The organism is candidate division WOR-3 bacterium (genome assembly GCA_039801725.1).
Classification (GTDB): Bacteria; Hydrothermota; Tepidihabitantia; order Tepidihabitantales; family DTDR01; genus DTDR01.
The window spans coordinates 1-46070 of the sequence record JBDRVE010000011.1; the positions used below are offsets into that span (position 1 = coordinate 1).

General features: G+C 31.3%; 43 protein-coding genes, 3 tRNA genes and 1 rRNA gene. 35 read left to right on the forward strand and 12 right to left on the reverse strand.

The window, feature by feature from the left end:
* From ABIK75_03490 to ABIK75_03565, 16 genes are all read left to right on the forward strand, one after another.
* Positions 1-519 (forward strand): hypothetical protein (locus ABIK75_03490; protein ID MEO0090151.1); only part of this gene is annotated, 519 nt, incomplete at its 5' end.
* 66 nt (positions 520-585) lie between these two features.
* A complete protein-coding gene (locus tag ABIK75_03495; protein MEO0090152.1) occupies positions 586-1104 on the forward strand; it encodes an SBBP repeat-containing protein in 519 nt (172 codons plus the stop codon).
* A gap of 148 nt (positions 1105-1252) precedes the next feature.
* Positions 1253-1324, forward strand: a tRNA-Ala gene (locus ABIK75_03500).
* Positions 1325-1346: 22 nt separating this feature from the next.
* Positions 1347-1889 carry an arginine decarboxylase, pyruvoyl-dependent gene (locus ABIK75_03505; protein ID MEO0090153.1) on the forward strand — a complete coding sequence of 181 codons (543 nt, stop codon included), beginning with the start codon at positions 1347-1349 and terminating at the stop codon, positions 1887-1889.
* Positions 1886-2905 (forward strand): deoxyhypusine synthase, encoded by a 1020-nt coding sequence (locus tag ABIK75_03510; GenBank protein MEO0090154.1) that lies wholly within the window; start codon positions 1886-1888, stop codon positions 2903-2905. Before ABIK75_03505 ends, ABIK75_03510 begins: the two co-directional genes overlap by 4 nt.
* Positions 2906-2918: 13 nt before the next feature.
* Complete coding sequence (locus ABIK75_03515) at positions 2919-3212, forward strand: MTH1187 family thiamine-binding protein (GenBank protein MEO0090155.1); 294 nt, start codon at positions 2919-2921, stop codon at positions 3210-3212.
* 9 nt (positions 3213-3221) lie between these two features.
* A complete protein-coding gene (locus ABIK75_03520) occupies positions 3222-3509 on the forward strand; it encodes a hypothetical protein (protein MEO0090156.1) in 288 nt (95 codons plus the stop codon).
* Positions 3510-3512: 3 nt separating this feature from the next.
* On the forward strand, positions 3513-4286 hold the full coding sequence (locus tag ABIK75_03525; GenBank protein MEO0090157.1) for a DUF4097 family beta strand repeat-containing protein: 774 nt from the start codon (positions 3513-3515) through the stop codon (positions 4284-4286).
* Complete coding sequence (gene surE, locus ABIK75_03530) at positions 4283-5023, forward strand: 5'/3'-nucleotidase SurE (protein ID MEO0090158.1); 741 nt, start codon at positions 4283-4285, stop codon at positions 5021-5023. Before ABIK75_03525 ends, surE begins: the two co-directional genes overlap by 4 nt.
* Entirely contained in the window at positions 5024-5497 is a 474-nt protein-coding gene (locus tag ABIK75_03535; GenBank protein MEO0090159.1) for a mechanosensitive ion channel domain-containing protein, read from the forward strand.
* Between the two features lie 43 nt (positions 5498-5540).
* Positions 5541-5611, forward strand: a tRNA-Gly gene (locus ABIK75_03540).
* 10 nt (positions 5612-5621) lie between these two features.
* Positions 5622-6455, forward strand: a complete 834-nt coding sequence (locus ABIK75_03545) for a hypothetical protein (GenBank protein MEO0090160.1) — start codon at positions 5622-5624, stop codon at positions 6453-6455.
* On the forward strand, positions 6433-7221 hold the full coding sequence (locus tag ABIK75_03550) for a radical SAM protein (protein MEO0090161.1): 789 nt from the start codon (positions 6433-6435) through the stop codon (positions 7219-7221). Before ABIK75_03545 ends, ABIK75_03550 begins: the two co-directional genes overlap by 23 nt.
* Positions 7218-7583, forward strand: a complete 366-nt coding sequence (locus tag ABIK75_03555; GenBank protein MEO0090162.1) for a hypothetical protein — start codon at positions 7218-7220, stop codon at positions 7581-7583. The genes ABIK75_03550 and ABIK75_03555 overlap by 4 nt, the downstream gene beginning before the upstream one ends.
* Positions 7583-8680 (forward strand): hypothetical protein, encoded by a 1098-nt coding sequence (locus ABIK75_03560; protein ID MEO0090163.1) that lies wholly within the window; start codon positions 7583-7585, stop codon positions 8678-8680. Before ABIK75_03555 ends, ABIK75_03560 begins: the two co-directional genes overlap by 1 nt.
* Positions 8655-9548 (forward strand): ROK family protein, encoded by an 894-nt coding sequence (locus ABIK75_03565; GenBank protein ID MEO0090164.1) that lies wholly within the window; start codon positions 8655-8657, stop codon positions 9546-9548. Before ABIK75_03560 ends, ABIK75_03565 begins: the two co-directional genes overlap by 26 nt.
* Here the strand turns inward: ABIK75_03565 and ABIK75_03570 are convergent.
* Both ABIK75_03570 and ABIK75_03575 read right to left on the reverse strand, forming a co-directional pair.
* Entirely contained in the window at positions 9545-11452 is a 1908-nt protein-coding gene (locus tag ABIK75_03570) for a hypothetical protein (protein ID MEO0090165.1), read from the reverse strand. The two genes, ABIK75_03565 and ABIK75_03570, sit on opposite strands and share 4 nt — an antisense overlap.
* A 42-nt stretch (positions 11453-11494) precedes the next feature.
* A tRNA-Sec gene (locus ABIK75_03575) sits at positions 11495-11589 on the reverse strand.
* 81 nt (positions 11590-11670) lie between these two features.
* Here ABIK75_03575 and ABIK75_03580 point away from each other — a divergent pair.
* A complete protein-coding gene (locus tag ABIK75_03580) occupies positions 11671-12384 on the forward strand; it encodes a polyprenol monophosphomannose synthase (protein ID MEO0090166.1) in 714 nt (237 codons plus the stop codon).
* On the opposite strand, the gene ABIK75_03585 is transcribed toward ABIK75_03580, so the two are convergent.
* The 3 genes from ABIK75_03585 to ABIK75_03595 form a co-directional block, all read right to left on the reverse strand.
* On the reverse strand, positions 12313-13788 hold the full coding sequence (locus tag ABIK75_03585) for a GreA/GreB family elongation factor (GenBank protein ID MEO0090167.1): 1476 nt from the start codon (positions 13786-13788) through the stop codon (positions 12313-12315). The genes ABIK75_03580 and ABIK75_03585 overlap by 72 nt on opposite strands.
* Positions 13789-13923: 135 nt before the next feature.
* Complete coding sequence (locus ABIK75_03590) at positions 13924-16569, reverse strand: choice-of-anchor J domain-containing protein (GenBank protein ID MEO0090168.1); 2646 nt, start codon at positions 16567-16569, stop codon at positions 13924-13926.
* A 189-nt stretch (positions 16570-16758) separates the two neighbouring features.
* Entirely contained in the window at positions 16759-17895 is a 1137-nt protein-coding gene (locus tag ABIK75_03595) for an insulinase family protein (GenBank protein MEO0090169.1), read from the reverse strand.
* Positions 17896-18009: 114 nt separating this feature from the next.
* On the opposite strand from ABIK75_03595, the gene ABIK75_03600 reads away from it, so the two are divergent.
* On the forward strand, positions 18010-18357 hold the full coding sequence (locus ABIK75_03600; GenBank protein ID MEO0090170.1) for a hypothetical protein: 348 nt from the start codon (positions 18010-18012) through the stop codon (positions 18355-18357).
* Positions 18358-18407: 50 nt separating this feature from the next.
* Here the strand turns inward: ABIK75_03600 and ABIK75_03605 are convergent, their stop codons facing one another.
* The 6 genes from ABIK75_03605 to rsmD are packed head-to-tail and all read right to left on the reverse strand — an operon-like array spanning position 18408 to position 22991.
* Positions 18408-18893, reverse strand: a complete 486-nt coding sequence (locus ABIK75_03605; protein ID MEO0090171.1) for a hypothetical protein — start codon at positions 18891-18893, stop codon at positions 18408-18410.
* Positions 18893-19864: an AAA family ATPase gene (locus ABIK75_03610; GenBank protein MEO0090172.1), complete on the reverse strand. Its 972-nt coding sequence runs from the start codon at positions 19862-19864 to the stop codon at positions 18893-18895. The genes ABIK75_03605 and ABIK75_03610 overlap by 1 nt, the downstream gene beginning before the upstream one ends.
* A gap of 46 nt (positions 19865-19910) precedes the next feature.
* Positions 19911-20996, reverse strand: a complete 1086-nt coding sequence (gene dprA / locus ABIK75_03615; GenBank protein ID MEO0090173.1) for a DNA-processing protein DprA — start codon at positions 20994-20996, stop codon at positions 19911-19913.
* Positions 20997-21974: a GTPase ObgE gene (gene obgE / locus ABIK75_03620; GenBank protein MEO0090174.1), complete on the reverse strand. Its 978-nt coding sequence runs from the start codon at positions 21972-21974 to the stop codon at positions 20997-20999.
* Complete coding sequence (gene coaD / locus ABIK75_03625; GenBank protein ID MEO0090175.1) at positions 21971-22456, reverse strand: pantetheine-phosphate adenylyltransferase; 486 nt, start codon at positions 22454-22456, stop codon at positions 21971-21973. Before coaD ends, obgE begins: the two co-directional genes overlap by 4 nt.
* Positions 22425-22991 (reverse strand): 16S rRNA (guanine(966)-N(2))-methyltransferase RsmD, encoded by a 567-nt coding sequence (gene rsmD / locus ABIK75_03630; GenBank protein ID MEO0090176.1) that lies wholly within the window; start codon positions 22989-22991, stop codon positions 22425-22427. Before rsmD ends, coaD begins: the two co-directional genes overlap by 32 nt.
* Before the next feature lie 86 nt (positions 22992-23077).
* Between rsmD and ABIK75_03635 the strand changes: the two genes are divergently transcribed.
* The 17 genes from ABIK75_03635 (at position 23078) to ABIK75_03715 (ending at position 45205) form a co-directional block, all read left to right on the forward strand.
* Positions 23078-24706, forward strand: coding sequence for a CTP synthase (locus tag ABIK75_03635; GenBank protein MEO0090177.1), 1629 nt, complete (start codon positions 23078-23080; stop codon positions 24704-24706).
* Positions 24707-24804: 98 nt separating this feature from the next.
* Positions 24805-25404, forward strand: coding sequence for a hypothetical protein (locus tag ABIK75_03640; GenBank protein ID MEO0090178.1), 600 nt, complete (start codon positions 24805-24807; stop codon positions 25402-25404).
* Positions 25392-25907, forward strand: coding sequence for an LPS export ABC transporter periplasmic protein LptC (gene lptC / locus ABIK75_03645; protein MEO0090179.1), 516 nt, complete (start codon positions 25392-25394; stop codon positions 25905-25907). Before ABIK75_03640 ends, lptC begins: the two co-directional genes overlap by 13 nt.
* Positions 25904-26710 (forward strand): hypothetical protein, encoded by an 807-nt coding sequence (locus ABIK75_03650; GenBank protein ID MEO0090180.1) that lies wholly within the window; start codon positions 25904-25906, stop codon positions 26708-26710. The genes lptC and ABIK75_03650 overlap by 4 nt, the downstream gene beginning before the upstream one ends.
* Positions 26707-27426 carry an LPS export ABC transporter ATP-binding protein gene (lptB, locus tag ABIK75_03655; protein MEO0090181.1) on the forward strand — a complete coding sequence of 240 codons (720 nt, stop codon included), beginning with the start codon at positions 26707-26709 and terminating at the stop codon, positions 27424-27426. Before ABIK75_03650 ends, lptB begins: the two co-directional genes overlap by 4 nt.
* Positions 27423-28778, forward strand: coding sequence for an RNA polymerase factor sigma-54 (gene rpoN, locus ABIK75_03660; protein ID MEO0090182.1), 1356 nt, complete (start codon positions 27423-27425; stop codon positions 28776-28778). Before lptB ends, rpoN begins: the two co-directional genes overlap by 4 nt.
* Positions 28778-30649 carry a selenocysteine-specific translation elongation factor gene (gene selB, locus ABIK75_03665; GenBank protein MEO0090183.1) on the forward strand — a complete coding sequence of 624 codons (1872 nt, stop codon included), beginning with the start codon at positions 28778-28780 and terminating at the stop codon, positions 30647-30649. The genes rpoN and selB overlap by 1 nt, the downstream gene beginning before the upstream one ends.
* On the forward strand, positions 30646-30921 hold the full coding sequence (locus tag ABIK75_03670; GenBank protein MEO0090184.1) for an acylphosphatase: 276 nt from the start codon (positions 30646-30648) through the stop codon (positions 30919-30921). The genes selB and ABIK75_03670 overlap by 4 nt, the downstream gene beginning before the upstream one ends.
* A 44-nt stretch (positions 30922-30965) precedes the next feature.
* Positions 30966-31301: a hypothetical protein gene (locus tag ABIK75_03675; protein MEO0090185.1), complete on the forward strand. Its 336-nt coding sequence runs from the start codon at positions 30966-30968 to the stop codon at positions 31299-31301.
* 15 nt (positions 31302-31316) lie between these two features.
* Complete coding sequence (locus ABIK75_03680; protein MEO0090186.1) at positions 31317-32948, forward strand: hypothetical protein; 1632 nt, start codon at positions 31317-31319, stop codon at positions 32946-32948.
* A gap of 7 nt (positions 32949-32955) precedes the next feature.
* Positions 32956-33243, forward strand: coding sequence for a hypothetical protein (locus tag ABIK75_03685; protein ID MEO0090187.1), 288 nt, complete (start codon positions 32956-32958; stop codon positions 33241-33243).
* Between the two features lie 544 nt (positions 33244-33787).
* A 16S ribosomal RNA gene (locus ABIK75_03690) occupies positions 33788-35350 on the forward strand.
* Positions 35351-35503: 153 nt separating this feature from the next.
* Positions 35504-36478 (forward strand): RluA family pseudouridine synthase, encoded by a 975-nt coding sequence (locus ABIK75_03695; GenBank protein ID MEO0090188.1) that lies wholly within the window; start codon positions 35504-35506, stop codon positions 36476-36478.
* Positions 36468-38447, forward strand: a complete 1980-nt coding sequence (topA, locus tag ABIK75_03700) for a type I DNA topoisomerase (protein MEO0090189.1) — start codon at positions 36468-36470, stop codon at positions 38445-38447. Before ABIK75_03695 ends, topA begins: the two co-directional genes overlap by 11 nt.
* Positions 38425-40050, forward strand: a complete 1626-nt coding sequence (locus tag ABIK75_03705) for a BamA/TamA family outer membrane protein (GenBank protein MEO0090190.1) — start codon at positions 38425-38427, stop codon at positions 40048-40050. The genes topA and ABIK75_03705 overlap by 23 nt, the downstream gene beginning before the upstream one ends.
* A complete protein-coding gene (locus ABIK75_03710) occupies positions 40040-43384 on the forward strand; it encodes a translocation/assembly module TamB domain-containing protein (GenBank protein ID MEO0090191.1) in 3345 nt (1114 codons plus the stop codon). Before ABIK75_03705 ends, ABIK75_03710 begins: the two co-directional genes overlap by 11 nt.
* The gene (locus tag ABIK75_03715) at positions 43385-45205 is read left to right on the forward strand and encodes a hypothetical protein (GenBank protein MEO0090192.1); all 1821 of its coding nucleotides are present in this window, start codon (positions 43385-43387) and stop codon (positions 45203-45205) included. It abuts the gene before it with no gap.
* A 1-nt stretch (position 45206) separates the two neighbouring features.
* On the opposite strand, the gene ABIK75_03720 is transcribed toward ABIK75_03715, so the two are convergent.
* Positions 45207-45800, reverse strand: a complete 594-nt coding sequence (locus tag ABIK75_03720; GenBank protein MEO0090193.1) for a hypothetical protein — start codon at positions 45798-45800, stop codon at positions 45207-45209.
* Positions 45801-46070 lie beyond the last annotated feature (270 nt).

Sequence of the window (46070 nt, forward strand, 5' to 3'; positions counted from 1 at the left end):
ATAAATAGAATAATAAAAGAGATTAGTAATAAATTATCAATCAATCCTAATAATATCTTTAATAATATCTTTAGCAATATCTTTAAAAATATCTTAGGTAGTAACGGAAGGCAGAACGGAAGTGAGAACGGAAGGGAGGTTGGAAAGGGAGTGGAAAGTTTAAATAAAAAGGTAGAAGAGGTTAAGAAAGAGGAGAATAATAGTGAGAATACCCAAAAGATACCTGATAAATGTGAAAATAGATTCCCAAATTCGGGTCTTTGTAGGATAGGAGATAGCAAAGAGTTCAAAGAGATTTGTAAAAATTTTGGTGAGGCTTCAGATAGCAATAAGAGTTCAGATATCAATAAGAGCTCTCATTGTAAAAAGAGAGGTTTAACTTTTGATGAGTATCAAGATGAGAAGTGGTGGCGTATAAGGAAGCATTTAAAGGCGATGAGGGATGCCGGCATTCCGATACCGCAAGACCTTGTTGATAAATATCGTCTTAATGAGATTTTAGAAGGTGATGAGAATTGACATAATATATAAAATAGTTAAAATTAAAGTGGAGTTACGGCAAATGATTTAAAAAGGAGGTTAAAAATGAAAGTAAATAACTTAAAATTTTTTCTTTTAACTTTTCTTTCTCTTATTCCTACTCTTTTATTCTCCCAGGTTGATACTGCTTGGGTAAGAAGGTATAATGGTCCAACAAATGGTAATGATTCTGCTACCGCTCTTTTTGTTGATAACAATGGCAATGTCTATGTTACTGGTTATAGTCAGGGCTCTGGCACTTATTATGACTATGCGACCTTGAAGTATGATGCAAATGGCAACTTATTATGGATAAGAAGGTATAATGGTCCAGGAAATGGTTATGATTATGCGACTGCTCTTTTTGTTGATAACAATGGTAATGTGTATGTTACTGGTTATAGTCAGGGCTCTGGCACTTATTATGACTATGCGACAATTAAGTATATTCAAGAACAACCGGGTATGAGTGAAGGGAAGATAAAAAGAGAAGAGAAATCAGGTTTTTATGAAGCCAAGAAAACCTACGATGTTTCTGGCAAACTTGTAAAAGAAAACAAACTAAAAAAGGTATCTATTTTGTAAAAACCGAAAAGGGTAAAGAGAAAATATTAATTCTGAAGTAGTGAAAAATTTCCGATTTATAAAAATGGAAAAGTAGTGAATTTAATTTATTTTCCAAATCGCTTGACGAATAAAAAAATTTTGTTAAAATTTTACATAAATGAAGGCCGGGGCAGTAGTTCAGTGGGAGAACGCCTCGTTCGCAACGAGGAGGTCGGCGGTTCAAATCCGCTCTGCTCCAAAAATTTTCTTAAATAAGGTAGATGGTTCCCAAAAGAGTCTTTTTTACTAAAGGGGTTGGCAAACACCGGGATCGACTTTCTTCTTTTGAAGCGGCTTTGCGGGATGCCGGTATTGCCCAGTTTAATATTGTTCAGGTGTCAAGTATTTTACCACCTGGTTGTAAGATTATCTCCAAGCAGCAGGGTTTGAGATATATTATGCCAGGAGAAATTATTTTCTGTGTAATGAGTACTAATGCCACTAATGAGCCCCATCGGTTGATTGCTGCTTCGGTTGGTGTGGCGATTCCACGGGATAAAAATCAGTATGGTTATCTTTCAGAATACCATTCCTTTGGTGAATCAGAGGTGAAGGCCGGAGAGTATGCTGAAGACTTGGCAGCCCAAATGTTGGCCACCACCTTAGGAGTAGAGTTTGATCCAAATACCAGTTATGATGAGCGAAAAGAGATTTGGAAGATTTCGGGCAAAATCTATCGGACAATGAATATTACCCAAACAGCGATTGGTGATAAAAATGGTCTTTGGACAACCGTAATTGCCTGTGCGGTTTTGATACCATGAAAAAGGAATTTTTAAAAGAACCGACAAAACCTTTTGAGGTAAATTCTGATGATTCGATATACGATATCTTAAAGAAGATGGAAAAGATTTCTTTTCAGGGAAGGACATTGGCATTAGCGTTAAACATTTGGGAAAAGATGCTTTTGGATGATGTGATAATCTTTTTTGGCTTAGCGGGCGCAATGATTCCGGCAGGAATGAGAAAGATAATTGTCTATCTAATAAAAGAGCGGCTAATTGATTGTCTTGTTTCTACGGGTGCCAATCTTTTTCACGATATTCACGAAATAAGGGGAAAGTATCATTATCTTGGAAATCCTTGTGTGGATGATACTTTATTAAGAAAATGTAAGATTGATAGAATTTATGATACCTTTGCTAGTGAAGATGAGTTTATTGAGACCGATAATTTTATTATTTCTCTTTGTGAAAAGTTTGATCAAAAGAGATTATATACAACAAGAGAATTCCTTTATCTTTTGGGTAAAGAACTATCCCAATTTAAAGAAGAAGGAATTTTAAATACGGCTTATAAATATAATCTTCCAATTTATTGTCCGGCGATTGGTGATTCTTCAATTGGTATTGCCTTAACCGAAGGAAAAAGAAAAGGAAAATTGGATATTAAATTTGATATAATAAAAGATGTTTATGAGACCGCTTATCTCACTTCTTTAAAAAAATCTGGAGTTATCTATATTGGTGGTGGTGTGCCCAAGAATTTTATCCAGCAGACCGAAGTGACCGCACCTTATATTGGATTTAAAACTTATGGCCATTCTTATGCGATTCAATTTACAATGGATTCACCCCAGTGGGGAGGTCTTTCTGGTTGTACTTTTTCAGAAGCCCAATCTTGGGGAAAGATTGCCTTAGATGCGAAGATGATTACCTGTTATTGTGATGCTACAATTGCTTTACCAATTATTGTTTCTGCTTTGGCACAGAAAAAGATAAAGAGAGAGAAAGTTATTCAATTTAAAGATTTAGATAAAGAGAATTTTAAAGTAATTTAAAAAGGAGGAGGTTATGGCAATTGTTGATATTAGTGTTGTGCCGGTAGGCACTAACACACCAAGTGTGAGTAATTTTGTAAAAGAGGCTGTCGAGATTATCAAAAAATCGGGTTTAAAATATCAGGTAAATCCGATGGGCACAACGATTGAAGGTGATTTGGTAAAAATCTTTGATTTAATAAAGGTAATTCATCAACACCTTTTTGTTCTTGGTTGCCAAAGGGTATTAACGACTATTAAGATTGATGAGCGGATTGATAAATATCAGACAATGGAGGATAAAGTAAAAAAAGTAATTAGTGAATAGGAGGTTTTAATGTCTTCTTTATGGGAAAAGGTGAAAAATTGGTTAGAGGATACAACAAAGCAAGTATTAAAAGAGACTGAAGATTTATCAAAAAAGGGAAGGCTAAAGATGCAAATCAGTTCTTTAAATCGGGAGATTGATAAAAAATTCTCTTATTTGGGTGGTTTGGTTTATCAATTGATTAATGAAGGTAAAACTGACATTGCCGAAGATGAAAAAGTAAAAGAAGTAATTTTGGAGATTAAGAAATTAGAGGAGGAGTTAAAATTAAAAGAGGAGGAATATAAAAAAGTTTAATTAATGGATGAAAGGGAAAGGATATTAAGGTTATTAGAAGAAGGGAAGATAACTGCTGAGGAGGCGATAAGATTATTAGAACTTTTAAGTAAGAAAGAGAAACGTACCTCTTTTTTTGAAATCTTTGAAGAGATTCCGGAAGTGATAAGTGAGATTTTTATAAAGATTGGTGATTCTTTAAAAACCCATTATGAGACCCTTTTTCTTTCTCCGCGCGAGAAGATAATTATTGAAAGTGTTAGTGGTGATATTGAAATTTTTGGCAAAGAGATTTCCGAGATAAGAATTGAAAAAACTGGTTTTAGTAAAGTAAATAGTGAAAAGGAATTTTTAAAAATTTCCTCTTTAAAAGGTAACTTAAAGATTGAAACTAATTGCCAAACAGAAATAAAATTTTCAACGATTAGTGGTCGATTAGCGATTTTTTCCATTAAGAAAGGAATAGATTTCCAAACATTTTCTGGAAAGGTTTTTGGAAAAAATCTTTCGGGTAAGATTAAAGGTGAAACGATTTCGGGCGATATTGAGTTAATTGTTGATGACTTTTCTCAAATAGAATTGGCGACGAAGAGTGGTGAAATATTATTAGAATTGAAAGAAAATATCGAAGCCAATTTAGAATTTTTTGGTAAAAGAGAAAAATTGGATTGTGAATTTTCCATAGAGATTATTGAAGAGAAAGAAAACTATTTAAAAGGAGTGATTAACAAACAAGGAAACTTGATAAAAATAAGAAATGAATTTGGCAAAACAAAAATAAGAAAAAGCAACTTATGAAAAAGATCCTTTTGACTAATGACGACGGAATTCATTCTCCTTCTTTGGAGTATCTTTATGAGAAGTTAAAAGATTTGGGCGAGGTTTATGTTTGTGCTTCGGAAGAGAATCGTTCAGCAGCCAGCCATTCTTTTACTTTAAGAAAGCCGATAAAGATTTGTGAGATAAAAAAGAACTGGTATAGTGTCTTTGGCACACCTACTGATGCGGTTTTACTTTTTTATCATGCTATTTCCAATAAGAAGGTTGACCTTTTAATTGCCGGAATAAATGATAGTCCCAATTTGGGAGAAGATATTTTATATTCGGGAACAGTTGCCTGTGCCTTAGAAGGAACAATTTTGGGAATTAATTCCTTTGCGGTCTCCTTTGTGGAGAATAATAAAAACTTGGATATTGCCTTAGATTTAATATATAACTTAGCAAAAAATATCTTAAAATATGGCTTACCCAAGATGACCTTTTTAAATATCAATATTCCTAATAAAGAGATAAAAGGAATAAAGATAACAAAATTGGGCAAAAGGATATATAAAGATATGGCAATTCCAGTAAAGAATGGCAATGATTTGTGCTATATAATTGATGGTGAGATGGATTTTGTTAAGAAAAGAGGGACTGATTTTGATGCGATAGAAAAAGGATATATTTCAATAACTCCCCTCCATTTAGATATGACCAATTACAAAGTAATAAAAAAATTAGAGAAAAGATTTAAGAACCTTCTAAATTTTTAAATGGCAATCAAAAGGATAATTGTTGCGATATTTTTAAGTTTATTATTTATTTTTCTTTCCTTTTTTCTCAGTAAGTTAATAAACAAAACATTAAAACAAAAGAATATAGAAAAACGGATAGTGAGATTAATAGACCGGGTTATATTTTATGCTATCCTTTTTATTGGTTTATTAATAGTTTTAGGATACTTAAAAATAAACATTACCGGTTTAATTGCTGGTGCTGGAATTATTGGTTTAACTATCAGTTGGGCATTAAGCGATATTATGAGAAACATTATTGCTGGTTTACTTTTATTAATTATGCGACCTTTTAAAATTGGTGATAAAATAGAAATTCAGGGTTTAGCGGGAATTGTTAGGAGTATTAATTTGCGATATACTTTGATTGAAAAAGATAACGGCGAAAAGATTTTAATTCCCAATGTAAACACCTTAACCAATCCGGTAATTATAAAAGAAACCAAAGAGTAATTAATTGACTTTAAAAAATAATTTAAATATAATAATTAAATAAGCGGGTATAGTGTAATGGTAGCACGAAGCCTTCCCAAGGCTTTAGTGGGGGTTCGAATCCCCTTACCCGCTGGTAAAAATTATGAGAAAGATATCCTTAATACTCTTTTTCTTTTCTTTACCGGTTTTGGCATTTAAAATTTATTTTGATTATGATAATTGGGAAGCAAGGTTTATAAAAGAACCTTTAGACACTTTTTCTATTCCAGATTTAAATTATCGGATTAAAAATTATCTTCGCGGACTTACCTACGATAGTGATAAGACTTTAGAAGAGTATCTTTTGTTAAATCCCCGGGTGGAAAGGAGGTTTAACCATTTATTTTTAAATTACCAAGAAGAGAAAAAGAATTTTCTTTCGGACGGTAGTCAGATAATTGAATATTCCTTATCTTTAAAGCCCGATCTTTTTGGTTTGATTGCTAAGAAAACGGGTGAAAGGTTTTTAATTGGAGAACTTGCTTGTCCATTGTGTAAGAGACCTTGGCCAAAAGATATGCCCATTCCTGAAGGGGTAAAACTCATTCCTTACGAAGAGATTGGTATCGTTAAAGAAAAATATACTGGTATAATTATTGACTGTCGCCATCTTTCATTAAAACCAGCGATTTTCCCAAAAATTTATAATGAAGATTTGAAAGAGATTTATTCCTTAAACTTTTGCGATTCTTTAAGTTTAATAGAAAATGGTGTCGTTTCTTATGTAAAAAGTTTGGATTCTGCTTATCGTCATAAAAAAGCCGGAAATTTTCCTCTTTATCTTTCAGGATTAAAGGCTGTTGGAAAAAATAAATGTGATATCGTTATTTCTAACAAGGATGCTTTAATTTTACACGGTTCTTTAAATAATCTTAAATTATTAGAAAAAGCAAGGGTAATAATTGTTTACAAAGATGCCGCTACCTCTGAAAAATGAAATTATTTATGGTCCAGTAAATAGTAAAAGATTAGGCCGGTCTTTAGGAATTAATATTATCTCAGCAAAAGAAAAAATTTGTAGTTTTAATTGTATTTATTGCCAATACGGCATAACAAAAAAAACTTCGGGTACTTTTTTTTCAACCGAAGAGATCGAGAAAGCATTAGTTGATTTTTTTAATAATCCGCGATCGATCGATTACCTAACTTTCTCCGGAAATGGTGAACCTACTTTACATCCCGAGTTTGCTAGAATAGTGAAAAAGGTAAAGGAATTGAGGGATAAATATGCTCCTTCGGTGCCGATCGCTTTGCTTTCCAATTCTTCTAATATTATTAATTTATCTTATGAAACCTTAGAGATGATTGATGTGAAAATCTTTAAATTAGATGCTGGTAATGAAGAACTTTTCTTAAAGATTAATCGGCCATTAATAAAAATTACCCTTGAAGAGATTGTTAAAGGTTTAAAAAAGGTTGCTCGGAAATTTCCTATAACTATTCAAACAATGTTTATTATTTTTAACAATGAGAATAATTACGAGAAAAAGGCATTAAAGGATTATCTTTTTAGAATAAAAGAGATCAATCCGGCATTTATTCAAATCTATTCTTCTGACCGACCGGTTGCTGAGACAAATGTTTCTCCGATTACTAATGAAAAACTAAAAAAGTTAGAAGAGATAATTCATAAAAAGACAAAAGTTTTAACAAGGGCTTATTTAAATGTTCCTTTAGCAGTCAGATTAGGACTGGAAAGATGATAGTTTTTCATATTCTTTTGGAAATTGCTGTTTTAATTTTGGGTATTTTTGTTCTTAAATTAGCAATCCAAAGAGCCGGAATTTGGACCTATCCTTTTAAAAAGTATCGCCAATTCTCTTATATCTTATTTTTCCTGGCCTTCCTTGGTTTTATTTTTGGTGAATTGATAAGAAAAGGGAAGAGAATACCTGGACATAAATTTTTAGGAATTACCATTTTAATTATTCTCCTGCTAAGTTTGATTTGGGAAGAGAGGAACTACCAGAGAAGGCTACCACCGAGCCAAACCCTTCAACCTTATTTAACTTTACTCGGTCTTTCCTTAATTATTGCTCAAATTTTCTTAGCAATATTTTCTTAATGAAGTTATTTCTTTATCAAGATGAAAAAATAAAAAATTTCCTACCTTTAACTTATTTGAGAAGCTTTTCTTCTTTGAGGCTGGGTTTTTTTAAAATCATTGATTACTTTAAAAACCTTTTTCCGAAAACCGCTATCTGGGAGATTGATAAATTACCGATCAATTTAGAAAGAGGGTATTATCTACTTATTAGGTTTTTACCAAGAGAGAGGTTAGAAGATTGGCAGGAAAATATTACTTTTAAATATCAAGGTCAAGTTGTGGGTTATTATCAATATAATGATAAAAAAGAGAGAAGAGAGATAAATCTTGATGGTTTTTTGTTGGAAAATTTGTGGGATTTAATAAAATGCCAAACAGAATTTTCACCTATCTGGCAGAAATCATTCAGAAAAGAGAAATTGGCAAGAAACTTTTCTTTTCGGATTTATGGCAGAAAGGATTTAGTTTTTATAAATAAAAACACCAAGATATTAGGAGAGTTGATTTTAAATTTAGAGAAAGGTCCAATAATAATTGAAGAGGCAACATTAAAAGGATTTAATTATTTAGAGGGTCCCTGTTATATTGGGAAAAATACTGTTATTGATAACGCAAAGATTCGTAGTTTTACCACCATTGGTGAAAACTGTCGGATTTCGGGAGAGATTGAGGCAAGCGTTTTTTTAGATTTTGTAAATAAACATCACGAAGGTTTTATTGGTCATTCCTATATTGGTAGTTGGGTAAATTTGGGTGCTTACACAACAAATTCCGATTTAAAAAACAACTATTCTTCGGTGAAAATAAAGATAAAAAATAAAATTTATGACACTAAAATGTTAAAATTTGGTTGTGTCATCGGCGACCATACAAAAACAGCAATTGGTACCTTAATTCCTACTGGTGCCATTTTGGGAATCTGTGTGAATATTAAAAAAGGTGGTCCTTGTGAAAAATTTTATCCTTCTTTCTATTGGGACAAAAATAAAAAATGGGATTTTAAAAGATTGATAAAAACGATGGAAATAGTTATGGCAAGAAGAGGTGAAAAATTAAAAAAGGAAGATAGGGAATTATTAAAAAAGATTTATGAAAAGAAAGATAGACCTATTTAATTTTTCTTTAGGAATAGATATTGGCGGTACTAACATCAAAATTGGTTTGGTAAAAAATAACAATAAGATTATTAAAAAAAGAATTTTTAAAAATCAGAGAGATTTTGATAATAAAGAGTTTATTAACTATTTGATAAATATTATTGAACAATTTATAAAAGGTTATAAGATAAATAAAATTGGAATTGGTATTGCCGGTTATCTTCTTTACGAAAAGGGGATATTAAAATTTTCTCCTAACCTACCAAGGTTAAAAAATCTTCCTTTAAAAGAAATTATCGAAAAATATTTTCAGATAGAAACTTTTGTTTTAAACGATGCTGATGCGATGGCGATTGGCGAATATTTCTATCACGCTAAAAGATATAAAAACTTAATAACAATAACCTTAGGGACTGGCGTTGGCAGCGGGATTATTATCGATCGCCGTCTCCTTTATAACAGCGAATTTGGTCACACCATATTAATTCCTAATGGTTATTTATGTTCTTGTGGTAAAAAGGGGTGTGTTGAAAGTTATTTAGGAAGTTACGGAATGTTAAAAATAGCAGAAGATTTTTATAAAGAAAAAGTTAAAGAATTAACACCAAAAAAGATTTATGAAAGAGCGAAAAAAGGAGATAAAAAAGCGATAAAAACAATTGAGAGGTATTCTTATTATTTGGCAATTGCTTTAAGTAATTTGGCAAACTTATTTAATCCGGAGATAATTATTCTAAATGGCGGAATAAGTAATATGGGTAATCTATTATTAAAATCTATTAAACCAATATTAAAAGAAAATATTTTCTCTTTACCGAAAATAAAAATCTCTAATTTAAAAACTCTTGCCGGAATTGTTGGTGCTGTTAACTTTTCTAAATTTTAAAATAATTTTATTTTATTTTCGATAATTGTTTGTTGAAGTATCTCCTTTAAAGAGAAGGGTTTTTTTATTCGGTAAATCAAAGCTCCGTTATTATATATCCTTTCAAACAATTCAGGTTTAGAATCACAATATTCCTTAGTGAAAAAAATAGATTGGGGATAACTTTGTTTTTCACCAATATAAATATAGTGAAATAGAGAATTTTGAAAGGAATTTTCGTATTCATCAAAAAGGGTGAAGAGAATATGGGCGGGATAAGTGGGTCGATAAAGAATTCCCGGTAGCCAGATGCCAGCGTCGCCATAGTTTACCAGTATTGGTTCTTTAGCCGGCAGATTTCTTTTTATCCATTGAAAAGCCTTTAAATCATTCTTAGTTACCGCATAAGATTGGTTATTAAAGAGATAATGATAAAAATTTCTTCCTAAAAACTCTTCAATCACTAATTTGATAGGCGACCGGCGGGCAATCTCTTCTTTAGAAAACTCTTTATTATTAACTTTCCATATTATTAAGGTGCAACAAAATAGAATCCCATAAATTGAAATTAGAATCGACAATTTTTTTATCGGCTTTAATAATTTAAAAAGCGCAGCAATAAGAAGGGCAGCCGGTAAAAAAATAAAAAGAGATGTACGGTCTGGGTAAAATAACAGACTAAAATAAGAAGGTTTAAAAAGATTTAAATAGAGAAGAAATAAAGGAATGATTAAAAGTTTAATAACTTCAATTAGGAATTCTCTTTTTTTAATATTTGTAAAAAATCCAATAAGCGTTAAAAGAAATATCGGAGTTCCTATTCGGATACTCATTGCCAAGGGTAATAGATAATTTGGATTTATTTTTTGAAGAATAGCAAGACGGCTTGTTATTGGTTGTAAAATTAACTCTTTTGCGTAATTCCAAAGATAGAGATTCCAATCAAAAATTGTGTGCCATTCCCTCGAAGAAATTTCAACTTTTTTAAAAATTATTCCGTAAGGAAGGACTAAGGGAAGGGAAATTGTTAATGTTAATAGAATTTTAATAAAATATTTTTTCGCAAAAGTGATCTGTTTGATAATTTGCCAACCGGTTAAGAAAAGCAAGATAAAAATAAAAGCAAGAAAGGGCATAAAATGGGTTAAAAAGGCTGCAGAAAGAAGAAGGGATAATAGAAAAATATTTACCAAAGAAATTTCATTTTTATTAATCTCTTGATAAAAGAAATAGTAAGCACAAAGAAGAAAGAAAAATGATAATACTGAGGGGTTGCCGCCCCAGTGAAGATACTGTTGGGGGTCGCGGGATAATATTGTTAAGGCAACAGCAGTGATAAAGGAGATATTGGGATTAAAATAACAACGTAAAAAAGCATAAAAGCCCAGGAGAATTAAGAAGTGAGAAAAAAGAGCAAGAAAAAAAGAACTCCGATAAGGGGGGATTTTTCCTAAGGTTGACCAGATGGCTGCTAAAACCGGAAATCCCACACCATGGGCACCAAATCCTGGCATATTAAAAATTGGTTGATAATTCTTAGGAATCCCTTTCCATAAAAGTACCAGTGCGCTATTATAAGTGTGCATACTCATATCGCCACCAGCAGGTGCTTCGTTAATAAGACTTGGTAAAAATCTTAAAAATCCCAGAGCGGCTAAAATAACTAAATATTTTATTGGTAAAGAGATTTTAAATTTTTTTTCTTTTTTTAGAAAGATAAGAATTAAAAATAAAACTACACAAAAAATAATTGTTCCCCAAAGCCAAAAATCCCACGATAAGAAATAAAGAGAAAAAAAGGAAATTATCCAGTAAGTGAGAGAGAGCGCGATAATAAAACATAATTGAAGCAAAAAATCTTCTTTAAAAAACTTGGTAAAAATTAAAAAAATACCAGGGAAAAGAATGGTAACAAGAATAAGCATAAATTATTGTATAATTAAAAAAAGAAAAATCAATTTTAAGATTGGCGGAGGTGGGTAGGAATCGAACCTACCACAAGCCTTTTGGGCTTGCGAGCGGGTTTGAAGCCCGTCAGGCACACCAGCACCCAGCCACCTCCGATAAAAAAGTATATTAAAATTCGAATAAAAATCAATTATCTTCAAACTTGACAATCTTTAAAAAATTGTTATAATTATTTATGTCGAAAACTTTAATTATTTTTCCTACCTATAATGAAGCCGAAAATATCCGTGATATTATTAATGCGGTATTAAATATTTCACCGGATATTGATGTTTTGGTAATCGATGATAATTCACCGGATAAAACTTATGAAATAGTAGAAGAAATGGCAAAGGAGAATAAAAGAATAAATTTGATAAAAAGAGAAAAAAAATTAGGATTGGGTACGGCTTACATTTTAGGCTTTAAATATGCTATTGAGAAAAATTATGATTACTGTTTTGAAATGGATGCCGATTTTTCTCATAACCCTAATGATATCCCACGGTTTTTAGCATTGATGAATGAATACGATTTGGTTATTGGTTCCCGATATATTTCCGGAATCTCGGTAGTTAATTGGCCATTAAAGAGATTATTATTAAGTTATTTCGCCAATATTTATGCCCGAGTTTTAACTGGTTGTCCGATAAAGGACTTAACAAGTGGTTTTAAATGTTATAAGGTTTCGGCATTAAAGAAGATTGATTTAAATAAGTTAAAAATGGATGGTTATGCCTTTCAGATCGAAATCCATTGGCACTTCTGGCGAAATAATTTTAAGATAAAGGAAATCCCAATTATCTTTGTTGAAAGACGTTCTGGTGAGAGCAAAATGTCAAAAAGAATTATCGGGCAAGCCTTTATCTTTGTTTTGAAACTCTTCTTCCGTCGCCTTTTCAATCTTTAAAATCTCGTATTGTTCGTTATTAAATTCAACAATCTCACCAACTTTTCTATTAAGAAATTTCGCACCAAAAGGTGAGCAGTAAGAGATAATATTTTTTTCTTTTGGATAATTAAGAAAACGGACATCAAAGGGACCAAGAAAAAAATACTCAAATTCTTTGTGGCTTTTTAATTCTCTTAGTGTCACCTTAGTTCCTGGTTCAACAAATTGAGCAGTTATTTTAGTGAAATCAATCGGTTGGGAGATTTTTAATTCCTCCGTTAATTGTTTTATCCAATTTAAAAGTCGGTGTCTTTCTTCTTTGGCAATTTTGTATTCATAATTTTCACTCAAATCGCCGTGACTTCTTGCCCTTTGTAAATCTTCAGCGTTCTTTTTTAATTTTTCGTTGAGAATTTTTAATTCGATTTTTGCCCTTTCAATTCCTTCTTTAGTATGATAGATTACTTTCTTTTCCTTTTTTTCAAAGAAAATTCTTAGAGCCTCTTTTTCATTCTGTTTAAAAATTGGTAAAGAAAGGATTCGTTCTTTGATATTTTCTAATTCTTTTTCACCAATTTCCTCTTCTTCCAAAATTCTGAAGACCATTTTTTTAAGAAAAGCGGTGTGTCCTTTTCTATCCTTTAGTGAAAGGAGATCGGCAATTCTTAATAAAATCTGATAAACCTTAAATTTCTCTTTTAAAAGATTTAATCGGTTTTTTAGCAGATAGACAAACTCATCAATCTTTTCTAAATAGGAATAAAAAATTTCTTCAACCTCCTCTTCCTTAATTTCAATTTTGTTTTTAACCTTTTTCGCTGTTGGTTTATTGGGTGTTTTCTCCTTTTCTTTAATTTCCCTGGTTAAAGAAAAATTATTAAAAACAAAATCAATGGGATATTTTATAATTTTTTCTTCGTCAATCTTTTTTAAAACCATTTGGTCAAAAAGAAAATCGTAAGAGATTATTTGGTAGGGTACGTTTTGATAATAAATTATTTTATCAGGGGTAAAGCGGTATAAGAAATTTTCTAAGCGGATGAGGGCTTTTAAAAAGTTGTTTAAATCGGTATAAAAAATTTCGGATTTTTCTAAGAACTTTCTTTCTTCTTCTCCTTGGTAGATCGATTTTAAGACTTCACTAATTTCCCTTTTTAATTCTTCTTCTGGCTGTAATTCAAATATTTTTTTTAGAACTTTTAATAAATCCTCTTTTCTATTCAAAGAAAAAAAATGGTCTTTGGCTAATTTTAAAAAAGTTAATTTTAAATCAATTTTTGATTTGGGCAAAAGATCGATTATTGTTAAAATAATTTCGCCAGAAACATCATTATTTTCGCTAAAAAGGTTTAGCAAAAAATTTTCCAGTTCAGGAAAATTCTTCTGTTTTATTAAATTTTTAATTTCTTCAATAATTTTCATTTTAAAATTATATAAAGAATTTTGGGCTTCGTCAAGAAGGTAAAAAGGCGTTTCTGGGCCTTTATCCTATTTGAAGGGATGCCAGGCGAAAGGAGGAAGGAGTTTAGGAAGGGAGGCCCAGAAACGCCATCCTTGTTAGTAGAGGATTACCTTTTTTATTTTTTTACCCTCTTGGATAAGGAAATAGACTCCCCTTTTAATTCTCTTTTCTACTTTGCTACCAGTGGTATTATAGATAGAGATATTCTTTTGTTTTAGGCTCTCTAAAGAAATTGTCTTCCAAGAGGTAATACCTTTTTTCTCTTCGCTTTTCTTTATAGAATAAAGTTCTTGAGGTGGAATATAAAGCCAGAGTTCTAATGTCTTATTTCCTTTTAAGGCATAAATCCAGCCATTAACATAAGATAAAGCACCGCCATCCTTTACTTTCTTATTGAAAGGTTCGGTTGGAATCGGTTCTAAAGGTAGCCATTCATTATTTTCAATATTATAAAGATAGAACTCAGTAGTATTATTTCCTTTTAAGGCATAAATATATTTTTCGTTATCGGTTGTTAAAGAAGCACCGGGTCCGGCTGTTTTTTTCTTCATAGCGCTTGGTGTAAAGAAGAGAGGCATCGGTTCTCTTGTTTCCCAAGAATCAAGGGCAACATTATAGACATAAAATTCGTTACTCTTTCCTTTTAAGAAATAGAGGTATTGGTTTTGGAAATTAACTAAGGCACTTCCTTTTACTGCTCCTTTATTAAGAGTTCCTTTAGGAATATCCTTTAAGAAAATAAAAGTATCTTTTTCAATATCATAGCAAAGGAATTTATCAGAGCCACCACCGAGAGTTAAATAGAGGAATTTACCGTTTTCGTTCTCTAAATATACAATTGAAGCGCCATCTTTTATTTTGCCAGGGATGTCTTTTAGTTTTTCCCAGTTTTTGGTTTCTAAATCATAAGCATAAAATTCGTTTGTTTTATTTCCTTTCACAAGATAGATTTTATTATTACCACTTGTTAAGGCACCACCTTTCATGCCTTTGTTTTTCTCTCCCTTTGGAATATCAGGTTCTTGGTACCACTTATCCAAGCGAGGGTTATATTTATAAAATTCAAAAGTATTATTTCCTTTGGTCGCATAGAGATAGTCATTGATAAATGTTAAAGCACCGCCGGAACCAATTCGATATGGACTGTATTCTAAAATAGGCATATCTCTTCTTAATACCCAGCCAGAAAATCCAGGTGGTGGGATATAAGGTTTTTTACCGCTAAAGGTGCCAACTAAAGTATCATTTGCGGGATTCTGGTCATAAATATTATTAAGATAGGCTAAGACACTAAAATCACCTTCTTCAACTCTAAACATTGGGAAATAGATAATCCTTTCTTCATTTTCACCTAAGGCATAAACCATTTTATCTTGAGAATAGATTAATTCATCTTTGCTATTCTTAATAAGGAAAGTAATTTTGAATGTTTCGGTATGATAACTATAATTCTTTACTTTTACTTCAGGTGAAATGAGGATATCGGTCTCATATTCGCCAATTGGTTGTAAAATTTCAATTAAACCAACATCACGGGAACTTAATGAGAAATCGTTATCAGAATAGAAATAATCAAACTTTTCATTATTACTTAAATCCATATCATTTGCTAATATTACCTTCATCACAATCTTATATTCATTTTCGCCTACATTAAAAGGAGTAAAAGAAATTTCTCTTTCACTAAATCTTTCCATTGTTGTTGATATTGTATCACCGTAAATAATCTGGTCATCTAAATAGATTTCGCAAATTGCAAGAAATTCTTCATCACAATTGCCACAGTTTTCAAAAAGTCCTACTGGAATAACTTCTCCTTGTGGTACATAACCAACCGGATAGATAATTTCTTTTATTCCAACATCATGATATTCGCCTTCATATACTAAAACATTTTTCGTTAATTCATCATTATAGGGATTTTTATCTAAGGAAAATTGGGTTTTCGCAATAGCAACATATTCACCAGTCGAAGCATTCCAAGGAGTAGATGCTTGAATAGTTAAAGTTTCTTCTGGTGCTAAATAGAGATTATCAATTATGGTATAATAAACTAATTGATTATTATTATTTTTGATACTAATTTCTAAACTAAAATTGTTAGCCGCTTCTGTGCCAAAATTCTTAATGGTTACTTTTGGATAAATTAAAGAAGGAACTTCTATCTTTCTTGGTCTAATAATATTGATTACACCAACATCATAAGGAGTTAATCGGACACCGGAGACGTCATCAATATAACAGGAGTTAACACCAAAGAGTCCGACATTCCTAAAAGCAATAAAGATAGGAATTGAGTCAAATTGGTTTAAAGGAATTACTCTTAAAGAATATTCTTTGCCCTTAAAACCAAAGGCATCGACTCGGGCATAGAAATTTTCCGGTTTATTACCCGTAATTGATACCCAGACTTCTAAAGATTCTCGGAAATTTTTATTATGTGCCCGATAATAGAATTTTAATGTATCTTTACCTGGAACAGGGAAAAGTTGTTTGGTTACAAGCCAGTCATCATTTCTTATATTCTTTCTTTCAAATCTACTGCGGGCGCAAGCCGGTGGTGAATAGTTTTTTGCTGGTGAGCGTCGCCAACAGACAATACCATTATCCATATTATATATCTGCCACCCCTCCGGCGGAAATTTTCTGTCAGAAAAACTCTCATTAAGAATATTAGAAAAGACGAAAGAGAATATAATAATACTTAAAACTAATACATTTTTATTTTTAAGATAAAACATACACACCTCCTGCTAAATTTATTTCAATTATAAAAATACATTTTTAATGCCATAATTTAGAAAAATATTTTTAATAAGTTTATAGTTTTTAAGGGCTTAAAAATATTACAAAATTAAAATTTAATTATGATGCGACATATATTTAATTAAATTGTAACTTTTTAAAATTGAAGGACTTTTTATATGCGACTATGGTCCGACACTTACTTTAACCATATTTTCTTTTGTTAATAATTCTTTTGTTAAATTTAAAGCCTCTTCTTTCTCTATTTTCTTTACTTCTTCTATCATTTCTTTAAAATCTTTATATTTTAAAAAGGGGTTGAAAGAGATAAATTTTAAAAGCCCCTTTTCGCCTTCTTCTTTCATTTTAATTATTTCAATATTTATTATCTTTTTTACTAAATCTAACTTTTTCTTATCTATTTCTAAATTTCTTAAAGTTATCCACAGATTTTTATCAACTTCTTTAATATATTTTGGAGATGAGATACCAAGATAGATAAAAAGTCCGCCATTAGTATTTGTCCATTTCAATTTTAAATCTATCATATAAGTATATTTTTCTAATTTATCTTCTAAATAATCGTGAAGGATAGTTTTTAAAACTTCCCAGGAGATATCATACCTTTTAATTTCAAATCCGTAAACAGTCTCAACATTCTTCATACCTACTTTTTTAATATAAATCTCTTTTTTATTATGATTTACATAATAGGGCAAAGGCATTTCACCCCTTTTTGGAATATGAGCATTTTCAATCAATTTTTCTATTTCTTTTTCTTTTATATCTCCATAAATTAAGATAAAACTATTCCCTTCCCAGTAATATTTTTTATGCCATAAAATTAAATCTTTTCTATTGATAGATTCTATATCTTTTTTAGTTCCCAAACTGGTTTTAAATTGCCAATTGAATATCAAATTTTCTGCCCATTCTTCTGCTAAATCCCAAGGTGGATAATCGGCTTCATTTATTATTGCTGTAATTATCTTCTCTTTTTTCTCCTTTTCTAATTTTACTTCATCAAATTCCGGATGGAAAATTATTGATAGGAACATATTTAATATCTTAGAAAAATCTTTTTTAAGAGAGGTGAAATAAAACAAAGTCTTTTCTTCAAGGGTCATTCCTTCTAATTCTACACCGTATCTTGCTGCTTCTTCATCGGGATTAGGATAAGATTTATTGCCAAAAAATATTACGTGTTCTAATAGATGGGTAATTCCTCTTTTACCAGGTTTTTCATGTCGCCAGCCCTGATTGATGCCAATAATGCAATGAATTAATTCTTTAGAAGGTTCTCTAATAACTAAGCATTTCATATGCTTATAATAAATTTAAAAAATAAAAAATCAATAATAAAATTTCTGGTAACCTTTTGGGGTTCTTTTTCGTTATATATATAGAGGAGAAAGATAAATAAAAAGGAGGAGAGTATGAGAAACTATGAAGAAAGGATTAAAAGGTATAAAAAGAAACTGGATATTTATTTTCCTAACTCTCTAATAGAAAAGATGGCAGAGAATTATAAAAGAGAGGCAAAAATATTGGCTGAGATTGATGGTCTCGTTAGTAAGATCCTTAATGATTACCAAATTCCTACCGAATATATCTCTTACTATTCTTTTGCCCGGGAATTATATGGGTTAAAAAGGAGATACATAAGTAAGCGGTTAGAAAAAGAAACGGGGGTATGTTTTCATAAGTGGTTAATGCGCGGATTAGAGAAGAAGATAATGTTAAAGATAAAGAAAGAGATGGACAGGTTGCCGTTGGGGGAATAGTATAGGAGATAGTACAAGGTTAGGATTTAGATAAATAATCTTTAATTTCCTTAACTTTTGATTATTTCTATTAAAAGCCCTTTTAAATACCTTAATTCTTTATTTTTCTTATTCAGTAAATTATGGATTAATTGTTGAAATTTAGAAGGAGATACTTTTGCTTCATCTGGAAAACTTTCCGGATTATCTGAAAAGCCAAAATCTGATAGTTTAATCCCTTCTTTCTTTGCTACATTATATATCCATTCTTCTAAATCTGGCGAGAGGGTAATAACTAAATTCTTATCTTTATCTTTGAACAATTTAATTCCTTCCTTTTCTTCAACCAATTCAAAACCTACTTTTAATAGCAATTTTTGTGTAGGTGAATCGGTTTGAGGGTCTTCATCTAATAATGCTAAATATTTCTTCTTTTCTTTTCCTTCTTTTATTTGGGAAAAGAATTTACCCCTTCCTGATAAGTGTCTTATATTAATTTTTCCCCATAAAATATTAATAACCCTTCTTTGGTTATAACATTCAGCATAAAAAATCATTAATCTTCGCTAAATTGGAAAAATGGGTCTATTTTACCTGTCGAAATATCTTCTTTTTCTTTATCACTTAATTCCTTTAACATCGTTTGGTGTTCTTTTATATACACATAAAAGATTGTCAATTCTTCCTTAGGAGTTTTTTCTATAAGGGAAGATAAGAAATAGGGGTTATGTGTTGAGATGAAATACTGATTATTTTTTTTATCAAAGGCGATTGTTTCTGCCAGGATTTTTGTATAGTAAGGAAAGGAATGGGCTTCAGGTTCTTCAAATAGGATAATTGAATCCCTATTACTTTTTATCGCCACAAAATGAAAGATTATCCGTTGAAGGGTATCGGAAAGTAATAAATAAGGAAAAAGAATTGTTTTTGGCTCCAATTTCAAAATTTTAATTTTTGCCTCTCCCTCTTCTAATACTAATTGTAATTTAAATTCATCCAAAATTAATTTTACAAAATTATAAATTTCTTGGTTAGTATTTAGTATGGCTAATAAATTTTCACCGTTTGGTGGCAAAAGAAAAGAATGCTCTTGATAGGGAAAATAAGGCAGAGTTTTAAAGCGATAAAATTTAAAAGGATTGTCTTTTGTAAAAAAAATGTGTGACACAGAACCCGCAAAATTCGCATTATTATCAAATCTATAATCAAAAAGATTAGCACTTCCTTTTTCTATGAAATCAGCTTTAATATATATATCCCCACCTTGTTGATAAGTTTCCCATTTAAAATTACTAGCATAAACTTCAATTTTTAAAGAGGTCTCTTTATTCCAAAATAAATCAGCAATTTTTTCTAATCTTATTAACTCCTTAATATTGGCTCTATAAGAAAGCGAAAAAACTCCTAAGGCTTCTAAAATATTTGACTTTCCCGTATTTGGCTTTCCAATAAATAAATTTATTCTTTTAGCATTAAAAGATAATTCTTTAATTGATTTGAAATTCTTAATAGTAATCTTAGAAACCATTTTTAAATTATATTAATTCAAAAAAATAAAGTCAATATTTAACGGTTTAAATTGTTTTTATAAATCTCTTTCCTGGCAGTTCTTTAACAACCCCCTTCATTTCTAACATTAATAAGATTTCTGATATCTCGTTAATTGGTCTATTCAGCCTTTCAGCAATTTCATCAATATGTATTGGATTTTCATTTAAGATTGCTGTTATCTCTTTTTCTTTTTCATTTAATTCTATATCAATTCCCATCTTTTTTAGTTCTTTTTTTAAGGGCAAAGAAAGTTCTTCTAAGATATCTTCTGTTTTTGTTACTATTTTTGCTCCATCTTTTATTAATTTATTTGTTCCTTCATATTCTTTTTTAAATAATGGACCAGGACAGGCAAAGACTTCTATTCCATAATTGATTGCCCATTCACAGGTATTTAAAACTCCAGAGGCAATTGGACAAGCAACCGCAATAACTCCCAAAGAAAGACCAGCAATTATTCTATTCCTTTGGGGAAAATTATAACTTTCCGGTGGAGTTGAGATGTTAAATTCGGAAATTACTGCTCCCTTTGTAGCAATCTCTTCCATTAATCTTTTATTTTCTGGTGGATAACAGATATCAATACCGCAGCCCAAAACAGCAATTGTTCTGCCATCATTTTCAATCGCTCCTTTGTGGGCAGAAGAATCTATCCCTCTTGCTAAACCGCTAATAATTGTTATTCCGTAACTACTTAACTCCTTTGCTAACCGATAGGCAACCATTTGGGAGTATTCGCTTGCTTTTCTTGTGCCAATTATTGCTAAGGCTAAATTGTCTTCTTCTTTTATTTCACCACGAATAAATAAGAGCGGCGGAAAATCAGAAAATCTTAAAAGATTTTTTGGATACTCTTTATCTAAAAAAGAAACTATCTTAACCTTTAACTTTTCAGCAATTTTAATCTTTTCTTCTATCTTTTTATCAATTCCTTCTTTTAAAAAGTCATATATCTCTTCATCAATCCCATTAACCTTTAATATCTCTTCTTTATCAGCCTGAAAGATTTTATCAATATCTTTAAAATAGTTTAGAAGATTTCTTATTTTTCTTTCGGTCATCTTCGGAAGGGAATAGAGCAAAAGATATTTTATTTCTTTTTCTTCCATTTATTTCAGATTTTCCTTGATGAATTCTATTAGTTTATCAATATTAATCCCCTTTAATGCGGAAATATAGATAGTAGGTAGAGAAAAAGAGAAATTGGGAATTTCAGAGACCAAATCAATTTTATTAATTATAATTCCTAAACTTTTTTCTAAAATCTCTTTATTATATTTTTCAATTTCGGAGTAAAGGGTTTGAAAATCTTCTATCGGATTACTGGTAATATCTAAGATAAAGAGAATCATTTTACATCTTTCAATATGTCTTAAAAATCTTAGCCCTAACCCTTTTCCTTCACTGGCGCCTTTAATTATTCCGGGCATATCACAGGCAGTTATTTTTAGATGGTCAATTTCTAAAACTCCTAAATTTGGTGTGAGAGTGGTAAAAGGATAGGGAGCAATCTTTGGTCGGGCATTAGAAATTGCCCTTAACAATGTTGATTTGCCAGCATTAGGCAAACCGACAAAGCCAATATCAGCAAGAAGCCTTAATACCAATTTTAATTTTACCTTTTCGCCCAATTCTCCTTTCTCAGCATATCTTGGTCTTTGATTAGTAGGTGATTTGAAATGGGTATTTCCTCTACCACCTTTGCCACCTTTAGCAACCAAAAGAACTTCTTTATTTTTCAAGATTGAGCCCAAATAGATATATTCCTTTTTTTCTTCATCAAATTTATAAATATCGGTTCCCAAAGGAACTTCTAAAAAAATATCTTTTCCCTTTTTCCCGTGTTGATTTTTCCCTTTGCCATTTTCACCATTCTTTGCTTTGTAATGGTATTGATATTGAAAATCTGCTAAAGTGATTAATCTTTCATTGCCGATAAGATAAACCGAACCGCCATCGCCACCATCACCACCAGCTGGTCCACCTTTGGGTAAAAACTTCTCCCTTAAAAAAGCCACACAGCCATCGCCACCTTTACCACCTTCACACAAGATTTCAACTTCGTCAACAAATTTTACCCTTTTCATTTAGCAAATTTCTCTCTTAACGCTTTTTCCACACAATTAGGGACAAACTTTTTAAGGCAACCACCATATTTAGCAATCTCTTTTACCAAAGAAGCCGAAAGAAAGATATACTCCGGTGAAGGGACAAAAAAGATGGTTTCAATCTCTGGTGATAATTTTCTATTGGTTAAAGCCATTTGGAATTCATAATCAAAATCCGCTACCGCCCTTAATCCCCGCAAAATGGCAAAAATATTTTTCTTTTTACAGAAATCAATTAATAAGGAATCATATCCTTCAATAATAACATTCTTTAACTCCAATTCTTTAATCGCCTTTTTTGCCAAATCAATTCTTTCTTCCCAAGAAAAAAGTGGTTTTTTCTCTTCTCTTTTGGCAACCGCCACAATTACTTCATCAAAGATGGCTAATGCCCTTTTTATTAAATCCAAATGACCATTAGTAATTGGATCAAAACTTCCCGGATAGATTATTTTTCTTATCTCTTTCATTTTCACCTCCTAAAATAGTAATTTTGGTGTCTCCATAAATTTTCTCTTTCAAAACATTAAACTCCAAATTTGAAAAACTAAAATTTTTATGGCTTTCCACAATGATTATTCCATTCTTTGCAAGTAAATTATTTTCCTTTATCAATTGCAAAGTTCTTTCATAATAATTTTTAAAATAGGGAGGATCAAGAAAGATGATATCAAATTTTTTCTTTATTTTCTTTAAGAAAATAAAAACATCCATTAAATAGGAATAACAATTTTCTAATTGATTAATGTTTCTCTTTAAATATTTAAAAACTACTTTATTCTTCTCCACAAAATGGACTTCTTTCGCACCAAGAGAAAGGGCAGTGATACCGAAACTGCCGCTACCGGCAAACAGATCTAAAACAGTTTTATCCTTTATCTCTTCGCCGACCATATCAAAAACTGCCTTTCTCACCTTATCTTGACTAACCCTTAATTTTCCTTTGGGGAAAAATATCTTTTTGCCTTTTAATATTCCTGCGTGAATTTTTACCATTTTAAAAATTATAAAAAACAATAAAGTAATTGCAATTAATTATTGAATTTGACTTTTAAATCCTTTTTCATTATTCTATCTAAAAGATGGCAAAGTATGTGGTGATTACTGGTGGTGTAGTCAGTTCTCTTGGAAAAGGGATTGCCACCGCTTCCATTGGACTTTTGTTAAAAATCCAAGGACTTTCGGTAAATCCCTTAAAATTTGACCCTTATATTAATGTTGATCCAGGAACAATGAACCCTTATCAACACGGTGAAGTTTTTGTCACCGAAGATGGTGCCGAAACCGATTTAGATTTAGGACATTACGAAAGATTTTTAGATGTAAATCTTTCCAAAGAAAATAATGTAACGGCTGGTCAGGTGTATCTTTCAGTAATTGAAAAAGAAAGGGAAGGGATTTTTCTTGGTGGAACTATTCAGGTAGTCCCTCATATAACTAATGAAATTAAAGAAAGGGTTAGAAAAATAGCCAATGAACATGATGTGGTATTAGTGGAGATTGGTGGTACTGTTGGCGATATTGAGAGTTTGCCCTTTTTAGAAGCGATGAGACAATTAAGATTAGAAGAGGGAAAAGATAATGTTTTATACATTCATTTAACTTTAGTTCCTTTTATCAAAAGTGCTAATGAGTTTAAAACTAAACCAACCCAACATTCAGTAAATGAACTAAGAAGGATTGGTATTCAACCGGATATAATTTTGTGTCGTACCGAAAGACCGCTACCAAAAGAAGCCAAAGATAAGATTGCCCTTTTCTGTAATGTTTCTAAGGAAGCGGTAATTGAAGGGATTGATACCGATAATATCTATAAAATTCCCCTTATTTTTAAGGAACAGAAACTGGATTGGCTTATCTGTCAATTTCTTTCTTTGAAAACAAAAGAAACAGGTTTAAAAACCTGGCAAGATTGGTTAGATTTTATAAATAAAATAGAAAATCCTAAAAAAGAAATAAAGATTGCCATTGTTGGAAAATATACCTCTTTAAGAGATGCTTACAAAAGTGTAATTGAGGCGGTTAATCATGCTTGTGGCCATTTATCTTTAAAACCAAATATTAAATGGATTGAAGCCACCGATTTAGAAGAAGAAGTAAAAAGAAAAGGGAAAGATATTTTAAAAGATTATTTTGCTGATGTTTGTGGAATAATTGTACCCGGTGGTTTTGGTGCGAGAGGAATTGAGGGTAAGATTTTGGCAATTGAGTATGCGCGAGAAAATAATCTGCCTTTTTTAGGACTCTGTGTGGGTTTACAATGTGCGGTAATTGAATTTAGCCGTAATGTAGTTGGATTGAAAGAAGCCCATTCTCAGGAATTTGTTCCTAATACTAAATATCCGGTTATTCATCTTTTAGAAAGCCAAAAGGGAATAAAGAAAAAAGGCGGAACAATGCGGTTGGGTGCCTATCCCTGCCTTTTGAAAGAAAACACCATTGCCTTTAATGCTTACCAAGTTCGAAAAATCTATGAACGCCATCGTCACCGTTACGAAGTAAACAATCAATATTTAGAAATCTTGGAAAAAAATGGTTTGGTTGTTAGTGGTTTTTATGAGAAAGAAGATTTGGTAGAGATTATTGAATTAAAGAATCATCCTTTCTTTGTGGCTACCCAATTCCATCCCGAATTCAAATCCCGACCGTTAAGACCCCATCCTTTATTTTTTGCCTTTGTCAAAGCGTGTCTTGCCCAATCTGGCAACTAAGATTTTTTTTCTGGAGATTATTCTTTTTCCTTTTACTCTTTTTTTATTTTTCTTTCAAAAAGAAATACCGTCGAGAGATTATTGATAATTATCTTTACTTGACCAAAAAGAAAAATTTCCCCTTTTCTTTTTATCTTTTAAAGATTTCTGAGAATTTATCAACAATGATTTTGATTAATAAGCAAACTATCTCTTTAATTTTTGACAAAATTAAATTTTTAGGTGATAATATTATAAAGGAAAGGGGAGGAGTGGTGGTTACCTTTCATTATGGTTTATACGAAATTTTGCCCTTAGTTTTTATGAAAAAAGGCTATAAAACAGCGATTGTTTATTCTCCTCAAAAGAATAAAATTTTAAATAATCTTCTTTTGAAAATAAGAAAAGGAAAAACTTTAAAAATTTGTAAAACCTTACAAGAGATAAAGGAAGCGCTTGCTAACAATTATTTGGTTGGCTTCGCTATCGATAATATTCATAAAGGAAGATTAATTTTTTTTAAAGGATTATTACCAAATTTGAAAATACTAATTACTCCTTTTATTATTTCTCGTATTTTTTCTTGTCCGCTATATTTTATGCTGATGAGAAAAAAAGGCGAAACTTATGAGGTGGTTATAAAAAAAGGTTTCCCTTTTTCTTTTGTAAAAGAAGAGATTAAAAAGAATATTTTTGATTGGGCCTTATGGGGAAAATAAAGATAATATTTCTTTGGGTAATTTTAATAGTTCTTTCTTGCGAAAAAAGAGAGGAAGAGATTAGTGAAAAGAAAAGGCTTCCTTCCCAAATTACTATTAATTTTGAACTTTTAGAGAGCGCTACAGGTAAGCAGCTTTTTAAATTATTTGCTCAAAAGGCACTGCTTTTTGAAGAAGAAAAAAGGATTTATATTTATAAACCAATTGTCTATTTTTTTGACGAAGAAAAGAGAGTTTCAGCAATTTTGGAATGTGATTCGGGAATAGTTGATCAAAAAAATTACAATCTCTTTGGATTCGGTTCAATAGTAGTAAGAACTAATGATTCCACATATCTTTTTTGTGATTCTTTAAGATGGGATAACCAAAGGCAAATGATTTTTACTAATTCCTTTGTCCGTTTCCGAAATGAAAGTGGTGAAATTGAAGGAATTGGCTTAGAAAGTGATGCTGCTTTATCAAAAGTAAAAATTTTAAAAGAGGTTACCGGAAAAGCCAAATGATAGTATTAATTTTTTTTCTTCTTAATTTTCAGTTGAAAGCACCCACCACAGAATTTGTTGAACGGGGTGGAAAAAGAATTACTCTTTTCCCTTTGGGAATTGAAATTTATGAGGAAGAAATAAAGATTTTTGCGAATTATGCCGAATTTGATCCGGCAACAAGAATTCTTTTCTTAAGGGATTCGGTTAAAATCTTGAGAGATAAAGATACCCTTTATACCAACTTAGCAATTTATGATTTAAAGACCAGAAAATGGGAGATGCCTCAAAATTTTTTTTTAGTTAGTAGTTCAAAAAATAGAAAAAAATTAATAATTTTGGGTGAAAATTCTCAGTATGATTTAGAAAAAGAAATTTTGCTTTTAGAAGAGGGAGAGATAAAATTAAAAGAAAAAGTAAGGTTATTAGGGAAAAAGATTGAAATTGACAATAAAAATAATTTTCTTTATTCTTATTTAGCAACAAAAATTATGAATTATGGTGAGCAAGAAAAGATAATAAATTCCTTAAATTGTGATACCCTTTTTTACGATTTTAAAAAGGATACCGGATGGGCAAAAGGTAACGTGAATTATGTTGATAGTTTTGGTGAAGTAAAAGGTGAACATGCTTCTTTTGTTTTGGAAGAAGAAGCGGTTAAAGAGGTAACTTTTATTGGTAAAGTTTTTCTTTCTTTTTGTAAAGAAAATAATAAAATTGAATTAGAATGTAAGAAAATTAAATTTGATTTTACCAACAATGATTTAAAGGTTGCTTACGGTGAAGAGATCGTATTGGGCAAGACTTATTTTAAAAAGCAATGAGTTTAATAGTGGAGAATATTTCCAAGAGATATGGTAAAAGGTTGGTATTAAATAATGTGAGTTTGAAAGTAGAAAAAGGTGAGATTGTTGGTCTTTTAGGACCGAATGGTGCTGGTAAAACAACTACCTTTCATATAATTATGGGATTTGTGAAACCTGATAATGGCAAAATCAATTTTTGGGAAAAAGATATTACTCTTTTACCTTCCTATCGAAGAGCAAGATTAGGGATTAGCTATCTGACACAAGAGCCTTCAGTTTTTTTAAAATTGAGTGTCGAAGATAATCTCAAAGGAATAATGGAACTATTAGGTTACAAAAAAGCAGAGATTGAAGAAAGGGTTTCTTTTTTGCTAAACAAATTAGGGTTAGATTATTTAAGAAAGGAAAAAGCCAAAAATTTATCGGGTGGTGAAAGGAGAAAAGTGGAGATTGCGCGCGCCTTAACTATTCGTCCTCATTTTCTTTTGTTAGATGAGCCTTTTACCGGTATTGACCCCATTTATCGTAGTGAAATCCAAGAGATAATTTTAAATTTAAAAGAAGAAAAGATTGGTATTTTGATCACCGACCACAATGTTCGAGAAACTTTAGAGATTACTGATTATTCTTATCTTATTTATCAGGGAGAAATTCTCTTTTCGGGCACAAAAGAGGAACTGGTTAGCAATGAAAAGGTTAGAAAAGTTTACTTAGGAGAAAAATTTCGAGTATGAAACAAGAATTTAGGTTAGAGCAAAAATTAATATTGACACCACAATTGCTTTTAAATTTGAAACTTTTGGCATTGCCTATCTTAGATTTAGAAATGGTAATTGAGCAGGAACTCGCTACCAATCCTTGTTTAGAAGCAGAAGAAGAGGAAAAAGAGATTGAAGAAATATCGGAAGAAGAGAAAAGAGATAATGAGGATGAATTTTCGCTTGATGATTTATTACCGGAAGAAAATTACTCCCTTTCCACTTCCCCCACAGGGGCAGAAGTTGACCTTTTGGATGTGGCTAATCCTGCGCCAATAACATCGATAGATGAACTTTTTACTAGGTTACGGCAAAAAATTGACAAAGAAGATTATTTTATTGCTGAATTCCTTTGTAACAGTTTAGATGAAAATGGATTTTTAGAATTTCCTATCGAAGAAATTGCTCATACTTTAGGAGTTGGAGAAGAAAGAATAAAAAAAATTATTGAAATAATGAAAAAAATTGAACCCGGAGGGATTGGTTCCCGTACTTTGAAAGAGGCTCTCATTGCCCAATTAGAGTTGAAAGGTTTCAGCAAAGATTCGATCGAGGTAAGAATGTTAGAGGAATGTGAAGAACTAATAAAAACTAAAAATTATAAAAGAATAGCTGCTAAACTAAAGACCAACGAAGGGAGAATCAGAGAAGCCTTTGATAATCTTGCCAATTTAGAACCAAGGCCATTAAGAAAATATGGTTTTCCAAAAACGGATTACATCATCCCTGATTTTAAGATAAAAATTGAAGAAGATAAAATTAGTTTTGAATTTAATGAAGAAAATTTACCTAAATTAAAGATTGCCAATTATTACCGAGAAATTTTACTAAATCCCACTAATTATGGGAAAGAGCAAGTGGAATTTGTAAGAAGAAAGTTTAAAAATGCTATTATGTTTATTAAAGCATTAGAAATGAGAAAACAAACTTTAAAGAAAATAATGGAATATATTATTGAAAATCAACGAGAATTCTTTTTGGTAAATCGCGAGATGATAAAACCTCTTTCTATTAAAGAATGTGGCGAAAAATTGGGGATCCATCCTTCTAATATTTCTCGGGCAATTGCCGGAAAATATATGGAGACGCCTTTTGGTATTTTTGCTCTTCGTTCTTTTTTCTCTTCCGGTATTGGTGCAGTTTCTAAATCGACAATCAAAGCAAAAATTAAAAGTTTAATTGAAAAGGAAGATAAAAATAATCCACTCACCGATGAAGAGATTGTTGAGAAACTAAAAGAAATGGGAATAAATATTAAAAGAAGAACGGTTGCTAAATATCGTCAGGAATTAAACATTCCTAAGACCAGTGAAAGGAAGAATAAATAATGGTTATTGGTACCGCTGGTCATATTGATCACGGTAAATCGGCTTTAGTAAAGGCACTTACCGGTTACGACCCCGACCGTTTAAAAGAAGAAAAAGAAAGGGGTATGACCACTGATTTAGGGTTTGCCTTTTACGGCGATAAAGCAACCGTTATTGACGTTCCAGGGCACGAGAAATTTATTCGCCATATGGTCGCCGGGGCTTATACTATTGACTTATTACTTTTAGTGATTGCCGCTAATGAAGGGATAAAACCGCAAACAGTGGAACATCTTAATATTGCTAAACTTTTAGGAATCGAAGAAGGAATTATCGTTTTGACCAAAAAAGATTTAGTTGATGAAGAAACAATAAAAGATTTAGAAAAAGAGGTTAGAGAATTTCTTTGGGAAGAGGATTATTTAAAAACAGCCCCAATTATTCCTTTTTCTGCTATTACCCATGAGGGTTTAGAAGATTTAAAGAAAGCGATTGATGAAAAAATTGAAAAAATTGTACCCAGAAAAAGGGATAGAGGAGTTTTTTTTATGCCCATTGATCGAATATTCACTATTAAAGGTTTTGGAACAATTGTCGCTGGTACCATTCTTTCCGGAGAGGTGAAAGTTGGTGATAATTTAGAAATCCTTCCTCAGAAAATAACTGTAAAAATTCGCAGTATTGAAAGGCATAAAAAACAAGTAACTAGTGCGAAACTAGGTGAACGGGCCGCTTTAAATCTTTTGGGAATTGAAAAAGAAAAAATAGAAAGAGGAAATGTATTAGCCACTCCTAATATATTTGAACCAACTTTAAAATTAATTGGTTATCTTAAGATTTTAAAGAATTCACCAATATCTTTAAAGAGGAGAAGTGTGGTAAAATTTCATATTGGTACTAAAGAAACTTTAGCAAAAATTTTTCTTTTAGAAAGGGAGGAATTAAACCCAGCCGAAGAAGGATTAGCGATTTTCTATTTAACAGAACCGGTGGTTTGCAATTTTTATGATTCTTTTATTATTAGAAATTTTAGCTTAAATATTACTCTGGGTGGTGGAAAAGTTTTACTTCCGGAGATACCTCAAGAAAAGATTGATAAGACTACTATTGAAGTTTTGAAAAAACTTTCTTCAGAAAACGACAAAGATAAGATTTTAGGTTTTTTAGAATTTAAAAAATTGGAGGGTGCTAAATTAGAAAATTTAAAAATATTTACTGGTTTAGAAAAAGAGAAAATATTATCTATTTTAGAAGATTTAATTAAAGAAAATAAGATAATTAAAATTCAAGAAAATTATTATGTAAGCGTAGAATATGATAATTTAAAAAATAAAATATTAAAAATTTTACAAGACTATCATCAAAAATTTTCTTACCGAAGAGGAATGAAAGAAGAAGAATTGAAGAATCGCTTCAATTATTTAAATAAAGATTTGATAGGAAAAATTATAAAAGATTTGATTTTGGAAGGAAAAATAAAGAAGGAGGGAGATTTTTTAAGTCTTTTTGATTATCAAATAAAAATGAGTGAAAAAGAAAAAAATTATCTAAAGAGGATTGAAGAAGAATATCTCAAAAGAATTTTTTCACCACCTGATTTTACGGAAATAAAAGAGATACTGAAATTAGAAGAAAAAGAATTAAAGAAACTCTTCATCATCCTTTTAGAGAACGAGATTCTTTTAAAAATAGAGGATTTTTATTTCCATTACAAAAGTATTGAAAAGGCTTGGGAATTATTAAAAAATAACTTTTTAAAGAAACCAATCACAGTGAGTGAATTTCGGCAACTTTTGAATACCACTAGAAAATATGCTCTCCCTTTACTTCACTATTTTGATAATAAGGGAATTACTGAAAGAAAAGGTGAGGTGCGTTATTTAAGATTATGAAAAAAAGATATCATATTTTTGTAAGTGGCAGAGTACAAGGGGTTTTTTATCGGGATTTTACTAGAAGGCAAGCAAAGCGATTTAATATTACTGGTTGGGTAAAAAATCTTTGGGATGGAAGAGTGGAGGTAGTAGCCGAAGGAGAGGAAGAAAATCTTAAGAAATTTATTGAGGAGTTAGAAAAAGGACCGCCAGCAGCGCGAGTAGAAAATTTAGAAATCAAAGAAGAAGAAGCTACTTTAGAGTTTGATGATTTTGAAATAATTTACTAACTATAATATTTGACTTTTTAAAAAACCTGTCTATAATTGGGCTTATGAAAGAAAAAAAGAGTTTAGAATATATTTTTAGTGGATTAATATTAATTGTCATTGGTTTAACCCTTTCTTTAAGATACATTGGAATAATTTCTTGGAATGATTGGTGGGCTTATTTGCTTTTAGGATTAGGGATAGTATTTTTTATTGATGCTTTATTAAGGTCAATAATCCTTAAAAAGGGGATTGTTGGCAGAATCATTACTGGAACAATTTTGGTTATTATCGGCGTTGGTAAACTTGTTTCTTTGAGAATCTGGTTTTCTTACGTTGTTTTAATTATTGGGTTGATTTTGGTTATCTTAGGGACAGCCAATTTAGTTAAAAAAGAATAAAAATTTAAAATATAAATGAAAGGAGAAAAAGAAACCAAAATTGTTATTGGTATTGCTAAAACCAATGAAGTTTTAGATTATTGTAAAAGAGAAAAATGTATAGTTGATATATATGATTTAGCCTACCAAAAATACTCTGAGGTAAAAGAAGGGGATAGCGCAATTATTTATGATATGAGAAATGATAAATTACTTTATGGGTTTCAAGTAAAATCTCTGCCCCGAAAGACTGATAGGCCTTTTGAATATAAGAATAAATATGGGAATATTATTAAATTTGATTTAGAAATATCTTTAGAGCTAATAGAAAAAGAGATTAAAGAAATTTCTAATGCTCAAAAAATTCTAAAAGAAGCAGGTGTAACTTTTGATGAAAAAGGGAATCCAGAGTCTCGGATTTATAAAGGTGAAATAGCAGAAAAAATATCAGAGAAAATAAAGACTTCAAAAACCGTTTGTATTTTAAGTGTTGGCAATGAGGAAGAGAAAGATTGGATAGAAGAGGCATTAAACGTTTATGAAATAAGAAATAAAAAAATAAGAAAGATATTTATTATTTGGTCAGGTGAAAAAAATATGGAAATTCGTCATTTAATTAAAGAAAAAGTGGGAGAAAAAAATTTAAAAGAGTGGAACGTAAACGATCCTTTCTCCTTAGAGGAGTGTATTAAGATATCTCGAAAAGTTAAAGAAGAAGCAATAAAAGAATTACCCAACCAAGTGATTGTGAATTTTGGTAGTGGCTCCAAAATTCTTTCTCTTTCTTTGTTTTATGTTACCTTCGAAGAATTTTGGGAAAGAGAGGATGGTAGCAACATACCACTAGAGGTTTATTATACTTATAAGGATGGTGAAAAATATCGCAATAGAGAATGTTCTCAGTTTATGTGGGATGACACAATAGAATTTATTTTAGGAAGTTTAAGTAACTATCATTACGGACGCGCAAGGATGCTTGCTGAGGAACTTCCCGAAAAAGGAGATTGGGGATTTATTAAATACATTACTTATAGATTATGTGATTGGCACGAGTTTTTATATAAAAAAACTTGGCAAAAGAATATTGAAAGGTTTCATTGCGAAACAATTGAAGAGAAATATCCAAAACTGTGTAAAACTTGGAGAAATTTAAAAGAGATAGGCAATGAAATTACAAAAACTTTAGATATTCTTAATAAATTAGAGAAAGGTGAAGAAAAAGAATTTCCAAGTTTAGAACAAATGAAATTACTTATTGCCGATTTTTTAGAGAATATTTCTCGAAGAATGAAAAACGGCGAATATAATGAGGTAGTTCTTCTTTCTTATAGAGTGGGAGAAATGGCAATTCAAACAAAGTTGCTTTCTCACAGAATTAATCCTTGGAAAGAGAAAGAAGATAAGAGGAAATATCATTTTTGGGACGGTTTTGATAAAATTAATAAATTAGAAAATAATAAATACAAAGATATAGAAAACGAGATAAATAATTTAGCCAATTTAAGAAATGAATTGATTATTACCCATGGTTTTTTAACACGAGAAGAAAAACATGCACAAGATGCCATAAATTATGCGGAAAAGATTTGTAAGATTTTATTAGGAATAGATGATAGAGAAATGAAAGAATTAAGAAGCAAGGTAAGGCATGAAATAGATGAAAAATAGATGAATAATGATAAAAAAGATAACATTTCCTTTTTACATTATTTTAACTGATGAAGATATATATTTTCCTGAAGATAAGATATGGCTTTCTGAAGAACAAGGTTATTGGGAAAGAAATAGAATTTATATTTATGCCCGAAATTCTTCTTCAGTTATAAAATGGTCTATTTTTATTCACGAATTGATAGAAATGATATTAGAAAAAAAATTCAAAATTCCTCATAAATTTTCTCATCAAATTGCTAACATTTTTGAATCCATATTTACCCTGGGTAAAAACCGAGAATATTTTTAAAGGATAACTATCTTATTAATTTATAACGAATTTGATGGGTTTTTAATCATAAGTATAAGGTTTTTATAAAAACTGAAATATTTACCCAACGAAATGAGTTTGTTTATCATAGAATATTTAAAATGAGGAATTTACTTATTTTTAGATACTATACTATCTCCTCTACAGGTTCATTTTTATTTGAAAAAATATTCTTTTAGCATTTGGTTATTATACCTATGACATTATTCTATTTAGTATTTAGTATTTTGTATTTTGATTAGATTTATTAAATATTAAAAAATGGTCATAATTATTCTCTTTTTTATTAATCTTTTGCTTAATTTTACTTTCTCCTATCATATAAGACAAAAAACCCTAAAGTTTTTTTAATTTGACTTTTAGATATTTTTTATTAAAATTTTAAAGATGATAAATTTGATATTAAATTTTAGAAATTTTCGCTTGACATTAGGTCAAAATTTTGCTATATTATATATAAGATAAAATTGCTCTTTGAAAATTTGGAAGTGTGCCTTGAATGAAAAAAACCTCCATAATTTTTCGAATGGAGGGTTTGACTGTGGCCCAGGACTAACGCTGGCGGCGTGTCTTAGACATGCAAGTCGTGCGGTCTGGATAGTAGTACCCCTACTATCCAGATAGCGGCGAACGGGTGAGTAATACAAGAGTAACCTGCCCCTGGGAGGGGGATAACAGGCCGAAAGGTCTGCTAATACCCCATATAATCCCTGAGGCGCATGCCTTGGGGATGAAAGGTGGCCTCTGGTTTCCATGCTACCGCCCAGGGAGGGGCTCTTGGCCTATCAGGTAGTTGGTGGGGTAATGGCCCACCAAGCCTATGACGGGTAGCCGGCGTGAGAGCGTGACCGGCCACACGGGGACTGAGACACGGCCCCGACTCCTACGGGAGGCAGCAGTCTAGAAAATTGGGCAATGGGCGAAAGCCTGACCCAGCGACGCCGCGTGGGGGATGAAGGCCTTCGGGTCGTAAACCCCTGTCGTGAGGGACGATGTCCTCTTTGGTGAATAACCAAAGAGGATGACGGTACCTCAGGAGGAAGCCCCGGCTAACTACGTGCCAGCAGCCGCGGTAAAACGTAGGGGGCAAGCGTTGTCCGGAATCACTGGGTGTAAAGGGTGTGTAGGCGGGTCCAAAAGTTGGCCGTGAAAGTCTTCGGCTCAACCGAAGAATTGCGGCCAATACTTTGGACCTAGGGGACGGGAGAGGCCAGCGGAACTCCCGGTGTAGCGGTAAAATGCGTGGATATCGGGAGGAACGCCGATGGCGAAGGCAGCTGGCTGGAACGTTCCCGACGCTGAAACACGAAAGCTGGGGGAGCAAACAGGATTAGATACCCTGGTAGTCCCAGCCCTAAACGATGTGGACTAGGCGTTGGGGGCAACCCCAGTGCCGAAGCTAACGCGTTAAGTCCACCACCTGGGGACTACGGCCGCAAGGTTAAAACTCAAACAGATTGGCGGGGGCCCGCACAAGCGGTGGAGGATGTGGTTTAATTCGATGCTACGCGAAAAACCTTACCTGGGCTTGACATGCGGGTAGTAGGAGCCCGAAAGGGCGACGAGCGGGATTTTTCCCGCAGCCCGCACAGGTGCTGCATGGCTGTCGTCAGCTCGTGCCGTGAGGTGTATGGTTAAGTCCCGCAACGAGCGCAACCCCTGCCCCTAGTTGCCACCCTATCCGATAAGGATAGGAGCACTCTAGGGGGACTGCCCGGGTTAACCGGGAGGAAGGTGGGGATGACGTCAAGTCAGCATGGCCTTTATGCCCAGGGCTACACACGTCCTACAGTGCCCGCTACAGCGGGAAGCGAACCCGCGAGGGGGAGCAAATCCCTGAAAAGCGGGCATGGTTCGGATCGCAGGCTGCAACCCGCCTGCGTGAAGATGGAATCGCTAGTAATCGCGGATCAGCATGCCGCGGTGAATACGTTCCCGGGCCTTGCACACACCGCCCGTCACGCCATGGGAGTCCGCAATGCCCGAAGTCCCTAAGCTAATATTAGGGACAAAGGCAGGGCGGATGACTGGGGCGAAGTCGTAACAAGGTAGCCGTACGGGAACGTGCGGCTGGATCACCTCCTTTTACGAGTTAATCTTCATTCAAGGCACACTTCCAAATTTTTTTTAATAAATAACTTCTTTTTTTATCTCAAAATTAAATCCCACCTTAATAATTTCTCAAAAAATTATTTTTATAAATTGACTTCTTCGGAAATATCTTTTAAAATTATCAATTATGGAAAAAATTTTTGAAAGAGAAGTTTCTTATAAGATGAGAGGGTTAAGGCTGGATAAGTATTTAATTTTATCGGGAATAGGTCTTTCGCGTAATCAGGTAAGTAAATTAATAAAAGAGGGTAAGGTTTTAGTTAATGAGATGAGAGTTAAGCCGAGTTATCAGGTTCAACCCAATGATAAAATCAAAGTATTTTATGAGGTTAAAGAAGAGTTGAAAATTGAACCAGAAGATATTCCTTTAACCATTGTATATGAAGATGATGAGATTATTGTGATTGATAAACCGCCAGGAATTATTGTCCATCCAGCAAGAGGTCATAATTCTGGAACATTGGTGAATGCTCTATTATATCATTGCCGGAAATTACCGGAGAGTAAAAGTTCAAAAATTCGGCCGGGAGTAATCCATCGGTTAGATAAAGATACTACCGGGCTTTTGGTTTTTGCCAAAACGGATGAGGCTCTTTCTTTTTTGGGTAAGGAATTAGAGAAGAGAAATTTTAACAGAGAATATTATGCTTTGGTATGGGGAAAAATGCCTTTTAAAAAGGGAGTAATTGAAGCACCAATTGGTCGAGACACAATTGATCGAAAGAAGATGGCTGTTACTCCCATTAATTCTAAAAAGGCAATCACTAATTTTTCGGTAGTTAAGGAATATCGCTTAGTTTCCTTATTAAAACTGAAACTTTTAACCGGTCGAACGCACCAGATCCGTGTTCATTTAGACCATTATGGTCATCCGGTAGTTGGTGACCCTGATTATGGAACAAATTACTATCAAAGATATATTGAAGATGAGAAAGATTATCAATTGGCAAAGGAGATTATAAGAAGAGCAAAAAGGCAGATGTTGCACGCTTATTTATTAGGCTTTACCCATCCAAAAACAAGAAGATATATTGAATTTATTTCTGATTTACCACAGGATTTTAAAGAATTACTTTTGTTTTTAGAAGATTATGAAAGTTAAAGATTTAATAATTGTTGAATCACCGACAAAGGCAGAAACAATCAAAAGAATTTTGAAAGATAAATACCAAGTTATCGCTTCGAAAGGTCATATTAAAGACCTGCCTAAAAGCAAATTGGGAATTGATTTAACCAATTCTTTTGAGCCAAATTTTATTTTGATAAAAGGGAAAGGTAAAATAGCAGAAGAACTTAAAAAATCAGCCAAAAAAGCCGAGAGGATTTATTTAGGTTGCGATCCCGATCGGGAAGGAGAAGCAATCGCCTATCATATTTTTTCGATAATTAACCAAGACCACAAAGAGATTAAAAGAATTCTTATTTATGAGATTACCAAAAAGGGAATTGAGGAAGCCCTGGCGAATCCGCAAGAAATTGATATGAATAAAGTATCCTCTCATAAGGCACGAAGAGTTTTGGATCGGTTGGTTGGTTATTTGGTAAGCCCTTTACTTTGGAAAATTTTTGGTCAAAAAAATCTTTCGGCTGGTCGGGTTCAGACAGTCGCTTTAAGGATTCTTTGTGAAAGAGAAAAGGAGATAGAAGAGTTTGTTCCGCAAGAGTATTGGCTAATCTATGGTAACTTTGAAAATAAAGATAAAAAATTAATAAAAGGTTTATTAAAAAAGATAGATGACAAGGAAATTGAAATAAAAAATGAAAAAGAAGCCGAAGAGATAATTAAGGAAATAGAAAAGATTGGTCAATTTATTGTTAAGAAAAGAATAGAAAAAATAAGAGATTATGAACCGCCACCGCCATTTATTACCGCCACTTTACAACAAGAGGCGGCAAGGATATTAGGTTTTTCTTCTAAAAAGACAATGGTGATTGCCCAAAGATTATTTGAAGGTGTCCAATTGGAAGATGAGATGGTTGGTCTTATTACCTATCCCCGAACCGATTCCTTTCGAATTAACGATGATTTTTTAAATAAAATTAGAAATTATATAAAAGAAAATTATGGTAAGGAATATTTAAATAAAGAAGTAAGAAAGTTTAAAGAAAAGAAATTTACCCAAGGTGCCCACGAAGCAATTAGACCCACTGATTTAAATAAAAATCCCGAAGCAATAAAAAAATATTTGACCGAAGATGAATATGAGTTATATAAATTAATTTATCTTCGTACTTTGGCAACCCAAATGGTTCCAGCGGTTTATCGGGATATAAAAATTGAAATCCAAGGAGAAAGGGATAAAATTTATTCTTTTGTAAGTGAGGGGTTTTTAAGAATTTTTGATGGTTATGAGAAGATATATTACGAAGAGAGAAAAGAAAAGCCAATTATTGAAATAAAAGAAGGTGAAGTTTTAGATTTGAAAGAACTTATTAAGGAACAGCATTTTACCCAACCACCACCTCGTTATACCGAAGCCACTCTTATAAAGAAATTAGAAAAACACGGAATTGGTCGACCATCTACTTATGCGGTAATTGTCAGCACCCTTTTTGAAAGAAAATATGTAAAAAAAGAGAATAAGACTTTATACCCAACAGAATTAGGTAAATTGGTAAATGAGATTTTAATTCCCCGTTTTCCTGATATATTTAATATTAATTTTACTAAACTAATGGAAGAAGATTTAGACAGAATTGAGGAAGGAAAAGAAGATTGGGTAAGAGTTGTTAAAAAATTTTATGAACCCTTTACCAGTGATTTAACAAATTTTGAAAGGGATATTGAGAATTTAAAAAAAGAGATTTTAAAAGAGATTGATGAAACCTGTCCGCAATGTGGTAAAAAATTACAGATTCGCTATGGAAGGTTTGGAAAATTTATTGCTTGTCTTGACTATCCTAAATGTTCCTATGTAAAAAAGGAGTTAAATTATTTGGATGAAAATTGTCCCCTTTGTGGCAAAAAATTGGTTTATCGTAAATCCCGTTTTGGAGTTTTTATTGCCTGCTCGGGATTTCCTGAATGTAATTATATTAAAAAAGAGAATGGCATTAATAATAATTCTTAATCTCTTTTTCTTACCAATTGAAAAAATTGTCTTTTATGGCAATAAGAGTTTTAAAAGCAAAAGATTATTAGAAATCCTTCCTTACAAAATAAAAACTGAATATGAGAAAGAAATTGTTAGCGAAGGAGAAGAAAGATTAAAAAGGTTTTATCATTCAAAGGGATTTATTTTTGTCCAAATTGAAACCAAGATTGATAGCACCAAAAAGGGAATAATTATTAAATATCTTATCCACGAGGAAGAACGACCAAAGATTAGCGAAATAAATTTTTCAGGCATTGAAAAAAAAGAAGTAATAAATTTATTTCCCTTTCCTAAATATTATGAGCCAGAAAAGATTGAAGAGATAAAAATTAAATTGTTAAAATATTTTAAAGAAAAAGGGTACTATTATGTCACCATTGAGTATGATACTTTATTAAGGGATAAAGAGTTAATTCTTAATTTTAATATAAATAAAAAAGAGGTTTGTTATTTTAAGAATATTCAACTTAAAGGAATAAATAATATCCGTCCAAAGACTATTTTTCGTCTGTTAGAAGTAAAAAGGGGAGATAAATTCTCGGAAAGAAAAATTGAAAAATCTTTAACCAATCTTTATCAGAGCAATCTTTTCAGTAAAATCTATTATCTTTTAATTCCCGATAGTATCTATCAGGAAAGTTTAAATTTGGTATTTTATTTCTCCACTCAAAAAACAAGAACTCTTGGTTTAGGTTTTGGTTATGGTTTTCCACCTTCTCGGCTACTCTTTTCATTGGAGAGTGGCTATTTCAATTTTCTTAATCGGGGTCAGGAGTTAAAACTTATTCAAGAATTTAGTCCAACAATAAATTTTAAAGAAAGTGAATTGAATCTTCGTTTATCCTATTTAGTTCCCTTTTTGGGTATGAGAAAGATAAATTTCTTTTTTTATCCCTTTTTAATTTATGAAAAAAAGGAAAAAGAGAAGAAGTTAGCAATTGGTGAAGAGATTGGCTTTTATTATGATTTAAGTAAAAATTGGCAGATAAGTATTTATAACCGGATGAAAAAAAGTTATTTCTTAGAAGAAGGTAAGATAACCAACTCCTTTATTATAAAGAATATCTTTGATACCCGCGACGATTATTTTTCTCCCGAAAAAGGTATCTATTTTTCGCCAGTAACAGAAATTGCTGGTGGTTTCTTAAAAGGTGACAATGATTTTTATCGGCTTTATGGGGAATTCCGTAGTTTTTTAAAATTCCTTTCTTTTGTTATCTTTGCCCAGAGAAGTTTTTTAGGAAAGATAATTCCTTATGGAAGGACTTACGAAGTTCCTCTTTATGAAAAATTTCTTTTAGGTGGTCGTTATTCCTTGCGTGGTTATTTGGATAAGGAGTTTTCTTTAGATGAGGTTTTTTATCAAAATTTAGAACTACGTTTCAAATTAACAAAAATCTTTGGTTTTCTCTTATTTTTTGATTGGGGAATAGTTGATAAGAATATGAAGAAAAGTTGTGGTTTGGGAATAAGGATTACGACACCGATCGGTCCTTTACGAATAGATTACGGAAATAAAACCGAAGAAATTTTTAAAAGTTTTGGTAAAATCTATTTAGGTTTAGGTAATGTTTTTTAAAAAGGGTTATTTTATTTCCATTTTAATAATTATCTTTCTTTTAATTATTTATTTTGCTCTTTTCTTTACAACTAAAAATTACTTATTACCAAAATTGCTAAAAGGAATTGGAATAAAAGAGGTTAAAAAACTGGAATTATCACCCCTTTTTAACCAAATTATTATCTCCGAAGGAAAAGGCGATTTCTTAAATTTTCAAAAAGCCGAAATAAAATTTTATCCCCTTGTGATTTTTCAAAGAAAAATTGTTATTGAAAAATTTGTTTTAGAAAAATTAGCAATTAAGATTCCAGAAAAGAAAGAAGAAATAAAAGAAGGGAAGGAGACCAAAAAAGAGATTACCTTTATTTTACCCTTATTTTTAAAAGAGATTGAAATAAGAGAGATAATTTTCCAAGATTTTAATTTTAAAAGAGAGAAGTTGGAGTTAAGAAATTTGAAAATTAGCCTTTTTGGGATTTTAAAGGATGGGAAAATAACCGGTAGAATAAATGAAATCTCCGGTGAAGTTTCTTATGATAAATATAATTATCCTTTTTCTCTTTTAAAAACCGATTTAGAATTAAATAATGAAAAATTTTCACTTACCAATTTAAATTTAATAGCAAAAAATTCTTTTCTTTATGGAGAGGTTAGTTATAATTGGAAAGATAGCAAATGGCAGATAAAGATTGACAGTTCCTTTTTAAATCTCCGAGATTTTCTTGATTACCAAGGAGAAGGAAAAATTAAAGGTATTTTGTTAATCAAAGATAACAAGTATAATGGTGAGATAGATATTTTCTTTAAAAAGGTAAAAATTGTTAAAGAGATCGAGGATATTGAGGGAAAATTTAGTTTTTTAGACCAAATAGTTTCTTACGAGTTAAAAGGAAAAATATTTGGCTCTTCTTTTAACACCAAAGGAAAATTTAATATTGAAGACTTCTCTTATAATTTAATTACCGAAATTTTTAATTTAAAAAATCTTTTCCCCTTTGAACTTAAAAAAGGAAAAATAGAAATTAGTGGTAAGAAATTTATTTTAGTTAACTTCAAATTGGATTTAACTTTTTTTGATGAGAAGATTGATTTCTTAAAAGGTGAAGGAATTTATCAAGATAGAAAGGTTTTTATCAAAAATCTGGTTGGCAAAGGAAAAGAGGTTTCTTTTTCTTTGAAAGGAGAGTTAAGCAAAGAAAAAATATTAATTACCGCCGAGATAACCAAATTACCTTTAACAATTGTTAATACTTTCTTTTCCAAAGAACTTAAGGGAATTATAAAAGGAAAGGGAGATTTTGTTTATGAGAAAAAAACCCTTTCAATAAAGGGTAAATGGCAGATAGAGGATTTTTCTTTTAAAGAGGTAAATCTATCCTTTAAAGATTTTAAATTTTTGGGCAATTTTTCTTTAAAAGAGAGGATAGATTTAGAAGGAGAAATAAATTTAAAAGAACTAAAAACTCCTTATTTATCTCTTGATACCTTAAAAATCAATTCCTTTCTTAAAGATTTTCAATTAATAGCCTTTCTTAATAGTTCCTTTTTAAAGATTGATGGTAATTTTCTTAGCAATCTCAAAGATAGTCTATTATTTTCTTTAACAGAGGTTGAATTTGTTTTTAATGGCAATCGTTTTCAGAATAAAACTCCGGTAATTATTGAAATAAAAGAGAATAGTTTTAAATTGGAAAATTTCAATCTAAAATATGGTGAAGGCGAATTGGTTTTTAATTTAGAAAAAGAAAGGGATATTTTAAGATTAACAAGTGAAATAAAAACCTTTCCGTTAGAGAATTTCTTTTTAATCAGCAAAAAGAGAAAGGAACTTTTTGGCAAAGTAAATAGCCAAATTCTTTTAACTTACGATTTGAAAAAGAAGCATTTAAGCAATTTTCTTTTAAATACGAAAATTTTTGATTGTCAATTTCAGAAATTATCCTTTGATTCCCTTATTGGCAATTTCTCTTTGGCAGGCGAAACAATTATTTTAAAAAACCTTTCCTTTTTTAAAGAAGGTAAGGAATCGAAGATATATGGTTTCTTAATCTACGATTTTGTAAAAAGGGAATTGGTTAGTGAAGATATAACAATTGAATTAGAAAATTTTCCCAGCGAGATTATCTTTTTCATTCCCGATATCTTAATTGCCCAAGAAGGTAAGATTAATGGTAAAATAAGTTTGGGAGGGAATTTAAGAAACCCAAAAATGAGCGGAAAGGCGAGTTTAACTGGTGGCGAGATAATCTTGAAAATTCCCGAAGTTAAGATAAAAGATGTTTCGGCAACAATTATCTTTTCCGAAAGGGATATTATTTTTCACCAAATCTTAGGAAAAGTAAAAGAAGGCGAAGTTTTTGCTAATGGCTTTATTAGATTTGGTGAATTTTTTCAAATTGATACCTTATATAAAGATATTAAATTTACTAATCTGCCAGTAACTTATGAGAAAGATTTCATCGGTGTTATCAGCGGTGATGCTTTTCTTTCTTTAAACAAAGATAATTATTTAAAAATTGTTGGCGATGCTGAAATTAAAGAGGCTTTAGTTACCATTCCTTTTGGAGCAAAAAGGGAAGGCGAAATAAAAGAACCCGATACTTTATTAGAATTGGACTTAACTTTTAAAGGAGAGAGAAATATCTGGTTAAGGAATAAAAATGCCGATGTTGAGTTAGGGGTCGATTTTAATCTCAAATTAAAAAAGGGCAAATTTATATATAGTGGCAAGATAAATACGAGGCAGGGATATCTTTATTATTTAGGAAGGAGTTTGGAATTAAAGGAAGGAGAGATTGTTTTTGAAAACATTACCAATTTTGACCCAAGGGTTTATTTGGTTGGTTCTTTAACCACTAAGCCGATAACCTATCAAAATAGAAAAGAAAGATTTAAAATCTTTTTGGAGGTTAGTGGTTATCTCTCGGCTCCTAATTTTAATCTATCTTCTGAACCACCCTATTTAAGTCAAGAAGAGATTATTAGTTATTTAGGCTTATCTTTCACACCCGAAGAACTTAAAAATTGGGAAGAGAAAGACATCTTTTTAGATATCTTACAGGATAGAATATTATCCTATTTTGAAAAAGAGACTTCTGAAAGGTTAAGAAAGTATATTGGTCTTGACTATTTCCGATTAGAGAGTAGTTTTCGGGGAGAGCCCTATTTAAGACTTTCGGTTGGCAAATATCTTGGTGAGAAATTATATTTCAGTTATACCCATAGTTTCATTGAGGAGAAACAGGATGTCTTTCGGGCAGAATATTATCTAAATAAAAATAATCAGATAATTGGTGAAAGAAATGAGTTTGGTAAAACAGTAATAAAATACCTTTTTTATTTCCGATTTTAAATGGTTGGCAAAATAGCAATTTATGGTCTCTCCTTAAAGCCCTTAGATTATCTTTTGCCTGAAAGGTTTCTAAAAGAAGTTAGTTTAGGCTCTTTGGTAAAAGTTCCTTTAAAAGAAAAAGAATATTATGGTATCCTTCTTGATTTTAAAGAAGAAAGCAAAGAGAAAGAATTGAAAGAGATTAAAGAAGTGATTATAAAAGATTTTCTACCAAAAAAGTTATTACGATTAATAAAAACAACTACTCGTTATTATTTTTTAGAGATTAGTGATTTATTAAATTATATTTTACCTAAAAATTTAATTAAAAATCTCGTTAAAGAAAAAGAGGAATTTCCTTTAGCCCAAGAAGAAAAGGAGATTAAAAAGATAACCCCTTATTTATTTTGGCAATATCCCGATTTTAAACTTTTCAAAAAGTTTTTTCCCATTATTGAAAAACTGATTAAAAATAATAAAAGCATCTTACTAATCTTTCCTACCTTTGAGATTTTAAACAATTATTATCAATTCTTTTTAGAGAATTTTCCCAACAAAGATATTAATCTTTATCAATACCATTATCAAATCAAAAAAAAAGAGGAGATAAATATTTGGAAAGAGATAAGAAAGGGCAAGAGTTGTCTTCTCTTTTCTATCAGGCAGGGAATATTTTTACCCTTTTTAAATTTGGGTGCCATCTTTCTTTTCTTTGAAGATATACCCATTTATAAAGAATGGGAAAGGAAAATCCATTTTGATGTAAGGAAGGTTGCCCAATTTCGTGCCTATTTAGAAGGTATTCCTTTATTTATCTTTACACCCAGTCCCAGTTTAGAACTTTTCTATCAAATTCTTAAAAGAAGGATAAAAGTAATAAAAAAAGATAAAAGTTTTTTAGAGAGGAAAAAGATAATAGTTATCAAAAAAAGAACCGATAAAATTTTGACCGACCAATTAAGAAAATTTCTTTTATATCAAAAAGATAACGAAAACTCCTTTTTATTAATACCGGAAAAGAGTTATAGTAAAATTGTTTATTGTGAAGATTGTGGCTATTTTCCCAAATGTCCAACTTGTGAGATTGCTCTTTCCTATTTTAAAAATCCGCCAAGGTTTGAATGCCCCTATTGTCGTTATCAAATAATCTTTGATACCTGTCCCAAATGTCAGAGTGAGAATTTCTATTATAAATATTTTGGCAAAGAGAAACTTTTAGAAGAGTTAGCAAAAGAAGGCTTTATTAACAAAGAGAATATTAAGATTGGTGGTTTCTTTGACACTCTCTCTTTAACTGCTAATTTAGATTTTTCGGCAATCTTAGATTACGAAAGACTTTTCTCTTATTTTGGCTATTTAAGTGAAGAAAGGGTTTTACAGATAATTATCTATCTTCTTAATAAAACAAAAGAAAATGGCTTTCTTCTTATTCACAAAAGGGATAAAAAAGAAGATGAGATTATAAAACTTCTAAAAAGAAAAAATTTAGAAGGTGCTTACTTATCAATCTTAAAGAAAAGAAAACATCTATCCTATCCACCTTTTTCTAAATTATTACTCATAAAAGTAATTGGTGAAAAAGAGAAACTAACAAAATCAGTATCCAAGATAAAAGAAAATATTGAAAAACTTTTAGAAGAAAAAATACTTGATAGTAAAGAGGTTAAGATTTTAGGTCCTTTAAAAATAATAAAAAGGAAAAGAAGAAAAAAGGTATATCAGTTTCTTTTAAAAATTCCCAAAAATATAAAAATTCACAACTATTTAAGTTTAGAAGATTTTAAAAATTTAAGGGTTAAGAATTTAGAGATAGAGATTGACTTTGAGCCGATAGATATTTAAATTATGAACCTGCTGGTGGTTCCATTTTTTGAGGGTCATCAGAATAATCGCCAATATCAATCGTAAAATAGCCTTCTACTTCCAAGTCTTTTTCCGAAAGCAAATCTTTTCCTTTAAATCTTATTTTAGCACCTAATACCCGAAATTCACTTAATTCACTTTCATACATTTCAATATAAGTAGCCGGCATTATTTTCACTATTGCCTTAACACTTTTTTTGCCCTCTGGGTCACTGGGTATTAAAATATTACATTTTCCTTTAATCTTCTCACCTTTAAACTTATCTTCCGAAGCCAAACCAGGAGTTAGATCTTCAAAAGTGATTTCGTAATCAGTTAAAAGGGCAGTATAAGTTCCGGGAGCAGTTGGTAAGCCCAATCCAAATTCGGTATAAACAAATTCAAAAGAAGAATATTGGTCCCATATTGCTTCTTCTTCTGTTGCTTCTTCGCCACTGCCAATCGTATATTCATCAATCACATCTATTTTTACTGGTTTATCTTCATTAATACTTTTTATCCTTAAAGCATTCTTATGTTGGATATCACAACCAATAAAAAGAAACAATAATAAAAAAAGTTTAAAATATCTCATTATTCCTCCTTTTAAAATCTTATCTTTCATAATAAAAATAATAACTAAAAAAATTCCTTATGTCAATAAGATAAAAACAAAATCCTATAATATCTCCTATACTGCCCCTTTTATAATAGAAAGTAAAACCCTCCTGTCTTATCAAAGTAGTGCTCAAGAGATATTTAAAAGGACTAATTATTTACCTTTTAAAAGAAGAAAATACAACTCCTTTAATACCTCCTTTTCCAGTTTATTTCTTACCATTTCTTTCTTAATGAGATTTTCAAC

What these genes read in the sequence shown, in the direction of transcription:
- topA (MEO0090189.1), top strand. Translation starts at nt 36,468, where the DNA reads ATGAAAGTTAAAGATTTAATAATTGTTGAATCACCGACAAAGGCAGAA.
- rsmD (MEO0090176.1), bottom strand. Translation starts at nt 22,991, where the DNA reads ATGGTAAAAATTCACGCAGGAATATTAAAAGGCAAAAAGATATTTTTC.
- ABIK75_03580 (MEO0090166.1), top strand. Translation starts at nt 11,671, where the DNA reads ATGTCGAAAACTTTAATTATTTTTCCTACCTATAATGAAGCCGAAAAT.
- ABIK75_03560 (MEO0090163.1), top strand. Translation starts at nt 7,583, where the DNA reads ATGAAGTTATTTCTTTATCAAGATGAAAAAATAAAAAATTTCCTACCT.
- ABIK75_03545 (MEO0090160.1), top strand. Translation starts at nt 5,622, where the DNA reads ATGAGAAAGATATCCTTAATACTCTTTTTCTTTTCTTTACCGGTTTTG.
- ABIK75_03515 (MEO0090155.1), top strand. Translation starts at nt 2,919, where the DNA reads ATGGCAATTGTTGATATTAGTGTTGTGCCGGTAGGCACTAACACACCA.
- ABIK75_03495 (MEO0090152.1), top strand. Translation starts at nt 586, where the DNA reads ATGAAAGTAAATAACTTAAAATTTTTTCTTTTAACTTTTCTTTCTCTT.
- surE (MEO0090158.1), top strand. Translation starts at nt 4,283, where the DNA reads ATGAAAAAGATCCTTTTGACTAATGACGACGGAATTCATTCTCCTTCT.
- ABIK75_03590 (MEO0090168.1), bottom strand. Translation starts at nt 16,569, where the DNA reads ATGTTTTATCTTAAAAATAAAAATGTATTAGTTTTAAGTATTATTATA.
- ABIK75_03570 (MEO0090165.1), bottom strand. Translation starts at nt 11,452, where the DNA reads ATGCTTATTCTTGTTACCATTCTTTTCCCTGGTATTTTTTTAATTTTT.
- ABIK75_03535 (MEO0090159.1), top strand. Translation starts at nt 5,024, where the DNA reads ATGGCAATCAAAAGGATAATTGTTGCGATATTTTTAAGTTTATTATTT.
- ABIK75_03710 (MEO0090191.1), top strand. Translation starts at nt 40,040, where the DNA reads ATGTTTTTTAAAAAGGGTTATTTTATTTCCATTTTAATAATTATCTTT.
- ABIK75_03525 (MEO0090157.1), top strand. Translation starts at nt 3,513, where the DNA reads ATGGATGAAAGGGAAAGGATATTAAGGTTATTAGAAGAAGGGAAGATA.
- ABIK75_03520 (MEO0090156.1), top strand. Translation starts at nt 3,222, where the DNA reads ATGTCTTCTTTATGGGAAAAGGTGAAAAATTGGTTAGAGGATACAACA.
- lptC (MEO0090179.1), top strand. Translation starts at nt 25,392, where the DNA reads ATGGGGAAAATAAAGATAATATTTCTTTGGGTAATTTTAATAGTTCTT.
- dprA (MEO0090173.1), bottom strand. Translation starts at nt 20,996, where the DNA reads ATGGAAGAAAAAGAAATAAAATATCTTTTGCTCTATTCCCTTCCGAAG.
- ABIK75_03610 (MEO0090172.1), bottom strand. Translation starts at nt 19,864, where the DNA reads ATGGTTTCTAAGATTACTATTAAGAATTTCAAATCAATTAAAGAATTA.
- lptB (MEO0090181.1), top strand. Translation starts at nt 26,707, where the DNA reads ATGAGTTTAATAGTGGAGAATATTTCCAAGAGATATGGTAAAAGGTTG.
- ABIK75_03650 (MEO0090180.1), top strand. Translation starts at nt 25,904, where the DNA reads ATGATAGTATTAATTTTTTTTCTTCTTAATTTTCAGTTGAAAGCACCC.
- ABIK75_03695 (MEO0090188.1), top strand. Translation starts at nt 35,504, where the DNA reads ATGGAAAAAATTTTTGAAAGAGAAGTTTCTTATAAGATGAGAGGGTTA.
- ABIK75_03720 (MEO0090193.1), bottom strand. Translation starts at nt 45,800, where the DNA reads ATGAGATATTTTAAACTTTTTTTATTATTGTTTCTTTTTATTGGTTGT.
- obgE (MEO0090174.1), bottom strand. Translation starts at nt 21,974, where the DNA reads ATGAAAAGGGTAAAATTTGTTGACGAAGTTGAAATCTTGTGTGAAGGT.
- ABIK75_03670 (MEO0090184.1), top strand. Translation starts at nt 30,646, where the DNA reads ATGAAAAAAAGATATCATATTTTTGTAAGTGGCAGAGTACAAGGGGTT.
- ABIK75_03600 (MEO0090170.1), top strand. Translation starts at nt 18,010, where the DNA reads ATGAGAAACTATGAAGAAAGGATTAAAAGGTATAAAAAGAAACTGGAT.
- ABIK75_03605 (MEO0090171.1), bottom strand. Translation starts at nt 18,893, where the DNA reads ATGATTTTTTATGCTGAATGTTATAACCAAAGAAGGGTTATTAATATT.
- ABIK75_03680 (MEO0090186.1), top strand. Translation starts at nt 31,317, where the DNA reads ATGAAAGGAGAAAAAGAAACCAAAATTGTTATTGGTATTGCTAAAACC.
- selB (MEO0090183.1), top strand. Translation starts at nt 28,778, where the DNA reads ATGGTTATTGGTACCGCTGGTCATATTGATCACGGTAAATCGGCTTTA.
- rpoN (MEO0090182.1), top strand. Translation starts at nt 27,423, where the DNA reads ATGAAACAAGAATTTAGGTTAGAGCAAAAATTAATATTGACACCACAA.
- ABIK75_03705 (MEO0090190.1), top strand. Translation starts at nt 38,425, where the DNA reads ATGGCATTAATAATAATTCTTAATCTCTTTTTCTTACCAATTGAAAAA.
- ABIK75_03555 (MEO0090162.1), top strand. Translation starts at nt 7,218, where the DNA reads ATGATAGTTTTTCATATTCTTTTGGAAATTGCTGTTTTAATTTTGGGT.
- ABIK75_03635 (MEO0090177.1), top strand. Translation starts at nt 23,078, where the DNA reads ATGGCAAAGTATGTGGTGATTACTGGTGGTGTAGTCAGTTCTCTTGGA.
- ABIK75_03675 (MEO0090185.1), top strand. Translation starts at nt 30,966, where the DNA reads ATGAAAGAAAAAAAGAGTTTAGAATATATTTTTAGTGGATTAATATTA.
- ABIK75_03550 (MEO0090161.1), top strand. Translation starts at nt 6,433, where the DNA reads ATGCCGCTACCTCTGAAAAATGAAATTATTTATGGTCCAGTAAATAGT.
- ABIK75_03565 (MEO0090164.1), top strand. Translation starts at nt 8,655, where the DNA reads ATGAAAAGAAAGATAGACCTATTTAATTTTTCTTTAGGAATAGATATT.
- ABIK75_03595 (MEO0090169.1), bottom strand. Translation starts at nt 17,895, where the DNA reads ATGAAATGCTTAGTTATTAGAGAACCTTCTAAAGAATTAATTCATTGC.
- ABIK75_03685 (MEO0090187.1), top strand. Translation starts at nt 32,956, where the DNA reads ATGATAAAAAAGATAACATTTCCTTTTTACATTATTTTAACTGATGAA.
- ABIK75_03715 (MEO0090192.1), top strand. Translation starts at nt 43,385, where the DNA reads ATGGTTGGCAAAATAGCAATTTATGGTCTCTCCTTAAAGCCCTTAGAT.
- ABIK75_03505 (MEO0090153.1), top strand. Translation starts at nt 1,347, where the DNA reads ATGGTTCCCAAAAGAGTCTTTTTTACTAAAGGGGTTGGCAAACACCGG.
- ABIK75_03510 (MEO0090154.1), top strand. Translation starts at nt 1,886, where the DNA reads ATGAAAAAGGAATTTTTAAAAGAACCGACAAAACCTTTTGAGGTAAAT.
- ABIK75_03585 (MEO0090167.1), bottom strand. Translation starts at nt 13,788, where the DNA reads ATGAAAATTATTGAAGAAATTAAAAATTTAATAAAACAGAAGAATTTT.